Source organism: Neobacillus cucumis (assembly GCF_023715505.1).
Map to the genome: position 1 here is coordinate 1 of NZ_JAMBOH010000005.1, position 57,671 is coordinate 57,671.

At 39.0% G+C, this 57,671-nt stretch carries 58 protein-coding genes, 2 tRNA genes and 2 pseudogenes (1 of these 62 running past the window's edge); 16 read left to right on the top strand and 46 right to left on the bottom strand.

The genetic code is table 11. The features are described from left to right. Positions 1-125: 125 nt before the first annotated feature. The 6 genes and pseudogenes from M3226_RS09025 to M3226_RS09050 form a co-directional block, all read right to left on the bottom strand. Positions 126-275 (bottom strand): annotated as a pseudogene (locus tag M3226_RS09025) (GTP cyclohydrolase FolE2); the annotation flags it as partial. A gap of 54 nt (positions 276-329) precedes the next feature. Beyond that, positions 330-857, bottom strand: a complete 528-nt coding sequence (locus M3226_RS09030; protein ID WP_251564556.1) for a MogA/MoaB family molybdenum cofactor biosynthesis protein — start codon at positions 855-857, stop codon at positions 330-332. Positions 858-951: 94 nt separating this feature from the next. Continuing rightward, positions 952-1,527, bottom strand: coding sequence for a dCTP deaminase (gene dcd / locus M3226_RS09035; protein WP_251564558.1), 576 nt, complete (start codon positions 1,525-1,527; stop codon positions 952-954). Positions 1,528-1,714: 187 nt separating this feature from the next. Next, entirely contained in the window at positions 1,715-1,864 is a 150-nt protein-coding gene (rpmG, locus tag M3226_RS09040) for a 50S ribosomal protein L33 (protein ID WP_251564560.1), read from the bottom strand. 23 nt (positions 1,865-1,887) lie between these two features. Continuing rightward, the gene (locus M3226_RS09045; RefSeq protein ID WP_251564562.1) at positions 1,888-3,069 is read right to left on the bottom strand and encodes a GTP-binding protein; all 1,182 of its coding nucleotides are present in this window, start codon (positions 3,067-3,069) and stop codon (positions 1,888-1,890) included. 89 nt (positions 3,070-3,158) lie between these two features. Beyond that, on the bottom strand, positions 3,159-4,160 hold the full coding sequence (locus M3226_RS09050; RefSeq protein ID WP_251564564.1) for a CobW family GTP-binding protein: 1,002 nt from the start codon (positions 4,158-4,160) through the stop codon (positions 3,159-3,161). A gap of 506 nt (positions 4,161-4,666) precedes the next feature. On the opposite strand from M3226_RS09050, the gene M3226_RS09055 reads away from it, so the two are divergent. From M3226_RS09055 to sufU, 3 genes are all read left to right on the top strand, one after another. Further along, a complete protein-coding gene (locus M3226_RS09055; RefSeq protein WP_251564565.1) occupies positions 4,667-5,059 on the top strand; it encodes a (2Fe-2S) ferredoxin domain-containing protein in 393 nt (130 codons plus the stop codon). A 15-nt stretch (positions 5,060-5,074) separates the two neighbouring features. Next, complete coding sequence (locus M3226_RS09060; RefSeq protein WP_251564567.1) at positions 5,075-6,061, top strand: CobW family GTP-binding protein; 987 nt, start codon at positions 5,075-5,077, stop codon at positions 6,059-6,061. Positions 6,062-6,159: 98 nt separating this feature from the next. Next, the gene (sufU, locus tag M3226_RS09065; protein ID WP_251564569.1) at positions 6,160-6,612 is read left to right on the top strand and encodes a Fe-S cluster assembly sulfur transfer protein SufU; all 453 of its coding nucleotides are present in this window, start codon (positions 6,160-6,162) and stop codon (positions 6,610-6,612) included. A 138-nt stretch (positions 6,613-6,750) separates the two neighbouring features. Here the strand turns inward: sufU and M3226_RS09070 are convergent, their stop codons facing one another. From M3226_RS09070 to M3226_RS09090, 5 genes are all read right to left on the bottom strand, one after another. Beyond that, positions 6,751-7,926: an FAD-dependent oxidoreductase gene (locus M3226_RS09070; protein ID WP_251564571.1), complete on the bottom strand. Its 1,176-nt coding sequence runs from the start codon at positions 7,924-7,926 to the stop codon at positions 6,751-6,753. 21 nt (positions 7,927-7,947) lie between these two features. Continuing rightward, on the bottom strand, positions 7,948-8,301 hold the full coding sequence (locus M3226_RS09075; protein WP_251564574.1) for a hypothetical protein: 354 nt from the start codon (positions 8,299-8,301) through the stop codon (positions 7,948-7,950). 74 nt (positions 8,302-8,375) lie between these two features. Next, the gene (gene rpsN / locus M3226_RS09080) at positions 8,376-8,645 is read right to left on the bottom strand and encodes a 30S ribosomal protein S14 (RefSeq protein WP_251564576.1); all 270 of its coding nucleotides are present in this window, start codon (positions 8,643-8,645) and stop codon (positions 8,376-8,378) included. Positions 8,646-8,915: 270 nt separating this feature from the next. Further along, on the bottom strand, positions 8,916-9,269 hold the full coding sequence (locus tag M3226_RS09085) for a DUF1980 domain-containing protein (RefSeq protein ID WP_251564578.1): 354 nt from the start codon (positions 9,267-9,269) through the stop codon (positions 8,916-8,918). Positions 9,270-9,271: 2 nt separating this feature from the next. Further along, positions 9,272-10,288 (bottom strand): permease, encoded by a 1,017-nt coding sequence (locus M3226_RS09090; RefSeq protein ID WP_251564580.1) that lies wholly within the window; start codon positions 10,286-10,288, stop codon positions 9,272-9,274. A 232-nt stretch (positions 10,289-10,520) separates the two neighbouring features. Between M3226_RS09090 and M3226_RS09095 the strand changes: the two genes are divergently transcribed. The 5 genes from M3226_RS09095 (at position 10,521) to M3226_RS09115 (ending at position 14,380) form a co-directional block, all read left to right on the top strand. Then, positions 10,521-11,330, top strand: a complete 810-nt coding sequence (locus tag M3226_RS09095) for a metal ABC transporter ATP-binding protein (protein ID WP_251564581.1) — start codon at positions 10,521-10,523, stop codon at positions 11,328-11,330. A gap of 7 nt (positions 11,331-11,337) precedes the next feature. Beyond that, positions 11,338-12,186 carry a metal ABC transporter permease gene (locus M3226_RS09100; protein WP_251564583.1) on the top strand — a complete coding sequence of 283 codons (849 nt, stop codon included), beginning with the start codon at positions 11,338-11,340 and terminating at the stop codon, positions 12,184-12,186. Between the two features lie 48 nt (positions 12,187-12,234). Beyond that, positions 12,235-13,167 (top strand): metal ABC transporter solute-binding protein, Zn/Mn family, encoded by a 933-nt coding sequence (locus M3226_RS09105; RefSeq protein WP_251564586.1) that lies wholly within the window; start codon positions 12,235-12,237, stop codon positions 13,165-13,167. Positions 13,168-13,185: 18 nt separating this feature from the next. Further along, positions 13,186-13,596 (top strand): Fur family transcriptional regulator, encoded by a 411-nt coding sequence (locus M3226_RS09110; RefSeq protein WP_251564588.1) that lies wholly within the window; start codon positions 13,186-13,188, stop codon positions 13,594-13,596. Positions 13,597-14,068: 472 nt separating this feature from the next. Next, positions 14,069-14,380, top strand: a complete 312-nt coding sequence (locus M3226_RS09115; protein WP_251564590.1) for a site-specific integrase — start codon at positions 14,069-14,071, stop codon at positions 14,378-14,380. 126 nt (positions 14,381-14,506) lie between these two features. On the opposite strand, the gene M3226_RS09120 is transcribed toward M3226_RS09115, so the two are convergent. Beyond that, positions 14,507-14,603: transfer RNA gene (locus M3226_RS09120), tRNA-Sec, on the bottom strand. Between the two features lie 269 nt (positions 14,604-14,872). Here M3226_RS09120 and M3226_RS09125 point away from each other — a divergent pair. Beyond that, on the top strand, positions 14,873-15,298 hold the full coding sequence (locus M3226_RS09125; RefSeq protein WP_251564592.1) for a DUF2621 domain-containing protein: 426 nt from the start codon (positions 14,873-14,875) through the stop codon (positions 15,296-15,298). 90 nt (positions 15,299-15,388) lie between these two features. On the opposite strand, the gene M3226_RS09130 is transcribed toward M3226_RS09125, so the two are convergent. Beyond that, positions 15,389-15,868 carry a CcdC family protein gene (locus M3226_RS09130; protein WP_251564594.1) on the bottom strand — a complete coding sequence of 160 codons (480 nt, stop codon included), beginning with the start codon at positions 15,866-15,868 and terminating at the stop codon, positions 15,389-15,391. A gap of 179 nt (positions 15,869-16,047) precedes the next feature. Beyond that, a complete protein-coding gene (locus M3226_RS09135; protein ID WP_251564596.1) occupies positions 16,048-16,755 on the bottom strand; it encodes a cytochrome c biogenesis CcdA family protein in 708 nt (235 codons plus the stop codon). Positions 16,756-17,038: 283 nt separating this feature from the next. On the opposite strand from M3226_RS09135, the gene M3226_RS09140 reads away from it, so the two are divergent. Next, entirely contained in the window at positions 17,039-17,215 is a 177-nt protein-coding gene (locus M3226_RS09140; protein ID WP_098527870.1) for an aspartyl-phosphate phosphatase Spo0E family protein, read from the top strand. 108 nt (positions 17,216-17,323) lie between these two features. On the opposite strand, the pseudogene M3226_RS09145 reads toward M3226_RS09140, so the two are convergent. The 9 genes and pseudogenes from M3226_RS09145 to yneA all read right to left on the bottom strand — a co-directional run. Continuing rightward, positions 17,324-17,525 (bottom strand): annotated as a pseudogene (locus M3226_RS09145) (ABC transporter ATP-binding protein); the annotation flags it as partial. Beyond that, positions 17,476-17,673 carry a YneF family protein gene (locus M3226_RS32705; RefSeq protein WP_374110579.1) on the bottom strand — a complete coding sequence of 66 codons (198 nt, stop codon included), beginning with the start codon at positions 17,671-17,673 and terminating at the stop codon, positions 17,476-17,478. The gene M3226_RS32705 and the pseudogene M3226_RS09145, both read right to left, overlap by 50 nt. A 146-nt stretch (positions 17,674-17,819) precedes the next feature. Next, a complete protein-coding gene (locus M3226_RS09150; RefSeq protein ID WP_098532719.1) occupies positions 17,820-18,020 on the bottom strand; it encodes a cold-shock protein in 201 nt (66 codons plus the stop codon). Positions 18,021-18,433: 413 nt separating this feature from the next. Then, positions 18,434-18,646 carry a YneF family protein gene (locus M3226_RS09155; RefSeq protein WP_144562356.1) on the bottom strand — a complete coding sequence of 71 codons (213 nt, stop codon included), beginning with the start codon at positions 18,644-18,646 and terminating at the stop codon, positions 18,434-18,436. Positions 18,647-18,719: 73 nt separating this feature from the next. Continuing rightward, positions 18,720-19,160, bottom strand: a complete 441-nt coding sequence (gene sirA / locus M3226_RS09160; protein ID WP_251564598.1) for a sporulation inhibitor of replication protein SirA — start codon at positions 19,158-19,160, stop codon at positions 18,720-18,722. 391 nt (positions 19,161-19,551) lie between these two features. Beyond that, the gene (gene tkt, locus M3226_RS09165) at positions 19,552-21,558 is read right to left on the bottom strand and encodes a transketolase (RefSeq protein WP_251564601.1); all 2,007 of its coding nucleotides are present in this window, start codon (positions 21,556-21,558) and stop codon (positions 19,552-19,554) included. 219 nt (positions 21,559-21,777) lie between these two features. Beyond that, complete coding sequence (locus tag M3226_RS09170; RefSeq protein WP_251564603.1) at positions 21,778-22,008, bottom strand: DUF896 domain-containing protein; 231 nt, start codon at positions 22,006-22,008, stop codon at positions 21,778-21,780. A gap of 74 nt (positions 22,009-22,082) precedes the next feature. Beyond that, positions 22,083-22,730, bottom strand: coding sequence for a YneB family resolvase-like protein (locus tag M3226_RS09175; RefSeq protein ID WP_251564605.1), 648 nt, complete (start codon positions 22,728-22,730; stop codon positions 22,083-22,085). A 12-nt stretch (positions 22,731-22,742) separates the two neighbouring features. Continuing rightward, positions 22,743-23,063, bottom strand: coding sequence for a cell division suppressor protein YneA (gene yneA, locus M3226_RS09180; protein WP_251564607.1), 321 nt, complete (start codon positions 23,061-23,063; stop codon positions 22,743-22,745). A gap of 161 nt (positions 23,064-23,224) precedes the next feature. Between yneA and lexA the strand changes: the two genes are divergently transcribed. After that, positions 23,225-23,848: a transcriptional repressor LexA gene (gene lexA, locus M3226_RS09185; protein WP_251564610.1), complete on the top strand. Its 624-nt coding sequence runs from the start codon at positions 23,225-23,227 to the stop codon at positions 23,846-23,848. A gap of 243 nt (positions 23,849-24,091) precedes the next feature. Here the strand turns inward: lexA and glnA are convergent, their stop codons facing one another. From glnA to hflX, 4 genes are all read right to left on the bottom strand, one after another. Next, on the bottom strand, positions 24,092-25,426 hold the full coding sequence (gene glnA, locus M3226_RS09190; protein WP_251564612.1) for a type I glutamate--ammonia ligase: 1,335 nt from the start codon (positions 25,424-25,426) through the stop codon (positions 24,092-24,094). Between the two features lie 35 nt (positions 25,427-25,461). Further along, positions 25,462-25,869, bottom strand: a complete 408-nt coding sequence (locus M3226_RS09195; protein WP_308211937.1) for a MerR family transcriptional regulator — start codon at positions 25,867-25,869, stop codon at positions 25,462-25,464. Positions 25,870-26,011: 142 nt separating this feature from the next. Then, complete coding sequence (locus tag M3226_RS09200) at positions 26,012-27,283, bottom strand: methionine gamma-lyase family protein (protein WP_251564614.1); 1,272 nt, start codon at positions 27,281-27,283, stop codon at positions 26,012-26,014. Between the two features lie 14 nt (positions 27,284-27,297). After that, a complete protein-coding gene (hflX, locus tag M3226_RS09205) occupies positions 27,298-28,563 on the bottom strand; it encodes a GTPase HflX (RefSeq protein WP_285857786.1) in 1,266 nt (421 codons plus the stop codon). Between the two features lie 190 nt (positions 28,564-28,753). On the opposite strand from hflX, the gene M3226_RS09210 reads away from it, so the two are divergent. Then, complete coding sequence (locus M3226_RS09210; protein ID WP_251564618.1) at positions 28,754-29,392, top strand: trimeric intracellular cation channel family protein; 639 nt, start codon at positions 28,754-28,756, stop codon at positions 29,390-29,392. Between the two features lie 207 nt (positions 29,393-29,599). Here M3226_RS09210 and spoVK read toward each other — a convergent pair whose 3' ends face one another. The 3 genes from spoVK to miaA form a co-directional block, all read right to left on the bottom strand. Beyond that, on the bottom strand, positions 29,600-30,547 hold the full coding sequence (spoVK, locus tag M3226_RS09215; RefSeq protein WP_251564620.1) for a stage V sporulation protein K: 948 nt from the start codon (positions 30,545-30,547) through the stop codon (positions 29,600-29,602). 193 nt (positions 30,548-30,740) lie between these two features. Next, complete coding sequence (hfq, locus tag M3226_RS09220) at positions 30,741-30,971, bottom strand: RNA chaperone Hfq (RefSeq protein ID WP_007083878.1); 231 nt, start codon at positions 30,969-30,971, stop codon at positions 30,741-30,743. 26 nt (positions 30,972-30,997) lie between these two features. After that, on the bottom strand, positions 30,998-31,954 hold the full coding sequence (miaA, locus tag M3226_RS09225; RefSeq protein ID WP_251564621.1) for a tRNA (adenosine(37)-N6)-dimethylallyltransferase MiaA: 957 nt from the start codon (positions 31,952-31,954) through the stop codon (positions 30,998-31,000). Positions 31,955-32,259: 305 nt separating this feature from the next. Between miaA and mreBH the strand changes: the two genes are divergently transcribed. Further along, positions 32,260-33,267 (top strand): rod-share determining protein MreBH, encoded by a 1,008-nt coding sequence (mreBH, locus tag M3226_RS09230; protein WP_251564623.1) that lies wholly within the window; start codon positions 32,260-32,262, stop codon positions 33,265-33,267. 208 nt (positions 33,268-33,475) lie between these two features. Here the strand turns inward: mreBH and mutL are convergent, their stop codons facing one another. Further along, complete coding sequence (mutL, locus tag M3226_RS09235; RefSeq protein ID WP_251564624.1) at positions 33,476-35,380, bottom strand: DNA mismatch repair endonuclease MutL; 1,905 nt, start codon at positions 35,378-35,380, stop codon at positions 33,476-33,478. A 13-nt stretch (positions 35,381-35,393) separates the two neighbouring features. Then, complete coding sequence (mutS, locus tag M3226_RS09240) at positions 35,394-38,012, bottom strand: DNA mismatch repair protein MutS (protein ID WP_251564626.1); 2,619 nt, start codon at positions 38,010-38,012, stop codon at positions 35,394-35,396. 547 nt (positions 38,013-38,559) lie between these two features. On the opposite strand from mutS, the gene M3226_RS09245 reads away from it, so the two are divergent. Then, positions 38,560-39,300, top strand: coding sequence for a YwaF family protein (locus tag M3226_RS09245; protein WP_251564628.1), 741 nt, complete (start codon positions 38,560-38,562; stop codon positions 39,298-39,300). A 199-nt stretch (positions 39,301-39,499) separates the two neighbouring features. Then, positions 39,500-39,573: transfer RNA gene (locus tag M3226_RS09250), tRNA-Arg, on the top strand. A 99-nt stretch (positions 39,574-39,672) separates the two neighbouring features. Here the strand turns inward: M3226_RS09250 and M3226_RS09255 are convergent. The 3 genes from M3226_RS09255 to M3226_RS09265 form a co-directional block, all read right to left on the bottom strand. Further along, positions 39,673-40,038, bottom strand: a complete 366-nt coding sequence (locus tag M3226_RS09255) for a sigma factor-like helix-turn-helix DNA-binding protein (RefSeq protein ID WP_251565126.1) — start codon at positions 40,036-40,038, stop codon at positions 39,673-39,675. Between the two features lie 465 nt (positions 40,039-40,503). Next, positions 40,504-42,510 carry a catalase gene (locus M3226_RS09260; protein WP_251564629.1) on the bottom strand — a complete coding sequence of 669 codons (2,007 nt, stop codon included), beginning with the start codon at positions 42,508-42,510 and terminating at the stop codon, positions 40,504-40,506. A gap of 295 nt (positions 42,511-42,805) precedes the next feature. Then, the gene (locus tag M3226_RS09265; protein ID WP_251564631.1) at positions 42,806-44,773 is read right to left on the bottom strand and encodes an acetate--CoA ligase; all 1,968 of its coding nucleotides are present in this window, start codon (positions 44,771-44,773) and stop codon (positions 42,806-42,808) included. 230 nt (positions 44,774-45,003) lie between these two features. Between M3226_RS09265 and M3226_RS09270 the strand changes: the two genes are divergently transcribed. Then, positions 45,004-46,434 carry a serine hydrolase gene (locus M3226_RS09270; protein ID WP_251564633.1) on the top strand — a complete coding sequence of 477 codons (1,431 nt, stop codon included), beginning with the start codon at positions 45,004-45,006 and terminating at the stop codon, positions 46,432-46,434. Between the two features lie 74 nt (positions 46,435-46,508). On the opposite strand, the gene M3226_RS09275 is transcribed toward M3226_RS09270, so the two are convergent. The 11 genes from M3226_RS09275 to M3226_RS09325 all read right to left on the bottom strand — a co-directional run. Further along, entirely contained in the window at positions 46,509-47,651 is a 1,143-nt protein-coding gene (locus M3226_RS09275; RefSeq protein ID WP_251565128.1) for a rhamnogalacturonan acetylesterase, read from the bottom strand. A 499-nt stretch (positions 47,652-48,150) separates the two neighbouring features. Further along, the gene (locus M3226_RS09280) at positions 48,151-49,080 is read right to left on the bottom strand and encodes a thermonuclease family protein (RefSeq protein ID WP_251564635.1); all 930 of its coding nucleotides are present in this window, start codon (positions 49,078-49,080) and stop codon (positions 48,151-48,153) included. A gap of 60 nt (positions 49,081-49,140) precedes the next feature. Next, positions 49,141-49,941 carry an ABC transporter ATP-binding protein gene (locus M3226_RS09285; RefSeq protein ID WP_251565130.1) on the bottom strand — a complete coding sequence of 267 codons (801 nt, stop codon included), beginning with the start codon at positions 49,939-49,941 and terminating at the stop codon, positions 49,141-49,143. A gap of 95 nt (positions 49,942-50,036) precedes the next feature. After that, complete coding sequence (locus tag M3226_RS09290; protein WP_251564637.1) at positions 50,037-51,017, bottom strand: electron transfer flavoprotein subunit alpha/FixB family protein; 981 nt, start codon at positions 51,015-51,017, stop codon at positions 50,037-50,039. Between the two features lie 12 nt (positions 51,018-51,029). Continuing rightward, positions 51,030-51,824, bottom strand: a complete 795-nt coding sequence (locus M3226_RS09295; RefSeq protein WP_251564638.1) for an electron transfer flavoprotein subunit beta/FixA family protein — start codon at positions 51,822-51,824, stop codon at positions 51,030-51,032. Between the two features lie 50 nt (positions 51,825-51,874). Continuing rightward, complete coding sequence (locus M3226_RS09300) at positions 51,875-52,732, bottom strand: aspartate/glutamate racemase family protein (protein WP_251564641.1); 858 nt, start codon at positions 52,730-52,732, stop codon at positions 51,875-51,877. 182 nt (positions 52,733-52,914) lie between these two features. Next, complete coding sequence (locus M3226_RS09305; RefSeq protein WP_251564645.1) at positions 52,915-54,294, bottom strand: FAD-dependent oxidoreductase; 1,380 nt, start codon at positions 54,292-54,294, stop codon at positions 52,915-52,917. 37 nt (positions 54,295-54,331) lie between these two features. After that, complete coding sequence (locus M3226_RS09310; RefSeq protein ID WP_251564647.1) at positions 54,332-55,579, bottom strand: MFS transporter; 1,248 nt, start codon at positions 55,577-55,579, stop codon at positions 54,332-54,334. A 178-nt stretch (positions 55,580-55,757) separates the two neighbouring features. Beyond that, positions 55,758-56,195 carry a GlcG/HbpS family heme-binding protein gene (locus tag M3226_RS09315; RefSeq protein ID WP_251564649.1) on the bottom strand — a complete coding sequence of 146 codons (438 nt, stop codon included), beginning with the start codon at positions 56,193-56,195 and terminating at the stop codon, positions 55,758-55,760. Between the two features lie 36 nt (positions 56,196-56,231). Continuing rightward, entirely contained in the window at positions 56,232-56,969 is a 738-nt protein-coding gene (locus M3226_RS09320) for an SDR family NAD(P)-dependent oxidoreductase (protein WP_251564651.1), read from the bottom strand. Between the two features lie 44 nt (positions 56,970-57,013). Next, on the bottom strand, positions 57,014-57,671 hold the 3' end of the coding sequence (locus M3226_RS09325; RefSeq protein ID WP_251564653.1) for an FAD-binding protein. It continues 764 nt past the right edge of the window; the window shows 658 of its 1,422 coding nt (coding positions 765-1,422); its start codon lies beyond the right edge, outside the window; its stop codon occupies positions 57,014-57,016.

The window sequence follows — 57,671 nt, forward strand, 5'->3', positions numbered from 1 at the left end:
TTTGATGACTTGTAATTTAAACTCTTTGGAATGTTTTGTGCGTTTCATGATGTCAACCTCCTTGGTACATTAAGCAGTATAATAAATTTTACTCTTACTGTCCAAGTTCATTTTGGGGCTAATAAGACAGCATCTAGTTCAAACAAGAAATTTTTCTTCATATTTTGTAAATCTGACATCTTTTCTTTTTCGCTTGGCTTCGTTTTTAATCCTGGTTCTATGGAGCCAAACAGCTTTAATCGCTCACTCTTTGGGGGAAGTTTAAAATCTTTCATACATACTCCTTTATAATTCAATAAGCAATATATAACTATTAAATTATTACCATTTTAATAACTCTCCATTTTGGAGTCTTTACGTATTTCTCTGACTACATGGGATATCTCTGGTATAATGAGTTTTTCCATAGCTAGTTTGACTGCCCCACTAGATCCTGGCATGGAAAAAATAGCAGTATTATAAGCTACACCGGCAATGGCTCTGCTTAAAATCGCTGCAGAACCAATATCCTCTAAATAACTAAGCATTCGGAATATCTCCCCAAATCCTGTCAGTTCCTTTTCTAATAAACTTTGAACAACCTCCACTGTAACATCACGACTTGCAATACCTGTTCCACCATTTATTAGGACAACATCAATCTCTTTATCAAGACATCCCTTTTTAATTGCTTCTTCAATTACCTCAAAATCATCTGTAATGATTTCATAATCATGTATTATATGAGAATTTTCTTCTAACAACCTGATAATTAAGTTTCCACTTTTATCTGTATCGTTCGTCCGTGTGTCACTGACTGTGATGACTTTGCAATTTACTTTTTTAGGCGATTCTTGCTTATGCTGCTCAACACCCATTATCTTTCCCTCCTTTTGATTACTTTTATCTACATTATTTCTTTTCATATTAGAGAACTAATCTCACATTAAACCCAAAAATAGAGAGAAGAATTTAATCAAATTCTTTAAACTTGTAGTTGTACCTCGAATTTAATTCTACAGATTCTTCATCTAAATAGACTCTGCTTTCAGTGGTCCTGTTTTGACAACAGTATTTTCCCATATAGGGAGTCGTTTCTTGATCTAAAGTAGCTAGGACCAACTGACAGATACGCATTCCTGCTTTTAATTCGATTGGAACACGGTTAGCATTATAAAGTTCTAAAGTGATATGCCCTTCAAAACCTGGGTCCACCCATCCAGCATTTTGAATAAACAGGCCTAATCTTCCAATGGAGCTTCTTCCTTCTACAAAAGCGGTCATATTATTAGGTAAGCGGATCCACTCAAGGGCAGATCCTAATACGAAGGATTGAGGTGGTATAATAATCGTATCTCTACAAAATTCTTTATAGTAGGCGGGTTTGTCAATGTTAATAAGTGGAACAACCTTTTCATCCACTGTTAAAAAATGATTGGATAACCTTAAATCAACAGAAGCAGGCTGTAGTTGCAACTGTGATAAAGGATCAATTATTAGCTCCTTCTCTTTTAACTTCTTCAAAATGGTCTTATCAGAAAGAATCACACTCTAACCTCCTATCCTATTCTATTTGCTTTTGCCCAAAATGCTTAGGTTAGTAGAATTCTATTATTCTATGAAGAAGTACTATTAGTGTATTGTTCCCTTTAAAGTGATTCTAAAAAGTATGCGCCTTTGTCGAATAAAGGCGCACAAGGGATAAAACGTTATATCCTAATTACGTAAATCTTTTTTATTTTGTTTCGCGATGTAATGAATGTCTTTTTAAACGAGGGCAATACTTCTTTAATTCCAATCGATCTGGATGTGTTCGTTTATTTTTGGTTGTAATGTAATTTCGATCACCTGTTTCTGTACATGCTAACGTAATTTTTACTCTCATATTAAATTCCTCCTAATTTTGTTTTATGCTTCCACAAATTGCGGTAGTGGATCTTTAAATGTAGACCACTCTATCGTTAGTTCTTCTTCGGTTAACAAACAGTTATCAAGAGTTTTTTCAATCTCTTTCTGGTTCATATCGATTCCAATCATAACAAGCTCTGTTAATCGATCACCATAAACTTCATCCCATCTATCCAATAATTCAGGGTCTTCCTGAAAAATCTCTTGTTGTTCCTCTTTAGGATAGGCTGCAATCCACTCTCCAGCCCCTTGAAATGTGATGGACGGGCCAGCTTGTGACAGCAATGCTACTGTATTATTGCGGGATGCCAGCCATATGAAGCCTTTTGCCCGAACAACTTCCACTGGCCACTCTTCTAACCAGTTCATTAATCTTTCCGGATGAAAAGGAAGGCGTCTGCGATAAACGAGAGATGTGATTCCATACTCCTCTGTTTCCGGTATATGTTCATTATTTAATTCTTTTATCCAGCCGGCACCTTGGCTTGCTTTATCAAAATCAAATCGTTCTGTATCTAACACTTGTTCCAGTGGAACTCTGGAATGATCTGTTTCAATAATGCAAGCGTCCGGATTTAGTTTTTGAAGGACTGACTTTAATTCACGTCTATCTTCTTTTTCTATCAAGTCCACTTTATTTAATAAAATAACGTTGGCAAACTCGATTTGGTCAATTAACAAATCGACTACTTCCCTTGTATCGCTTTCATCAGTCCCTTGTTTCCGATCAAGCAGGCTTTCACCGGAGGAAAAATCATGCCAGAAACGATTCGCGTCAACCACAGTCACCATCGTATCCAGTCTGCAAAAAGCCGATAAATCAATTCCTAAATTTTCATCAACGTAGGTAAACGTCTGGGCAACGGGGATTGGCTCACTAATGCCGGTTGATTCAATCACAATGTAATCAATGTCTCCTAGAGAAGCAAGCTTCTCCACTTCTTTGATTAAATCTTCCCTCAGCGTGCAGCAAATACATCCATTCTGCATTTCCACCAGTTTCTCTTCCGTACGCGAAAAGCCTCCCTGCTTTACTAAAGATGCATCAATATTGACTTCACTCATATCATTAACAATCACAGCAACCTTTTTATTTTCCCGATTAGCTAAAATGTGATTTAATAATGTTGTTTTTCCTGCTCCTAAATATCCACTTAATACGGTTACTGGTATTTTCTTCACTTTTATTTCTCCTCTTTAAACCTGAATGATTACGATTTAGATGATATACCTTTACACCTAATCTTATGATTTTTTCTTTCCATACGAAATTAAGATAACGAAAATTGGGAAGCATAGGAGTCTTGAATAGTCATAATGTCTATATCTTTCCCAATTAACACCATACAAGGATCTAATGTAATTTTTAGCGGAAAATCCCCTATGTGAACTTGATTCGAACTGTATTGAAATGGATACAATCCCGGTTTATCTTGCAAGTATATGTATCCTTTTCCACGCATAATCCCTTCTGGCAATGATTTTAACCATTTCTTTAGTTGTCTTTTTGTAACAGAAGGCACATCTTGAAATGTTATGGTTTTAATGCTGGTGTGCTGTACATGATCATGATGGTGTTTATGGTGATTACAAGAAGAATGAAGGGAATCCCCACAACAATTTGTTTGATGTTGATGTGAAAAAACAGTCGTGTTCGATCGTTTTTGTAATAATTGTATAAGATCAACATTTCCATATGAAGTTTTAATTACCGGTGTATTGGTATCTAGCAACTTACTTATTTTCACTTCAATTTTTTGTAATTGTTTTTCTTTCACAAGATCAACTTTATTGAGAACAACCACTGTTGCCCCCTTAATTTGGTTTTTAAGCAAATCACGAATGGTTTTCGAAGTAAATATATCTTGATTATCTAAGTATGCATTTGCATCAATCATACTAATGACGGATTGTATGTCAAAAGAATTCACAAAAGGGGGACTGGCGATTACTTCTACGATCTCTAACGGATTGGCAACGCCTGTTCCTTCAACAAATAATACATCTATCGGTTTTTCCATGTGTGCCTCTACCAGAGTTGTTAAGGTAGCTTTTAAATCTTCTTGAATGGAACAACAGATACATCCATCCAATAACTCAAATACATTTTCGTCTTCAAACAAGTGATTTTCAACATTCACACTTCCTAGCTCATTTAAGAGAATGGCAGCCTTCTTTTTTTGTGATTTACAATATTTTAATAAATGTAGCAGTAATGTTGTTTTTCCGCTTCCCAAAAATCCTGAAATAATATAAGTCGGTATTTTTTTCAAAATAATCCTCCTCGAATATCAATGGGATAATAAAACCTAAAATTTAGTCTTATATTCCAACTTATATGACCAACATCACCCATAAATAATTGATAAACACCCCATTCTCCCAACGAAATTAAAATCGTAACCATTACGATTTATATGATAGCAATTGTTAATTTACCACTTTTTTATTTTTTGAGCAAGTTCTTTGTTAAAAATATTATAATTATTTGTACCTTTGTGTAATAACGTAAGTTCTGTAATTTGGGCTCCGTATGGTATGTACTCCTTAAACCTGAATAAGACAGCACGTCCCCTACTTACTAATTGAACCCATGTTTATCCAATTTATGTTGCATATGGATTAGACATAGGTTAAACTAAATCGTAATGATTTCGTTTTATCTCTAATAAGTTGTAAATAAAAGGAAAGGATGTAATAAGTGTAGTAAAAATCCGAGTAAGGAAAGTTATCACTTTTAAATCGTAATGATTTTGATTAAATGAAAGGAATGAAAAATATGGCTACATGGGATTTAAGTACGACTAAAAATCATGTCCTAATATGTAAAGGGAGCAGCTGCAGCAGGGTGGGTGCAGAGGAACTAACACAAGCAATTCGTAAAGAAATCTCAGACCGAGATGCAGACGACGCAATCCATACAACCCGAACTCGTTCCAATGGAAGATGCCAAGATAAATGTGTTGTCATCTCCTATCCTAATGGGACTTGGTATAAAGATTTAAAACCTGAGGATGCCTCCATCTTCATTGATTCTCTTCTTGCCGGTAAGGATTATAAAGAAAAGATAAGCCATTTATTTAATGGTGAAGGTTTTGAACATGTAAACGGAGTAGTCACCGGGATACAGAAAGACAAAGAAAAGGTAAGCAAAGTTTCGAAAATACTTTAAAAGGAGTAGAAAATAATGACTTTTGTAGGATCAAAGAAAATCCCAGTCACCATTCTGACTGGATATTTAGGTGCAGGAAAAACAACACTTTTAAATCGAATATTAACGGAAAAGCATAACCAAAAGATTGCGGTTATTGTCAATGAATATGGAGAAGTTGGAATCGACAATCAGCTAGTGGTTGGTGCAGATGAAGAGATTTTAGAAATGAACAATGGCTGCATCTGTTGTACAGTACGTGGGGATTTAATTCGCATTTTACGCACACTCGTTTTTTCAATGGAACAAGGAAAAACGAACTTTAATCGAGTTTTGATTGAAACAACGGGTTTAGCGGATCCTGCTCCAGTTGCCCAAACATTCTTTATGGATGAATTACTTTCCGAAAAATTTGAAGTGGACAGCATTATTACCGTTGTCGATAGCAAACATATTACAAAACATTTGGATAGCCATGATGAGGCACAGGAACAAATTGCCTTCGCAGATGTCATCATTTTAAATAAAACAGATTTAGTTTCGGAAGATGAGTTAACTAGGTTGGAACGAAGGATGAGTCAAATGAATCCAACAGCAAAAAGATTGTATGCAGAAAATTGCAATATAAAGCTAGAAAATATTTTAGGTATTCACACATTTGATGTGAACCGAAAGCTTGAAATTGATCCCCATTTCTTAGAGGATCATCATCATCACGACCATGATGATAAGGTGTCATCAGTTGCTTTTCAAGAAGAAAAGCCCCTTGATCTTGACAAGGTAGATAAATGGATGAGTTCCCTTATTCAAGAGAAAGGGGAAGACTTATTACGCTATAAAGGTATACTTTATGTTAAGGGTATACAAGAACGAATTGTTTTTCAGGGACTTCATATGCTGTTTTCAGGACGACCTGACAGGCAATGGAAAGAGAATGAAAAAAGAATCAGTGAACTCGTTTTTATTGGTAAGGATTTAATTAAAGAAGAATTAGAACAGCAATTTAAAAATTGCATTGCATAGCAAATTACCAAATCCTTTATGATAGTAACAATCAACTATCGGAATATTAGGAAGAAAAGTTATGTAAAGATACGATGAAAGGGGGAAACATCTATACCATGCTTGATAACCTGTACCGACAAGTTATCATGGACCATTATAGCCACAAAAGAAATTTTAAGGACCTTTTCGGTAGTACAATCAGAAAAGTGCATTATAAAAACCCTACTTGTGGGGATGTAATGACTTTATTTATTGAACTTGTCCAAAATCAGGTACTAAACGCAGCGTTTATAGGGGAAGGCTGCAGCATTAGTATGGCATCTGCCTCAATGATGACGGAACTCATTAAACATAAATCAGTTAAAGAACTTTCATGTTTACGAACTGCTTTTGAACAGTTAATCCGACATGGAGATATAACTGATGGGATCGACCTTGGTGACTGCCTATCACTACGAGGGGTTCATCAGTTAAAAGCTAGACACAATTGTGCATTAATGACCTGGCAAGCTTTAGATAAGATTTTAAAAAATGAAAAGGAATATTGCACTCCTTTAATGATTTATTAGTACTGGAAACTGATTACTATTGCAAAAAAGAACAAAAAAACTAATTCCAACGGATTAGTTTTTTTGTTCTTTTATATGCTATTTCTATCTTATTATAAGTACTTTCAAATTAATAACCGTTAATAGACTTATATTCTTTTATAAATGCTTTACGATCCGTTCGGCTGCTTGTCTTGCTCCAGAAATATTACGGGCAATCGGGCCCATTTCAAGCTCTGCTAATGCACCGGTAACATATAAATCCTGACCCCATTGTAAGGTTTTCGATACGATAGGATACCCGCATTCCGCACAAGGTAAATCCAAAGTCTCTACGATTGGCAATATCCATTCACTTCCAGGGAGGCATGGTAAATATCCAGTTGCAAGCAGTACAGTCCCTGTTTTTGTAATAAATTTTCCATCCTTATCGAAAAGATGAATGCAAGCATTCTTAATTTGACCTTGAACGATCTCCCCTTCTTCAACAACAAGGGATTCATTTTTGATCCGATTTAATAACTTTATATATAAGTCATGGGGAATGGAACCCCTATGTCTGGCACTTAAAATCTCCTCCCTCCTTTTTACATAACTTTCTTCATTGCGAAATGCATTCTGCAGTTTTGGACCTAACCAGCCTGGATCGCTATCAAAATCATGGATCCTGAATGGATGCCGTTTCAACAACGTGACTTGATTAGGGTACAGTTCACTCAACTTCAGTGCCAAATGAATAGAGGTTATTCCTCCCCCTACAATTGTAATGGGAAGCTTCAACCTTTCGAATTCAGGTAACGTTTCATCAAAAATATGATAAACACTTCCAGGAGATTGTTTATCAAGATCCATTGCCCAATCCGGTATATTGGTCTGTTCACTTATTCCAATTGCCAATACAAGCTTTTTCCCCTTTATTTCACGACCGTTTTTCAACTGTACCTGCCAGCCTTCACTTGTTTTTAATACCACCTGTACCTCTCCTTGAACCCATGTCTCTCTTATCATTAGGTCATTTACAAGATGATCACAGTGATTGTTAAACATTTCCAGCGACGGACGCTTATATTGACCATAAAAGACAGTACTTTGATGATAGGAACCCTTCTTTACAAATGATTGAAGGCTAAATGGATCAACGTCCAAATGATGAACGGATGGGGAACGCAAATATGGCATCGAGATCACCTTCGTATTTCGCTTCCAATTCGCTAATGGTTCGTTATTACGGTCGATGATCGCAAGTTTATCCACCTTTGTTTTTCCCGTTTTCAGCATAAAGACTGCTAACGTTACTCCTTGAATTCCACCGCCTATAATTATCCACTCATACATAAAAACACCGCCTATAACAAACTAAGAAACAAATATAAAAGCCCACTGATTATCCTTTCTTCCTTTCGCATATCTCATCATCTCCGTACAATCAATCCACTTCATACGATTACACCTTTCATCTATCACCTGATCAATTTCTGCCTGTGCCTCATCCATTAATTCCTTTATGTATGAAATATGGAGTGAAAAATTGTCTGCTGCCACTTTAAATGGTGACTTTTCACAAAGTAGCTGAATAAACTGCTCCTCATTTATTGCGATTTCCTCCAATTGATTTTCTTTACTCTCTATAAACTGATAGATTTCTCGCTTCCGATCCGGTAATTTTAAAACAGCACTACGATGTAAAAATCCCCATAAAATTGGATTCATTCTGTACACCTCCATATTTCCAGATAAGTTCAGCCATCAAATTTCTCAATATGACGGCTGAACGAGTATAACATCTACCAACTTGATTTCTTCACTCCCGGAATTTGCCCTTTATGAGCGTACTCCCTAAAAGCAATCCGAGACATTTTAAACTTTCTTAAATACCCTCTTGGTCTTCCTGTTACCTCACATCTATTCTTTAAACGTGTCAGTGATGAATCTCTAGGAAGTTTCATTAGTACCTCAAAGTCCCCTTTTTCTTTTAGCTCCATACGAAGTTCCGCGTACTTTTTCACCATTTCCTGACGTTTCTTTTCCTTTACTATTTTCGATTTTTTTGCCATTACTAGTACCTCCTATTATTATCATCCATCCTTATTTAAAACGTAATAATTACGATTTACACGTTAAAAAAATAGATCAATTTTGAAGTGTTTTTTGATTAAAAAACAGGTTTATCATTCTCCTTTCCTTTGTTTTGATAATCGCATATTATTATAAATCGTAATCATTACTATTTTCAAGTTTTTCTTCAGGAAAACCGATATTACTTTGACTGACCAGACGGAAATTGGTCCAATCATGTTGTTCACATCTTTCTCATTAGAAAAACATTACTCTTTGAAAGGGACTTGAATGGTATTAATAAAATCATTTAAAACCAGAGACAATATAATCACAAAGATGAATAAAGAAGATTTCATGAAGATACTGAACAGTGAAGAAGATGGATCACAAACTTCACAATCGCAATCTGCCCCATTTAAATCGCTGTTCAAAAGACGGAAAAAACCGATGATAAAGAGGCTTATCATTGCAAACAACAAAAAAGGAATCATCTTGGGTTCCAGTATAATCAAGATTTTGTTTGATACATAAAGCTTAAAAATTACTAAACTAAAACCAATTAAAAGGATTCCTTGTAATTCATTGTTAAATTGCCAAATAGGAACTTGCTTTTTCTTCATCTTTAAAAACCTCCATTTATTAGGTGGGCTGCCAGCAAGGATAGAATAAGTACTGTTATCGTAACAACAAGAAAATAAAATATGACAAATTTAATCTTGAATGAAGATAACATCACAAATACATTCTTTAAATCCAAAATGGGACCATAAACTAAAAAAGCTAATATTGCACCTGGATGAAATACATGTCCTAGAGAAGCCGCAACAAATGCATCCGCTTCTGAACAAAGTGAAAGAATAAAGGCAAACGCCATCATCATGATTGTTGAGTTTACCGGGTCTTTTGCCGGTACAATTAGGGTAGATTGATGAACATAAACTTGAGCAATACTTGCAAGAAATGCTCCAATCATAAACACCTTTCCTACAGCAAAAAATTCCTGGCAAGTATGATGCAATACCCCCTTTAGCTTTGAAGATCCTCGGTTTTGATTTAATGACCTGTAAAGAGTCAAATCCTCCATATTATTCTTCAGAATGTTCACTTTGTTAAAACTAATATATATTACTGTTCCCGCAATAACAGCTGTAAATATACACAAAATAAATCGTCCGTATAAAATTTCAGGCTGATGTTGAAAGGCATAATAGGTAGAACCAAATACAACAAAATTCATAATTGGTGCTCCAATCAAAAGTATGGTCCCGGCATGCACTGGCATCCCCTTTTGAATCAATCTTCTGACTACCGGGATAATTGCACATTCACACACAGGAATGATGAAAGATGCAAGTAATGCTGTAATCATTGCAGGGATTGGCCTTTTGGGGATCAATCTCTGTATGATATCTTCGGATACAAATATTTGAATCACCGATGCCATAAATGCACCAATGACGATAAAAGGAAGTGCTTCGAGTAAAATCCCAAGAAAAACAACAAATATAGTCTTCCATTTATCTTGAAAAATACCTCCTATGATTTGAGGGATTTCATCATTTCCAAAGAAAAAAAGATACACAATAAACAAAAATAAACCAAATAGGAATATGTCCTTTAAAGAAGATGAAATTGTCATAATATAGCCCCTTTTAAAACGAAATAATTACGATTTATTATTACGCTTGTCTCCTTTAAGACATTCCTGTTTTTTGTGAACCAACAAAAAGGATATCATCTGAATTGAATTTTTTCAGAAAATGTTGACAATGTAATTCGTAATCATTACTATTATTAAAGTATAAATCGTAATCGTTACGAATAACTTTTATTGTAATCTTTGAATCTAGTGTTTGAAAGGAATGGATTAAGTGAAAAATGCAATTACACTTAATAACGTGAATGTCCACCTTGGGGGAGAATGGATTCTTCGAAATTTGTCATTCAATGTAGCCTTTGGAGAATTTATGGGAATTATCGGTCCAAATGGAGCAGGTAAGACAACCTTACTGCGGGTGTTATTAGGAATGATTCAACCACAGGATGGAACGGTGAAAGTAGGTGGGAAAAATATTAAGTCTGCGGGATCTTCTATGATTGGGTACGTTCCTCAATCGCGTCTGATTGATCCGGAAACTCCTATTCAGGGGAGAGATTTTGTAAGCTTTGGATTGCCACATAAATATAGGCCTTGGCTAACAAAGCAAGACCGGATACTGGTAGAAGAAGTTTTACGTTTGACAGATTCAGAAAAATATGCAGATAAACCACTAGGTAAACTTTCAGGTGGCGAAAGACAACGACTGTTTTTAGCACAAGCACTACTTCGAGACCCCAGGGTGTTATTACTCGATGAACCGACCTCGAACCTTGATCCTGGTGCTCAAGAAAACCTTGCAGCTGTAGTTCAACGAGTCAACCAAGAACGTGGAATCAGTGTAGTATTTGTAAGTCATGATGTGAATTTAATCTCTAAATATGCGCATCAGATCCTGTACTTAACACGTGAAAAATATGTAAAAGGAACAGTTGAAGATGTGATGCAACCTGAAGTATTAACGAAGTTATATGGTGTACCGGTTGAAGTGATGAGGTCGGGTGCAAAGTTTCTGATGTCCTCTCCAAATTTAATGGAACCTGTAACACCTATCTGTGTTCATCCACATCCTGAAGTTTCATAGGAGGTAAATGATGTTTCAATATGATTTTATGCAACATGCTTTTGTAGCGGGAACTTTAGTTGCAATTATGTGTGGTGTAATTGGGGTCTATGTCATTGCAAGAGGTGTATCTTTCATTGCCCACATGTTCTCAGAAATCGGATTTGCTGGAGCTTCGTTCGCTATGTATATGGGTTGGAACCCAATAAACGGATTACTGCTTTTTACCACCACTAGTGCATTGGCGATTGGTCAATTGGGTACTAAAGTGTTTCGAAGGGATCTGTCCATCAATGTGATCATAAGTATTTTTCTTGGATTTGGACTGCTTTTCTTATCCTTATCGACTAAGAATGCGTCAAATGCATTTTCTATCCTCTTTGGCAGTGTGTTAAGTATCAGTACACAGCAAGTATGGGAGGTTTTAGGTTTATCTATTGGGGTTTTGATTTTGCTTTTAATAGGGTTTAAGATGTTAACCTTTGATTCCTTTGATCCTGTAGGTGCTGAGGCTGCAGGTTTGCCCGTTCGTGTTATCTCAATTTCCTTTTTACTTATTCTCTCGATTGCAGTGGTTGGCGCTGTACAAATTGTAGGTGCCCTTCTTGTATTCACCCTGATGACCACGCCCGCTGCAGCAGCTCGTCACTTAAGTCAAAAAGTGTCACGAATGATTCTATTTTCTGTTCTTCTTGCTGTTATCGGGTTATGGTTGGGACTAGTCATTGGATATTATACGAATCTACCAGTTAGTTTCTTTATTACCGCTATACAAGGAATCTTTTATTTCGCTGCACTAGGTTGGAGGAACTATCATGAACGGATACGGATAAAAGAGTCTTTAGATGAAACCAGTACAAAGACAGCAGCATCTTAATCAAGCTATTTATGGAATAAACATTTAAAATAAAGGAGAAATATTAAAATGGAAAACAAAATCATGCGAAAAAAATGGTATTCACTTTTAGCTGTAGGATGTTCTGCTTCCCTTCTACTTCTGTCAGGTTGTGCTGATTCATCAAAAACAACAACTTCAGCACCAGCTGGTTCTGATTCCAAAATTAAAATCGTTGCTGCTGAGAATTTTTACGGGGAAGTAGCAAAAGCTGTAGGAGGAAATCGTGTAGAAGTTACGTCGATTTTAGATAATCCTAACGTTGATCCACATGATTATGAACCTACTGCTGAAACCTCGAAATTAGTCAATGATGCGCAAGTTATCGTGTATAATGGCGCTGGATACGATGCGTGGATGGATAAGGTGATCAAATCTTCATCTTCTGCCAGTTCAAAATCTGCAATTCAAGTAGCTGAGGACATCATGGGCGTAAAGGAAGGAGAGAATGAACATGTTTGGTATGACCCAACAACCATGCCTAAATTAGCTATCAAATTGGCGGATGATTTATCCAAACTAGATCCGACCCAGAAGGAAGCTTTTAATAAAAGAGCCCAAACTTATATAAGATCGCTTGATCCATTGAAAGAGAAAGTTCAAAAACTAAAGCAAGAATCTGCAACTAATATAAGTGTTTCTGAACCAATCTTTGACTACATGGCTCAAGCTTTAAATTTAAAGATTAATGATTCTAAGTTTGCTAGAGCGATAGACGAGGGTACTGATCCTGCACCATCAGATATTGCAGCTTTGCAAAATGATTTAAATGGAAAGAAAGTTAAATTACTTGTCCATAATACTCAAAATTCAACTCCGGTGGTAGATAATATCGTTAAACTTGCAAATTCCAACAGTATTCCAATTGTAAAGGTAACCGAGACTGAGCCAAAAGGGAAAAATTATCTCCCATGGATGGTAGATCAACTGGACGATGTTGCTAAGGCAATAGATAGTAAGTAACTTGGAGATGTTAATTAGATGAATGCGAATAGCGCTTTACAGTTGTTAAAGGTAAAGGGTTATAAATACACTGGTAAAAGAGAATTAATAATCCATCGTATTTATAATGAAAATCGATATTTGTCTGCAAAGGAAGTGTTTGGATTTATGCAAAAAGATTATCCAAACCTAAGCATTGACACCATTTACCGAAATCTATCCTTGTTTGAGGAGCTTAGTATATTAGAATCGACAGAATTTGAAGGAGAAAGGCTTTTTCGTTTTGCTGGTTCAAATGATCACCATCAGCATCATATAATTTGCATCAAATGCCGGAAAACGATACCTTTTGAGGGATGTCCTATGAATAACATATCTAATGTACCAGATGGGTTTGAGATTACTGGACATAAATTTGAAATTTATGGTTATTGTAAGGATTGTGATTAGTAGATAAAACCTTTTGGGTAAAATAGGCGTGGATGCCCCCTCGACGTCACACACGATGCACATTCTTAATCGGCAATGCCATTAAATTAAGTTAGAATTTCATATCAGCCCTCCTTGACTCAAGAATGAGTTATCGAGGGTTTTTTGGATTGAGCTATAGACGATTCACTAATATTTCTTTTACTATTAAAAATAACTTTAATCCCGCGTATTCTCCAGAGTTTTTGCCGATAAAACAAAAAGCCTTTTTTCATTATTCCTTATCTCCCTCTAAAAAAACAAATTTAATAGGAATTATTACGATTTAAAACGCATATTTATTTTCGTAATATTAAAGTTTTTTAGATAAAATAAATCGTAAGTATTACGAATTGTATCTTATAACGATAATGGATTATAGTCAATTTAAATTTTTTTATGAAATTAATTTCTAATCTTGCATATCAAATGATAGATTCAAGGAGGGAGTTTTTTGCTTTTATTAGGACAGGGATACCAAGATTTGGATTTGGTATTTGCTCAAAAAAATGGTAAACCAATTCAACCAACCGAAATGGCTAGAAACTATCGTAAGATGGTAGACATAAGTGGCTTACCTTATATTAGGTTTCATGATTTAAGACATACTCACGCCACTTTATTACTACAACAAGGTGTACATCCAAAAGTGGTTTCTGAAAGATTGGGGCATTCAACGATAGGAATTACAATGGACACATACACTCATTTATTACCGAATATGCAAAAAGAAGCCGCTCACCAATTTGAGCAGCTTATAAAATAAGGTATATTCAATAAAAAATCCTTGTGACCAATCCGTGACCACAATCAATTTTTTTACATTTAAGTATACTAATAATCCCCTTACTAACTTCAAGAAAATTCCTCAAAAACCCTTATGTATCAAGGTTGGCGGGACTGCGTGGGAATCGAACCCACCAGACCTGGCACGCAGGTCTCAAGCAGTTTTGAAGACTGTGGGGGACACCAGTGCCCCATTCAGCCCCATATGAATAAAAGATCATGTGTAAAACTATTATTTCTAGAGTCAAATTACACACAAACTAATTACTATCCTGATATCATATTACAATGGAAATAGTATTAAATCAATCAATCCTTCTTATTTGTCATTTTTTCGACATGGATTTCTATTCCCCATACTGCTTAATAAACCACGGAAAATACGTGATTAAAAGCAAAATTGTGCGAATTCTTGTCATCTGTCCCCGAGAAGTCTATAATAGATAATAATATCGTTTTGTAGGTGAAAAATATGCTTCAAGGTTGGTTTCTATGGTTTATCCTATTTTGGGTAGTCTTTTTAATAGGTGCCTTTTCAATTGGCGGCTTTTTTATGTTCCGAAAGTTCCTTAAAAAAATGCCAAAAGAAGATGGCAAGTCCGTCATGGATTGGGAAGAGTATTTTGTGAATGAATCCCTCCACCTCTGGGGCCCTGAAGAAAAAGCCCTCTTAGAAGATTTAGTCAGCCCTGTACCGGAACTCTTCCGTGATGTAGCAAAGCACAAGATTGCCGGAAAAATTGGTGAACTAGCCATAAAAGAAAATGCCACTCAAATAACGGAAGAACTAGTCATTCGTGGCTATATTCAAGCAACACCGAAACGGGATCATAAATTCTTACGTAAAAAGTTGTTTCAAAATCAAATTGATGTTAAACCATATGAACATTTATTTTAAACCGCCATCAAGGCGGTTTTTTATTATTAATAAATTAATTATCTGTTATACATAAGAAAAACACTGACCTCTATGAGTCAGTGTTGGATTTTAAACCATTTTAATATTATGAAGCTCCCTATAGAGTTTCATATAAGAGCGGTACATCGCCACACGCCATGGAACAATCATGCTGAAGGCCAGCAGGAAGAACATGCCGCTTAGCTGTCCGATATCAATCGTACTACTTAATATTCCTTTTAATATTAAACGTACCACTAACAATCCAACTAATATAAAAATAAACGCCTTTGATCGTTTTAAATAAATATCATTATCTCGAATTTCAAATTTTGACGTTTTAATCAATAGAATCGAGAAAAGCATACCAACAATGATTGCCTCACCTATTTCCATTGGCGTTAATCGAAACTCCGGTACCACATACATTAATGCCCCAGTTGACATAAAAAAAGGCGGCAGGATAATCTTTTTCACATTAGTCGGTTTCTTTGCTGCTTTCATGCGAACAAACAGAGCGAGAGAGCCCATAATAACAGCTCCGATGGAAGAAACAACAACGTAATTCATTGGATTCATACATCCCTTATCTAATTATTTACTCAACCATTATATCTCAAATAATGTATTTTGAGAAAAAATAATCACCGTATTTAACATTAAAATATTTTAATGTTGAAGGCAAATTCATGCAATAGCTGGAAAGCTGGCCTGAACTTGAAAACTACCATATTCGTAGTAAAAAAGATTTAAAAACCAGTAAACCCGCCAAACATTCCTTGAAAGATGGTAATAATTTTCGTCATCCAGTCAAAGAATAGTACAATCCCCATGACAATCATGATATAACCACCGATTTTCATAATCTTTCCGCTGTGTTTTTTGATCCACTTCATCCGGCCGACGAAGAACGATAGGATCAAAAATGGAATCGCAAATCCCAGGGAGTAAGCAAGCATATATAACACGCCAGAACCTGGATTTGAGGCAGCAAGAAGAATCACGGATGAAAGAATTGGACCCGTACAAGGTGTCCATCCGGCGGCAAAGGCCATACCGATTAAAACTGAACCAATATACCCTGATGGACGATTTTTAAATTCAACACGCCGGTCTCTCATCATAAATTCCGGTTTAAATACACCGACAATCATTAATCCAAATAAGACAATAAAGATACCGCCTAACTGGCGAATCAGGTCTTTATAGGATAAGAAAAACTGGCCAATAAACGAGGTTCCAAAACCAATTGCGATAAAAATAATTGAAAAACCTAATAAGAAAAAAAGTGTATGCAGTAAGCTCCGCTTTTGCAGCATGGCATTTTCATCTCTTAATTCTCCAACAGACATTCCGGTTATGTATGAAAGAAAGGCAGGGTATAGCGGCAAACAACAAGGAGAAATAAAGCTCAGAAAGCCTGCCCCTAAAGCTAAAAATAGATTTACATCTGACATGTATTTAACACTCCCACTATAGTCGATACTCCTTCATTCTAACAAAGATCATCAATAAATGATAATGGTTAACGTGAATATTTTGTGTCTCGATATTAACAAGTCAATAAATAGTAACTTTTACAAAATGGGATGAATAAATAAATTGGATTTTTTCTTACAAATTTCTTTGAAGTAATTTACAATATAGGTTATACTAGTAAAACAATGCCCTTTTAATAGGCATAGACTCTTCTTTTTTATTTAAAAAATATTAGGAGTTACTCCGGAAAGGACTTCGGCCGTGCTGAAACAAGATCTCATAACTATGATAGAAACAAAGCGAGCTGAATTAATTCAAGTCGCAACAACAAACGGCTTGACATCCTCCGTTGCAATTCGCTATAGTCAGGAACTTGATAAATTATTAAACGAATATAATAAAATATATATTAAAAAAGTTCCAACAACCGCTTTATAATAAGATAGCCTGGCAATTGATGCCAGGCTTTTTCTATTAATCCACAACATCCTCCACATGTTCAAGTACTCCATTTTGCAGCAGGAACCTTTTATGGTATAGTCCGTGAAAATAGCTTAGGACATTAATCAGTGCAAAAATATAAATAAGATCCAATTGCAATTGCTGCTCTTAATAGTAAACCATCAATCTTTATATTTTTCATCCCTGCATTAAAGTGCTTTTGAATAATATCTCCAAACTCTTAACGTAGGCGCTTTTCATTGCGAAAAACTTGAATGATTGACATGCCGGCATGTGATACACCCAGCCAAATACCAGCATGAGCACACTAAAATTGCTGCCATCATTTTGTTGATCTTTTTTTGCGAAGGTTTCTTACCCATTTGTAGAAAGTTGGTTTTAACAAAGATTACAAAATCTTTATAAGAATAAATTAGGTTATTGCCAAAATATATGCTACAATGGTCCTACCATTTGATTTACTTTTTACATGTGCCCTACTCATTCGTGAGTAGGGCTCCTTGTTTATTTAGAGTTATTTAAAAAGATAGGGAAAATAAAAAACAGACTCTATAAAGAGCCTGTTTTAATTTGTTTATTATTAAGCTTTACGAACGTTAGCTGCTTGAGCTCCACGTTGGCCTTGCTCAACGTCAAAAGTTACTGCTTGACCTTCGTCTAAAGATTTGAAACCTTCGCCTTGGATAGCTGAGAAATGAACGAATACATCTTCTCCACCTTCACGCTCGATAAATCCGAAACCTTTTTCTGCATTAAACCATTTTACTTTACCGTTTTCCATTTTGTTTCCTCCTGCTGTGTGCTTTGCACACAATGTATTACTATCCTTGCACTCAGTGATCATCAAGACGAAAAGTTAATCTTATACTATCCTTTACACCGAACAAAAATAATTCTTTTTTATAATAACACTATTTATAAAAATTTGCAAGGGAATTCCAAATTGGATTTTTTAAATTTTTTTTCACTCATTAACCTTGATATGGATGGATTTATCAACATTTTAATAAAAAAACCACCTTTCCGGTTATTTTCATCGGAACAAGTGGTTTTTGCGTTTAAATTATGAAGGATTACGTAATTATTAATAAAGGATGTAAGCCTACTTTAGTTGGACTCCCCTTCTTAATAATTACTAACAACCAAGTGATTAAACCTTATGAAACAAGGTTATCACATGAATGCTTGTCCGTTTTATTTAGACTGCTGTTTATTCATAGCAGCCATCATTTGGTTGATCTTCTTTTGTGAAGGTTTCATACCCATTTGCATCATCATCATTTTTAACATTTGCTCATTTATTGGCGGATTTTTCTTTAAGTAGCTCATCATATATTTACGAGCAATGAAAAATCCTAGTGCTACACCAGCGGCTAATGCTAGTATACCAACTAGTACATATAACATTAAACTTCCTCCTTCATGTTGTCTACCATACAGTGTACTAAATAAAACGAAATAAAACAATATCTCATTTCAATTAGACATATTTTCTTTCTTTAATTGGCTTTAGCCATCCGACCCGTTCATGTTCAAGATCAATTGCTAAGAAGGAGGATTCACATTTTCTGAGCACTTCAAAAAAGGCCGTTTCTGCTTCATAGCTACCTTCTGCTTCTACTGTTATTAACTCTTGAAAAACTTCTAACCTTGCCGTGCTTAGTTTTCCGCTTAAAGTAATCGTATATGCACCATGATCTGCTCTAAATCCCTTCATTTTCCCTAACTGTTTTTGAAGCAGATTATGAATTTTTAAAACCTCTACACGTTTCGTAATATATGAAATTTGTTTTTGAGTAATAAATTTAAGTTCGCCGTCTGCCGTATGATGTTCATGAAAAAGCTGAAAAAATATACGCTCTCTTCCGAAGTAATGGGCGGCAAATTCATCTTCTACTAAATATAGCTGATATTTTCTCACCACTGTTCTCCCCTTCGTTGAAATCCTTTTTTCTATTATAAAAAAGCATGGACAAAACGTTTGTCTTACGGCGGCAAAAACTTTCACTACTTTTGTCGATAATATGTTTACTAATCAATTTCGCTATAATTTATGAACTTTCCTTTAATTAATTTCAATTGTTCATAAATTGTAACAACATAGGAGCCCATTCTAACTATCATGATGGGTATTGTTTACTTCTGTTTGTGTATGGCTCAAAAAACTAACTAATGGCCCATAATCGTGATTGTTTGGCTTGTTTTCCGCATTTATGGCTTATTTTGAAAGCATATTGGAATATTTACTATATTTTAACAAAAAAACATAAAAAAAGAGAACGGATAAGCCGTTCTCTCTAAATTAATAACAATTATTGTTGAATTAGGGCCTTAACACGAGCGACTACATTATCCACACTAAAGCCGTATTCTTCCATAACTTTTTCACCAGGTGCCGATGCTCCGAATTGGTCGATTGCCAATACATCTCCTTCGTCACCAGTATATTTATGCCAACCGAATGAAGCTCCCATTTCAATTCCAAGGCGTTTTTTCACGTTTCTCGGTAAAACAGAATTTTTATACTCTTGTGATTGTTGGTCAAAACGATCCCATGAAGGCATGCTGACAACAGAAACATGAACGCCTTCCCCTGCAAGGACTTTTTGTGCTTCCACTGCAAGACTTACTTCTGAGCCCGTTGCAAGAATTAAAGCATCTGGAGTTTCTTTTTCAGAAGGAGAAACAACATAAGCACCCTTTGAAACGCCCTCATATGCATTCACATCTGTTCCTTTTAATGTAGGTAAATCTTGACGAGTCAAGATAAGTGCAGTTGGTTTATTGGTTGATTCAACTGCAAGCTTCCAAGCTGCTGCTGTTTCATTGCCGTCTGCTGGACGAATAATGGATAGACCAGGCATTGCGCGTAATGCTGCAAGCTGTTCGACAGGCTCGTGTGTTGGGCCATCTTCCCCAACAGCGATACTATCATGTGTAAATACATAAGTAACAGGTAATCCCATGATTGCGGCTAAACGGATTGCTGGACGAAGGTAATCAGAGAACACGAAGAATGTTCCTCCAAATATTTTTACTCCGCCGTGAAGGGCGATACCATTCATTGCAGCACCCATTGCAAATTCACGAACGCCGAACCAGAAATTACGGCCTTCATAGGCGCCTGGCATATAGTCAGTTGTACCTTTAATCATTGTTTTATTGGAACCTGCAAGGTCTGCTGAACCGCCAATGAAGATTGGTAAGTTTTTAGCGATGCCATTTAGGACTTCACCAGATGAGGCACGGCTTGCTAAACTCTTGCCTTCTTGGTAAACAGGGATATCCTTGTCCCAGCCTTCAGGAAGTTCATTATTTAATGCTTGTTCAAGCTGAGCAGCTAATTCAGGATACTCATTCTTATATTGTGCGAACATTTCGTTCCATTCTTTTTCCTTTTTCTCTCCGTTTTCAACAATGAGTTTTTGGAAGTTGTCATAGACTTCTTGTGGAACGTGGAAATCTTCTTCGAATGTCCATTTATATGCTTCTTTTGTAAGTTTTAACTCGTTTGCACCTAGCGGAGCGCCGTGAACACCAGAAGTACCGGCACGGTTTGGTGAACCATATCCAATGATCGTTCTAACTTCAATCATAGTTGGACGGTCTAAGTCATTTCTTGCTTCTTCAAGTGCTTTTGCGATTTCCTCAAGGTTATTGCCGTCCTCCACACGAAGGTATTGCCAGCCGTAAGCTTCGAAACGCCCTTTTACACTTTCAGAGAAAGATTTGTCTAGGTCTCCATCAAGTGAAATATCATTGGAATCATAAAGAACAACTAAACGTCCTAATTTTAAATGTCCTGCAAGTGATGCAGCTTCTGCAGAAACACCTTCCATGAGGTCACCATCACCACAAACACTATATGTAAAATGGTTCACAATCTCGTATTTATCTTTGTTATACACACTAGCAACATGACGTTCTGCCATTGCCATCCCAACAGCCATTGCAATGCCTTGTCCAAGCGGACCAGTTGTCGCTTCTACACCTTCTGTGTGGCGATACTCAGGGTGTCCAGGTGTCTTACTACCCCACTGACGGAATTGTTTAATGTCCTCCATGCTTAAATTATAGCCGGATAAGTGGAGCATGCTATATAACAATGCAGAACCATGGCCTGCAGATAAGACGAAACGATCACGGTTGAACCAATGAGGATTATTAGGGTTTTGGTTCATGAATCTTGTCCATAATGTATAAGTCATTGGGGCAGCACCCATTGGCATACCTGGATGCCCAGAATTTGCTTTCTCAATAGCATCAATAGAAAGCGTACGAATCGATGTTACGGATAAATCATCAATAGTATTAAACATGAATTACATCCTTTCTTGATCACGGATAATAAATACATCCTTTATATTATCTTGCATTGTCTATTAATTCAACTAATAAACAAAAATTAGATTGAAAATTTCACTTTATTTTTATTTTGACTCAAACAAGAATAATAATGTATGTAATAGTAAATGAAAATACCCCGCCTTTATTAGGCGAGGTGAGAAAATACAGAAGGTCCTAACCTTAATATATAGTTAATGAAGAGGGCGATTCTTTCTAGCTTTTATTTTTTCAGGTGTGACATCATTACCCTCTGGATCAATAAACTTTGTATTCGTTAATGTATCGAGCATATTTGCTCGGAAAGTAGCCAAGTATTCACTTCTTAATTTGGATTGCTCTTTTGCTTCTAACTCTGTTAATCCTGACGATTTTGCCTTTCTAGCCAGTTCATTAATGCGAGCCATTTTTTCTTTTGAAAGCATACCCATCCATCCTTTCTCATCAAATGAAGACACTTGATTTTACTAAAAAAAAGCCTTCATGACAAGATAAAGAGCTACTGATTCTGTGATTCTATATATTCCTGATATCTTCTATGGACAGTTGCTTTTGAAATGTTATACCCAAAGCCTCTTAGTGTGGCGGCAATTTCAGCAAACGTCAGCTCATTTTCCCGTAATCGGATAATCTGTTCAATTGGTACTTCAATTTTTTCCCTGCCAGAGGATTGTCCAAGGTTCTTTAAGTTTTTTTCTGGTTTATAGCCTTGCTCAACGGCACGCTTCATGCCTCTTTTTATTTTTACATTATGTAGTTTCCGCTGATATTCTTCTACCATGCTGACTATTTTTAAAACCATGGAATCCGATTCTGAAAGTTGTAATTCACCATTATGAGAAATACTATAAAGTTGAATTCCTTCTTTTATTATACAATGCAGAAGGGCAATTTTAGCGTTACCTCTTCCAAGCCGTGTTTCATCCTGAATTAATAGGGCCTGAACTTCCGGTTCTTTTATCCGCTCAAGTACCTCTAGTATTCCATCTCTTTCAAAATCATAACCACTAGCTTGTTCTTTTATAATGGAGTCGATTTCAAATCCATACTGGTTCGCAAGCTGGATTAATTCATCTTCCTGGCGTATTAAGGACGTTTCTTGCGTTTGTTTGTTGGTACTGACACGGCAGTAAATAATTGCTTTCATTAGTTATCCTTTCTATTGCTTCGGCGCACTCGCAAGTTCTGTTGTGTTGTCGGAATCCTCTTTGCTTACAGGGATTACAATTTCTTCACCAGGATAGATTTGATCATTGATATTTTCATTATGCTTTTTTACCCAGCTCACGAACTCTTTGTTTGATAGCGAATGCTTACCTTCAAATTGATCAGAAATCTTCCAAAGTGTATCCCCTTCAGAAATGGTTACTTTTAAATATTGATCATCAGAATGATGTTTAAATGATAATACGAAAGCTAATGTGCAGCTTAAAATAATAAGAGTAATAGCATACGAGTATTGTTTCCATAACTTTTTCATGTTTCGCACCTCTTATAAGAATATATGTTCCCTTTCGATTTATTTTCATTATAATTCGAACGTTTGTTTGTTGTCAACCATTTTCTCGAACTTATGTTTGTATAGTATGGTGCGACATGCTATAATAAAGACAACATTAACCAGGCGAGGTGCATTTTATCATGGTAAAGATATCAAAGCGGCAGCAGGATATCCTCGAATTTATAAAACATGAAGTTAGAAGTAAGGGATATCCTCCTTCCGTCAGGGAAATTGGTGAAGCGGTTGGACTTGCATCAAGTTCTACTGTTCACGGTCACCTAGCACGATTAGAGAGTAAAGGTCTAATTAGGAGAGACCCTACCAAACCAAGAGCTATTGAAATACTAGATGCGGATGAAGCTGCACAGATTCCTAGAAATAAAGTTGTAAACGTTCCAGTGGTTGGGAAAGTAACGGCTGGATTGCCAATCACAGCAATTGAGAACGTTGAAGAGTATTTCCCACTTCCTGAAAGCTTGGCTCCTTCAGACGAGCAGGTATTTATGCTAGAAATCATGGGTGAAAGTATGATAGAGGCGGGAATACTTGACGGAGACTACGTGATTGTGAAGCAGCAGCAGACTGCGAATAATGGGGATATTGTTGTTGCCATGACGGAGGATGATGAAGCAACTTGTAAGAGATTCTTTAAGGAGAAAGACTACATCCGCCTGCAGCCGGAAAACTCTGCCATGGATCCTATCATTTTACGAAATGTATCGATTTTAGGGAAAGTTATTGGAGTTTATCGCCATATTCATTAATCGAGAGAGCTGATCCAGCTCTCTTTTTTGTGGCCAATTTTACCCGCATCCGTACTTGTGTGATGAAAGACACTTCCTTCTTACTCAATAGCCTTTTGTCCCTCATCCTCCCGATGAAGGATACTTTCCTTCTTGCCTAACCGCATTTTGTCCTCATCACCCAGGAACTTGCTCAACCATGAATTGTTCTTCTTAAACACCAAAAAGCCTTGACGCATAGAGCGCCAAGGCTTCTTCAATCTCTTAATAAGTGCTCATGTACTGATCGCGTTCCCATTGGTGAACGACAGTTCTAAACATATCCCACTCGATTTCTTTCGCTTCAACAAAGTGTTCGAAGATGTGCTCGCCTAAACCAGCAACAATTACTTCATCTTGGCTTAATTGATCTAATGCTTGTGCAAGAGTTGCCGGAAGATCAATGATACCTTCTTCGATTCTTTCTTCTTTGCTCATAACATAGATGTTACGATCTACTGGAGCTGGAGGAGTTAATTTATTTTTAATACCGTCTAAACCAGCTTTTAATAGAACAGCCATTGCAAGATATGGATTTGCTGCTGGGTCCACACTTCGCACTTCTACACGTGTGCTTAACCCGCGAGAAGCAGGAATACGAATTAGTGGTGAACGGTTTCTAGCAGACCAAGCTACATAACAAGGTGCTTCATAGCCAGGTACTAAACGCTTATAAGAGTTTACAGTTGGGTTCGTTACCGCTGTAAAGGCAGGAGCATGCTTTAGGATACCAGCAATGAATTGACGAGCTGTATCACTCATTTCTAGATTACCAGTTGGCTCGAAGAATGCATTTTCGCCATTTTTGAATAATGAAAGGTTCATGTGCATACCAGATCCATTTACACCGAATAATGGTTTTGGCATGAACGTTGCGTGTAATCCGTGTTTACGAGCAATTGTTTTTACAACAAGCTTGAAAGTTTGGATTTGGTCGCATGCTGTTAATGCATCGGCATATTTAAAATCGATTTCGTGTTGTCCTGGAGCAACTTCGTGGTGAGAAGCTTCGATTTCAAAGCCCATTTCTTCTAGCTCAAGAACGATATCACGACGGCAGTTTTCACCTAAGTCTGTTGGTGCTAAGTCAAAATAACCGCCTTGGTCGTTAAGTTCTAAAGATGGTTCACCTTTTTGGTCTAATTTAAATAAGAAGAATTCTGGCTCAGGTCCAAGGTTGAAGTTAGTGAATCCTAGTTCTTCCATTTCCTTTAACACTCTTCTTAAGTTATTACGTGGGTCACCTTCAAAAGGTTTTCCTTCTGGAGTATAGATATCACAGATCAAACGAGCTACTTTTCCTTTTTCAGCAGTCCAAGGGAAAATTACCCATGTGTTAAGGTCTGGGTATAGTAGCATATCAGATTCTTCGATACGCACAAATCCTTCAATGGAAGAACCATCGAACATCATTTTGTTATCTAATGCTTTTTCCAACTGGCTAATAGGAATCTCAACATTTTTAATTGTTCCAAGAATGTCAGTGAATTGAAGACGAATAAATTTTACGTTTTCCTCTTTCGCCATCCGTTGGATGTCTTCTCTTGAATACTTTGCCATTTTAATTCCCCCTATTATAAAAAGAATGATTACCTTTAATGGAAAAATCGAGACATATCGCCTTGGCGTAATGTAAATCGATTGTTTCTGCCTGAATGCATTAATTCATTGCGGAGAAGCTTTCTTAGTTGTTCATCTGTTAGATCCTGTTTTGTTTTTTCAGTTTGTTTCTCTATTATATTAGCTGATTCCTGTTGCTCCTTGACCATGAACAATTGCTTGATTCCAGCCATGTTCACACCTTGGTCAATTAAGTCTTTGATTTCTAATAGTCTATCAATATTATTTAGGCTGAATAGACGTCTGTTTCCCTCGGTTCTTGCTGGAGAAATCAATTGGTGTTCTTCATAATAGCGGATTTGCCTTGCGGTTAACTCGGTTAACTGCATGACGGTCCCGATAGGAAACAATGGCATGGAACGACGAATTTCTTTTCCACTCACCAAATTTCTCCTCCCCTTAATAGTAAATCATATTGCTATTATATTTCGTGTAAGAAAAGATGTCAATGTTGTGTTAGATTTACTTACACGATTTTTAAAGGGATTTTTATTCAATTAGTTTTTTACTATTATTTACTTTGTCCTACTCAAGACGAATTAATCCTTTTTCAATTAAATGGTCAATTGCTAAACAAATGGCCATTTTAACGTGAGCATATGTTAAACCACCCTGGACATATACCACATATGGTGGTCGAAGCGGACCGTCTGCGGTTAATTCGATACTAGCACCTTGAATAAACGTTCCTGCTGCCATGATGACTTCATCTTCATATCCAGGCATATAACTTGGATGCGGTGTAACATAGGAATTAATAGGCGAAGCAAATTGAATTGCCTGACAAAAAGAAACCATTTTATCTCTATCATCGAATTGAACAGACTGAATGAGATCCGTCCTTTTGGCATTCCATTTCGGTGAAGAATTCATACCCAAATGTTCTAGCATAGCAGCAGTAAACACAGCTCCCTTTAATGCCTGACCAACAACATGCGGAGCGAGAAAGAAACCTTGATACATTTCTTGAAGACTATAGAGGGAAGCACCTGCCTCTGCCCCAATCCCCGGGGAAGTCATACGGTAAGAGCAAGCCTCGACCCATTGTTTTACTCCAACGATGTAACCGCCTGTTTTCGCAAGTCCACCGCCAGGATTTTTAATTAAGGAGCCCGCCATTAAATCTGCTCCAACATGGCAAGGTTCTTGTTCTTCCACGAATTCACCGTAGCAATTATCTACAAATACAACAAGATCTGGTTTTATTTCTTTTACAAAAGAAATCATTTGACCGATTTCCCCTACAGTGAATGATGGTCTAGTTGCATACCCTTTGGATCGCTGGATCCCAATCATTTTTGTATTTGGTGTTATTTTTGAGGCAACCTCATCCCAATTGATTGCCCCTTCATCAGTTAAGGCCACGCTATCGTAAGAAATTCCAAATTCCTTTAGCGAGCCTACCCCATTGCCGCGAATCCCGACAATTTCTTCTAGCGTATCATAAGGTTTCCCCGTTATATAAAGCAGTTCATCCCCTGGTCTGAGTACACCGAATAAGGCTATTGAGATGGCATGTGTACCGGAAATGATCTGTGGACGAACAAGCCCCGCTTCTCCGCCAAAGACATCTGCATACACTAATTCCAATGTATCTCTGCCAATATCATCATAGCCATAACCGGTCGATGGGATAAAGTGTGAATCACTGACACGGTGTTTTTGAAAGCTTTTCAATACGCGAAATTGATTGCTCTCAATTCTTTCGTCAATTTCTTTATGGACTTCAGCAATTTGCTGCTCTACTTTTCGCACCACGGAGTAAAGCTTGTCCCCATTTTGCAGCTGTTGAAACATGATGTAACTCCTATCTATACTGTGAATTTCTGTAATTGTCCGGTGATTTGATGATCAGCGAGTGAATAGCCTTTACACCGATATAATTGATCTTCCTCATCAAAAACAAGTTCTCTTAAGATGGTCTCATTTTTCAATTGTGAAAGCAGCTTCCCCTCAGTCGAAGGAATTCGAACTTCGTAAGACTCCATCATGTCCATTACGATTTTTTCCATTTTCCCCTTCAAGGCATGGCGATCATTTTCATCAAAAGCACTAATGAAGATCGTGGTTGTATCTGCTGTTGGAACAAAATCCGGATGTTGAATATCCCTTTTATTATACACGGTTATTTGCGGGATATCTTTTACTTCTAGATCATCAAGCAACTTTTTCACCGTTTTTTCATGCTGGTAATAGTCCGGATTTGACATATCGACCACATGAAGAAGCAAGTCTGCTTCCTTTACCTCCTCAAGCGTAGAGCGAAATGCAGCTATCAGAGTTGTTGGCAGGTCTTGAATAAATCCAACCGTATCCGTAATTAAGGCTAAGAAACCACTTGGTAAAATCAATTTGCGCGTCATAGGATCAAGTGTGGCAAACAATTGATTCTCTTCATAAGACTCCGCCTCTGATAAACGATTAAAAAGGGTCGACTTTCCTGCATTTGTATAACCGACAATGGCGACTTGAAAGGTTTTATTTTTCTTTCTTCGTTCACGATATCTGTCACGGTGCTGAACAATAACGGAAAGCTGACTCTTAATATCATCAATTCTGCGCCGGATATGTCTTCGATCTGATTCTAGTTTTGTTTCCCCTGGTCCTCTTGTTCCAATCCCTGCACCAAGTCTTGAAAGTGCTGTACCTTGTCCAGCCAAACGGGGAAGTATGTATTGCAGCTGTGCCAGTTCAACCTGCAGCTTTCCTTCTTTTGAGCGCGCCCTTTGCGCAAATATATCTAAAATGAGTTGAGTTCGATCAATAATTCGAACATCGATTTCTGAGCCCAGATTTCTTTTTTGACTTGGAGAAAGTTCGTCATTAAAGATGACAATGTCTGCTTCAAGCTCCTCAACGAGGCTTTTTAGCTCTTCCACTTTGCCTTTACCTATATAGGTGGCCGGATGTACACGGTCCCGTTTTTGGACCAAGGAAGCAAGGACTTCCCCTTGGGCGGTTTCGGTTAAAGCTCCTAACTCTTCCATCGAATAGTCAAAACGCTGATCCTCGTCACCATTTGTTTGACAACCAACGAGAATGACCTTTTCCTTCGTTTCCTTTTGTTCCACAGGCATCCTTCCTTCCGTAACTGTACTTCACTCTCATCATAACAAAAAAACTTTGTAATCACTAATATTCCCATACTGTTTTGGAATTAAAAAGTAGTTGTAATTTTCTTGCACCATGATAAAATTTTATTGTTTGTTATTGAACAGGATTATTACTACTATCATTGTGTTTAAGTTACACAAAGGGGAAATCAACATGACATGGGAAGTATTAAGTATGATTGGTACCATTGCCTTTGCAGTCAGCGGTGCGATTGTGGCGATGGAAGAGGAATATGATATTTTAGGGGTTTATATTTTAGGAATCGTTACAGCGTTTGGCGGCGGAGCAATCCGAAACCTGCTCATTGGCGTACCCGTCTCGGCCTTATGGGAACAGGGTTTATTTTTTCAAATTGCCTTGTTGTCAATTACAGCGGTGTTTTTATTTCCTACTAACTTATTGCGACATTGGCAAAAATGGGGGAACTTTTTTGATGCGATCGGCCTGTCCGCCTTTGCGATTCAGGGTGCCATCTATGCCGAGAATATGAAGCATCCCCTCAGTGCTGTCATTGTTGCAGCCGTATTAACAGGGATTGGCGGGGGGATTATCCGCGACCTGCTTGCCGGTAGAAAACCGATTGTGTTAAGATCGGAAATTTATGCTGTTTGGGCAATTCTGGCGGGTTTTATGATTGGTCTTGAGATTGCCACTGAATCTTGGCAATTATATACCCTATTTGTTTTAGTTACTGGCTTACGTGTACTGTCTTATACTTTTGATTGGAAGCTGCCTTCTCGAAGTCTTAGAGTTTCCCAAAAGATCCAAAATCATAAACAAATCGGCGGGTGATGATCCCGCCGATTTTTACGTCGTTTAGGAATTAATAAAATTTTCGCTTGTGGATAACTGTTAATAAAAGGACTGTCGACGTCCAGCTCCAGCGCCTAGCCCCTCGATGGTCTACAGCCACTCAGGGAAAGAAGGCATAGAACGCCTTCTTTCCCTGAGTGGCTTATGCTTGTCGGGGCTGTTCAAGGCGCTTGCGCTTTTGTTCTTTTAATCCTCTTCAAATATTAAATCATTGCTCCTGAGTGTCATTAATTCATGCTTGTCATAACTATTCAGCATTAACAACCTCATTGCCTGTGCCCTGACTGATTTTTCAATGACGTTACGTACGTATCTGCCGTTTGAAAAAGTATTAGGATTTAAAACAGCCTTTACCCAAATTAAATGGTCTTTTAATTTCTTTTCAGCTTCATGGCTTAACGTATACTCTCTTTCTTTTAACATCCTTCCTGCAATATCCATCAACTGATCGATATTATAATCCGGAAAATCAACAACCAAGGGAAACCGAGAATGCAGACCGGGATTTAGGGTTAAAAAATGATCCATTTCCCTTGAATATCCAGCAAGAATTAAAATAAACTCATGCTGCTTATCCTCCATATGTTTGACAAGCGTATCGATGGCTTCCTTGCCAAAATCCTTTTCGCCGCCACGACCTAAGGAATAGGCTTCATCGATAAATAGAATTCCTCCTTGAGCCTTCTTTACTAAATCTCTCGTTTTTTGGGCGGTATGACCAATATACTCGCCAACGAGGTCCGCCCGTTCCGCCTCAATTAAATGGCCTTTTGAGAGTACATTCATCTTTTGAAACAGCTTGCCAATTAACCTAGCAACAGTGGTTTTCCCTGTTCCAGGGTTCCCTTTAAACATCATATGGAGGGCTTGTTTTCTTGCCTTCAGCCCCATTTCCTCACGCTTCTTGTTAACATAAATCCAAGCATAAATTTCTTTAATCATACGCTTCATTTCTTCCATACCAACCAATGCCCCGAGCTCTTCTTCAATTTCTTTTAGTGCAGTGTGCTCTGGGGGAATGACCTTTGGAACAACTTGAAAATCGGGTACTTCTTTTCTTATTGTCGGCCTTTCATGCGAGTTGAGTACCACCCTTATTTGGCCGTTACTTTTCGTTCGATATGGTTGGTCCAAAGCTATCACCTCTCAATCTGCAGACAGTATACATAAGGTAGCAAGATTAAAGCTACTCAGAAGTGTTTTAGGTTAGGCATAATCCTTCCCTCTATGTGTATTCACAATCCGTGGAATTCATTAAAGAAGATTTCTTTTATTTATAGAAAATAAAAAAAAGAGCCCAGATAACGGGCTCCATTTTGATCCTATTTTATTGGTTATCCAATTCAAGCTGAACATTACGCTGCGGTGCAAAAGTGGAAATCGCATGCTTAAATACCAATTGTTGTTTACCTTCTGATTCAAATAATACGGTGAAATTATCAAAGCCCTTAATTTGGCCTCTTAATTGAAAACCATTTAGAAGGAACACCGTTACATGGGTGTTGTCTTTACGGCACTGGTTCAAAAATTGGTCTTGAATATTAATTGTTGTTTTCATTAGTATATCCTCCTCTTTTATCTCTACTAATATGTATTCGATTTTACTTGAAGCTTTCCTTCAACATATTGTGAAATTTCCGCTATTTTTTTTGCTAAATCGTTCACATATGTCATATCAAACCATTTTACATCCATTTTGTTCCGAAACCAAGTTAATTGCCTTTTTGCATACCTTCTAGAGTTTTGTTTTAGCTGCTCAACGGCATCATCCCAGGTCACTTTTTCATTTAAATAGTCATAAATCTCTTTATAACCGATAGCTTGAATTGACTGACAATCACGTAAGCCTTGGTTGTATAACGATTTTACCTCATCTAACAGCCCTTGCTTAACCATTATATCCACTCTTAAATTAATACGCTCGTACAGCTTTTCCCGGTCCATCGTTAATCCGACAAGGGCTGTTTCATACATCAGATCAGGCTGTTGTTTCCTCTGATAATCCTGCATCGTTTTACCTGTCAAATGGTATATCTCAAGTGCACGGATCACCCTTCTTACATTATTCGGATGGATTTGCGCTGCACTATCTGGGTCAACCGTTTGAAGTTCTTTGTACAAAGCGTCATTTCCTATTTGCTTTACTTTTTCCTCTAGCTCAAGCCGAAAAGCTTCGTCACCAGGTACATCGGAAAATTGATAGTCATAAATGACGGACTGAATATACAACCCTGTCCCGCCAACAATGATAGGAAGCTTTCCCCTTTTGGCAATTTCATTTATTTTTGCACGAACCAAGATTTGAAATTCTGCAACTGAAAAATTTTCCTCCGGCTCTTTAATATCAATTAAATGGTGTGGGATACCTTGCATTTCTTCTTTCGTGATTTTTGCAGTCCCAATATCCATTCCTCGATAAATCTGCATGGAATCCCCGCTGATAATTTCACCGTTATATCGTTTGGCCATTTCGATGCTAAGATTTGTTTTTCCCACTGCGGTAGGACCAATGATAACTAATACTTTTTGTTTGGAATCCACTATTTTCTCACTGCCTTATGCTTTTTTTCAGTGATGGACGCTGTTTGTTCTGCTTCCACCCCTTCATGGTAACACAATTTTGAAAAGCAGTAGAACATCAAACAAGTATATACAAAAAATTTGTTTCTTATGCGTTTTAGTTAAATGAAATTTTTATAACACATTACTTCAAAATATGACAAAAAAATTTATAAAGTTACAAAACGATAACGGTTCATTTACAAAAAGCTTTTTACCCCCACATTCATGTTAGGCTTAAACGTAGCTTTTAATGTATTTAAAAATTTAGGAATAGGTGAATAAAAATGCTTTCTAATTTTGATATTGGGATTGATTTAGGAACCGCTAATATATTGGTATATAGCAAAAGTAAAGGAATTGTACTTAACGAGCCATCGGTTGTGGTGATTGATACAGATACAAAAAATGTTGTTGCGGTTGGGACCGAAGCGAAAGAGATGATAGGTAAGACACCGGAAAAAATTATCGCCATCCGTCCATTAAAAGATGGGGTTATCGCCGATTTTGATGTCACTACTGAAATGCTTAAACACGTGATGAAGAAGGCTTCTAAAAAATTAGGTTTCGCGATTCGTAAGCCGAATGTGGTGGTTTGCATCCCATCTGGTTCAACTAGTGTAGAGCGAAGAGCGATCCAGGATGCCGTCCGAAATGCTGGTGCAAAAAAAATATCACTAATTGAAGAACCTGTTGCTGCGGCAATTGGGGCAGGTATGCCTGTTGATGAGCCAGTTGCCAATGTGGTGGTTGATATCGGCGGCGGTAATACGGAAGTGGCGATTATTTCCTTTGGCGGGGTAGTCGCCTGCCATTCTATTAAAATAGGCGGCGATCGGTTGGATGACGATATTATTCAACATGTCCGCAAGGTGTACAATGTATTAATTGGGGAGAGAACGGCTGAGAATATTAAAATGGAAATTGGTTATGCTCTGATTGATCATGAAGAAAAGTTTATGGATGTGCGCGGCCGGGATCTCGTAACTGGGTTACCAAAAACTGTTAAACTTTCATCTTATGAAATTCGGAATGCTATTAGAGAATCATTGTTACATATTATGGAGGCTATTCGTGCAACACTCGAGGATTGCCCAGCCGAATTGAGCGGTGATATTGTGGATAGAGGCGTGATTCTGACAGGCGGCGGCTCGTTGTTAAATGGAATGGAAGCATGGCTGAGTGAGGAAATTTTTGTTCCGGTCCAGCTGGCAACAAGTCCATTAGAATCTGTCGCTGTAGGGACTGGACAGGCATTGCAGTTTATTAATAAGATTCATGTTGGTGTGAAATAGGGTATTTTAAAAGGCTGCAGGATTTTTTTCCTGCAGCCTTTTGTTAATTTAATAGTTGTTTTTTTGTGACCGGTTACTTTCTTTTTTTTCTAGCAGCACCATTCTTTTTTATTATGACCGTCTGCTCTCTTTTTCAGATTCTACGGGCACAATTCTTTTTAATTGACCGTTCCACCTCTTTTACAGATCTCACGGTCACAATAGAATACTACATCACCCGTTTAAACATCTTCTCCATCTCATAAATTGAATAGTGAACAATAATCGGTCTGCCATGCGGACAGGTAAACGGGTCTGATGCTTTTCGCAAATCATCAAGAAGTGCTTGGATTTCATCGTTACGCAAATGACGGTTGGCTTTAATCGAGGCCTTACAGCTCATCATAATCGCCGCCTCTTCTCGAAGCTTCTTAATATCTACTTTTTTCATCAATAATACTTGTTCTATCATGTCCTCGATGATCTGCTTCTCTTCTCCTTTAGGAAACCACTGCGGATGCGAGCGAACAATAAAACTATTCAATCCAAACTCCTCAAGGAACACGCCTACTTTTTCTAGTTCACTAAGATTCTCTGTAATTTTCACATATTCGTCTGTTGAATACTCCAGCGTAATCGGCACAAGCATTTCCTGCAGCTCCGACTGGACCTGTCCTACTTTTTCCCGGAAGTATTCATATTTCAATCGTTCTTGTGCAGCATGCTGATCAATAATATATAAGCCATTTTCATTTTGAGCAAAAATATAAGTTCCATGCATTTGACCAATTGGGTAAAGACGGGGAATCCTGCTTATGACTTCATCACTCTGCACAGGTTGTGAGTGAGAAATACTTGGCACGTGTTCAACGATTGGTTCCGTGTCATCGATATACTCTTCATCAAACGTTCCCTTATCCTGTTCATCCATCGTTTCAGGATAATTTACCTCATGTTTAACAGGGATGTGGTCAAAACGAGGACCCGGAATGGCTGGCGTTTCCTGAATTGTTTGTGTTAAAACAGGTCGTTCCCATGGTATTTCCATAGGTTTACTAATGACTGGTGTCCCCTCGTCAAGAGCTAACGCAGTCTGCTCCGATTTCACATCTTCTTTTTTTACAGGGTTATACGCTGATGGTATCAAGATCTTAGATTTAAATGTATCTTTGATCATATTAGTCACTAGCTCATACAGCTCGGCTTCCTTACTAATGCGAACCTCCATTTTTGATGGATGCACATTGACATCCACCAAGAGCGGGTCCATCTCAATATTAAGAAGAACAATTGGAAAGCGTCCAATTGGCAGCAAAGTATGGTAACCTTCCTGAATGGCTTTAGCCAAAGCATAGTTCTTAATAAAACGGCCGTTAATCATCGTTGAGATATAGTTTCGTGAAGCCCTTGTTACTTCCGGCATCGACGCAAAACCGCTAAGCGTATAATCTAGGGATTTACCAGATACTGGTACCAGTTGTTTGGCAATAGCCAAGCCATAAATCGCGGCCAACACTTGGCGGACGTCACCATTTCCGGTTGTTTGCAGCAACTTCCGCTCATTGTGGATTAACCGAAAAGCAACCTCCGGATGTGAAAGTGCCAGCCGGTTCACTACATCGGTAATGTTCCCGAGCTCTGTATGAATGGTTTTCATATATTTTAAACGGGCAGGTGTGTTGAAAAATAAATCAGTAATTGTGATATCGGTGCCGCGTCTAGCCGATGCTTTTTCAAACACTTCGACTTTTCCGCCTTCAATCAATACTCTGTTTCCAGCACCTTCTCCAGTAGAGGTCTTCATTTCAAGTCTGGAAACCGAGGCGATACTAGGCAAGGCCTCACCACGGAATCCCAGCGTGCGAATCCGGAATAAGTCATTTTCATTTTTAATTTTACTGGTGGCATGACGTTGGAAGGCGATTAATACGTCTTCCTCTTCAATACCATAACCATTATCGGTAATGCGGATTTTTGCCAGTCCGGCTTCCTCAATTTCAATTTCAATCACGGTACTGCCGGCATCAATTGCATTTTCAACGAGTTCTTTCACGACAGAGGCCGGGCGCTCAACTACCTCACCGGCTGCAATCTTATTGGATAATATTTCATCTAATTGGATAATCTTTCCCATCAATAAAGCCCCCTTACTTTAACTTTTTCTGGAGCTCATACAGCAGGTTAATCGCTTGAAGTGGTGTAACATCTAATAAATCTATTTCTTTTATTTTCTCTAAGACTCGTTTTTCTTTCGTAGTAGGCTCTGCTTTTTTCGGTGCTGCCGGCTCATCGAAAAAGGATAACTGTGCTGGATGCTCCACCGGTTTTTCTACCTTTTCCTCTAGTACTTGCGGTTCCACAACTACTTTTACTCGCGCCGGCTCGGCATCTGTCTGTTCCAATTCTGCTAAAATCTCACTCGCCCGTCTAATTAATTCAGCCGGAAGTTCAGCTAGCTGTGCTACATGTATTCCGTAACTTTTATCAGCTGGACCTTCCTTAATTTTATGAAGGAAGACCACCTTGCCGTTATGTTCAATCGCACTAACGTGGATATTTTTTAACTTAGAAAGCTCTTCATCTAACACGGTCAACTCATGATAGTGAGTGGAGAATAAAGTTTTCGCTCCAATCCGCTCATGAATGTACTCAATAATTGCCTGCGCAAGGGCCATCCCGTCATAAGTCGAGGTTCCCCGTCCGATTTCATCAAATAAAATTAAACTATTTTGAGTGGCGTTCGCAATCGCGTTTTTGGCCTCAAGCATTTCAACCATAAAAGTACTTTGACCAGAAATCAAATCGTCTGCTGCACCAATTCGTGTAAACACTTGGTCAAATACCGGTAAAACCGCTTCTGAGGCCGGAACATAGCAGCCAATTTGTCCTAGAATAGCAATCAAAGCGATTTGGCGCATGTACGTACTTTTACCAGACATGTTTGGTCCTGTAATGAGAAGAACTTCCCTTTCGCTATCCATAAAGCAGTCGTTTGGCACATATTCCTGTGTGTTCAATACTTTTTCAACGACCGGATGACGTCCGTCCTTAATGACTACCCGGCGTTCGTTTGAAAATTGCGGCTTTACATAACGGCGTTCTTCACTAACTTGGGCGAAACATTGTAAGACGTCAAGTTCACTGACCGCTTTGGCCAACGCCTGCAACCGAGGGATTTGTTCTTTCACTATTTCACGGATTCCAGTGAATAAATCATACTCCAGTTCCCCGCATTTTTCTTCCGCTTGTAAAATTAATGCTTCTTTTTCTTTCAATTCAGGTGTAATAAAGCGTTCTGCATTCGTTAAGGTCTGTTTCCGTTCATATTGACCCTCGGTTAATAGGTGAAGGTTTGCACGGGTTACCTCGATATAATAACCAAACACGCGATTATAGCCCACCTTTAAGGATTTAATTCCCGTTTTCTCCCGTTCTTCCCGCTCAAGCTGGGCAATCCAGCTTTTTCCGTTCCGGCTGGCATCTCGATATTGGTCAAGCTGATCATTGTAACCATCGCGAATGATATTTCCTTCTTTTAGGGAAAGCGGAGGATTGTCGACAATTGCCTGTTCAAGCAGATCGGTCACTTCTTCACAAGGGTCAAGCTTTTCAGCAATTTCATTCATTTGCTCATTTTGCATACCAAAAAGGATTTGTTTTAAAAAGGGTACTTGCATTAAGGAGCGCTTTAACTGAACCAAATCACGGGCATTGACATTTCCAAAAGCAACTCGTCCTGCTAATCTCTCTAAATCGTAGACTTCTTTTAAGTTCTCACGGAGCTCTTGGCGCTCAAAATAATGCTGGATTAGAACATCAACGAGATTATGACGCTGCTCAATTTCAGTTTGCTGAATCAATGGTCTGTCAATCCAGTGTTTTAGCATCCGTCCTCCCATGGCAGTCTTTGTTTCATCAAGCAGCCATAATAGGGAGCCTCTCTTCCCTTTGGAGCGGATTGTCTCGGTCAATTCTAAATTTCGTTTTGAATAGTAATCAATTTTCATATATTGCTGAATTTGATAAGTTGTTACCGGTTGAAGATGGTCTAAGCTTCTTTTCTGTGACCGGAATAAGTAGTGAAACAGTCTTGCGGCGGTTTGTTTCAGTTTTTCCTGATTAAGGTCTTCTAGCAGGTGGGCAAAGTTCATTTCTATTGAACTATTATCCTCTATCGAAATTGCCAGTACATCGCGTTCACGCATCTTCTTTTGCAGTTCCCCATCAAAATTACTGGCAACAACGACTTCTTTGGCACTTAAGACAGCCAACTCGTTGAGAACTTCATCAAAATTATTGGATAGGAGCGTGACCCGGCTCTCCCCAGTTGAAATATCGTTATAGGCAAATCCAAAGGTTCGGTCGTCAAAAGCTGTGATGGAAGCGAGATAGTTGTTCTCTTTGTCTGTTAACCCTTTTCCATCCATTACGGTACCAGGGGTGATTAATTGAACAACTTCCCGTTTTACCATGCCCTTTGTTTGTCTTGGGTCTTCCATTTGCTCGCAAATGGCCACTTTATAGCCTTTTGAAATCAATTGCTCAATATAGTTTGGTGCGGAATGGTACGGAACTCCACACATCGGGATTCGGTCTTCCGAACCGCCCTCACGGCTCGTAAGGGTAATCTCTAATTCTTGTGATGCTTTGACAGCATCGTCAAAAAACATTTCATAAAAGTCGCCTAGGCGAAAAAATAAAAAGGCATCTTGATAATCTGCCTTAATTGTTAAATATTGTTGTATCATCGGCGTATAACCAGCCATAATGACCTCCAGGTTTTAATCTATTTATTTAAGGTGTTGTGGATTTTTCATGAGGACAATTTTGGTTGCTTGTTTGCTCTTTTTGTCCTAATGGCGCTTTCATGTGGACTATTTGGCCCTTTTCTCGCCTTTTTTGTCCTCATGACGGCCTCATGCGGACATGTTTGGAGCTTTGCTCGTCTTTTCTGTCTTCATGACGGCTTTATGCGGACACGATTGGCACTTTTTTCGCCTTTTTTGTCCTCATGACCGCTTCATGCGGACATGTTTGGCTCTCTGTTCGTCTTTTCTGTCCTCATGACGGTTTCATGCGGACATCTTTGGCTCTCTGCTCACCTTTTCTGTCCTCAAGCTTATATATCTAATAACTAACTCCTGCATTTCATATTCGATTTTCTTCGACAAACTATTATATCATATACAGCCTGTGTCGGGCACCCGTTGAATATTTGCCAAATTAAAGAGTAAATTTCTTTTCCGGTCTTCTAACTTTCGACTATTTCTGAATTCAAATCATGGTAAAGTACAAAATATAGGGGGTGCTCTTTTGGGGTGGTTTGGCCGCAGTTTCAAATATTATGCTTTTGAAATGTTTTCCGCTAGTCACTTTATGATTATTGCCCTGTTATTCATAGGAGCTGTAAACATTTTTATTTTCAGAGACAAGCTAAAATCAGATAAGACAAGAAAGTGGGAGATTGGCGCAGCAATTTCATTAATTTTAATAGAAGCTACCTATCACTTCTGGATGATCATCAATGGCAGCTGGGATGTCAGTCATGCAATCCCACTAGAATTGTGCAGCATCAGCCTGATTTTAAATATCGTCTTACTACTAACTAGAAAAAAGCTCATTTACGAGATTTTATTATTTACCGCTTTATTAGGAGCTTCTCAGGCGATTTTCACACCATTTTTAAATTATGATTTCCCGCATTTTCGTTTTTTTCATTTCTTTTATACTCACTTAATGAGCATTTGGGTGCCGCTCTATTTTACCTGGGCAAAGGGCTACCGACCAACCATCTGGTCTGTTTTAAAGTTATTTATTTTTTTGAATGTGTTGATGCCAATCATTATGATTATTAATAAACTAGTTAGAGGAAATTATATGTTCTTAAGCCATAAACCAGACAGCGCCAGCCTGTTAGATGTTCTCGGTCCCTACCCTTGGTATATATTATCTTTGGAAGGATTATTGATCACATTGAGCTTGATGGTTTGGCTACTGTTTCGAGAAAAGACTGGAAGGAAAACAGAAGTGGAGAGGAACTTACCCATTGCATGAAATCAAGTTTTTATTGACCTTTTCTTAATAACTTATTATAATTAATAACGTTCCTATTGTCCCAATGAGCTCAGCACGTTCGAATTTGCTTCAGTGAGTTTACTTCAGCGTACTGATCGAGCTGCTTCTAGAGTAATCATACTGAGATCAGGACGGGTTCACTAATTGTGTGTAGGAACAAAGTATTTTTTATTAACTTGTCCCAATAGCTCAGCAGGATAGAGCAACAGTTTCCTAAACTGTAGGTCGGAGGTTCGAATCCTCTTTGGGACGTAAAAACATGAAAACGCTGATAAGACGTTATTTAACCACTCTTATGTTGGTTAGTATATTGCGTTTAATCAGCGTTTTATTTTGTTTAAACAGTTTATATTAGTTACATTTTTTAATTTGGGACAAAAGTTTTTTGGCTAATTTATTCTCCGCTTCTTTACTTATCTGCCTAACACGCTCTGGGGAAATGTTTAAAATTGCAGCAATTGTTTTTAATTGAGAAGCTTCTTTATTCACACCATAAATTTCATCTAAAACTGTTAGTTCCCTTTCTGTTAAGACATGTCTGATAGCTTTGTAAACACCCAAAAATCGTTTATAATCATCTGAATTTTTTTGGTTCAAAATTTTATAATATGGCTTTTGTTTAAATATTTGGGGTTTAAAATTCGGGCTCCAAACTGAATCAATCATATCTATAAAAAAAATTACGTCATTCCTCGTTAATTCCGTTTTAACATTCATCAAAGCACTTTCCTCTCAACTCTTCCAATTTAGTGGATTCTTAAAAATAAAGCCTATCTAAAAGTTTTCAAAATAAGCATATATGATTTTGAGGTGTTTAATGAGAGTGATTATTGAACTTTTCAAGAACATAAATAGACATTTCAGCAGGTTCTTCATGCCAGGGTTTCATTAATATACTTTACTTTTCCGTGTAACATCTGCTTCCTATCCAGTAAATACACCTAGTAACAGATTTCCCTTTATCTTGAATTACATCTAACACTCTATAATCTAACACAGCATTATCTAAGTTTCCTAAACTCTAGGTCAAAGGTTCGAATACTCTTTTTTGGACGTAAAAAAAACTAGTTAATCACTCCCCTTTGGCTGGTTAACTACTTTTTTAATGAGAATTATGGCAAAGAAAATAAGCCCCACTTCTTCTGAAGTAGGACTTATTTTTCAAATTGTTTAGTAAAATCTTCATAACGAACGTTCCCAGAAACGCCCTTTTGCCATTCCCTCTATGAATGGATTAATATCAACTTTAGTTAAATCGTAAACACCAGGTGAATCTAATTTCACACGGCATCGCACAAGAGCTTGGAGTTCTTTAACCGCCACTCCCACAGGTTTGAAGTGTTTAAAGGTGGTTTCCATAAATTCCAATATAGACGGCTCGACTTCTGTACTCGTACTAACCAAAATTGCTGCATCAAAAAGACTGGAATCTGCCGTATCGAACGTATCTGTTACTTTTAGAGCAGGACTAATCGAATATATCTTTTTTGCCACAATGCTATAATTGATATTATATTGGGCCAGCGTTCTAATCCAATCTGTTAATTTTTCATCATCGGGATCGCCATCTAACAAAATGGCTGCACATTTAGTAGCTGATTGGTTAACTGTGTTTGCCATACTAAGGGCAGGAGACTTTTTATCCGATTTTACTTCAAGATTTTCCTCAGGAAGTTCTGCTCCAATATTGCCTGCGACTTCTTCCGCTACTTGCCGGTCAATATGATTTAAAAGCGCCACCGCGTTATTTTTAACCATATCCGATCTACATTTCCCAAGCTCAAAGCTCAGTGCATCCTTCAAGTGCTGTTGTTCAAATGGAGCTAAACTGTTGTAGAATAACTTCGCTTGAGAGTAGAAATCTAGAAAACTTTCACTTCGGCCTCTAATTTTACGGCCCCCGATTTTTTCCTGATAAGATTCATAGCCCCCTAGTTCAACCGGCGCCAGTTCAGGCTGATTGGCATTTAAACCGTTTCGATGATAGCTTGTTTGCCCTTGATGGATTATCATCTGATGCATTCCATCCCGTTGATTGTTATGAAACGGACAGACAGGTTGATTAATAGGTATCTGATGGAAGTTTGGACCTCCTAAGCGAGAAAGCTGTGTATCCGTATAGGAAAATAAACGGCCTTGTAAAAGAGGATCGTTTGAAAAATCAATGCCTGGTACGACATGACCAGGATGAAAAGCGACTTGTTCTGTTTCGGCAAAAAAGTTGTGAACATTCCGGTTCAAGGTCATTTTACCAACAATCTTTACAGGAACTTCTTCTTCTGGCCATAATTTTGTCGGATCTAAAATGTCAAAGTCAAATTCGAATTCGTCTTTTTCAGGAATGATCTGCAGGCCTAGCTCCCATTCTGGAAAATCTCCTTTCTCAATCGCTTCATACAAGTCTTGGCGATGGAAGTCAGGGTTTTTACCTGCAATTCTCTGTGCTTCATCCCAGACGAGTGATTGTACACCAAGAAGAGGCTTCCAGTGGAATTTGACAAAATGTGCTTCACCATCCGCATTAATCAGTCTGAATGTGTGCACACCAAAGCCCTCCATCATCCGTAGGCTGCGTGGGATGGCACGGTCACTCATGGCCCACATAACCATATGGGCGGATTCATGGTTTTGGCCAATGAAATCCCAAAACGTATCGTGAGCGCTTGCCCCTTGTGGAATTTCCGTATGTGGTTCCGGTTTTAGAGCATGTACAAAGTCAGGGAACTTAATTGCATCCTGAATAAAGAAAACTGGCATATTATTACCGACTAAATCAAAGTTCCCTTCATCTGTATAAAATTTGGTCGCAAATCCGCGGACGTCACGAACCGTATCGCTCGATCCTCTCGAGCCCTGTACAGTTGAGAAACGCACAAAAACTGGTGTTGTTTTGGAAATGTCAGTGAGAAAGTCAGCTCTTGTATATTCAACCAAAGATTCATAGAGTTGAAAGATCCCGTGGGCCCCTACGCCACGGGCATGAACAACCCTTTCTGGTATCCGTTCATGGTCAAAATGGGTCATTTTTTCTCGAAAGTGAAAGTCCTCTATCAATGTTGGTCCTCTTAAGCCAGCCTTCAATGAGAATTCGTCTTCAGACACTTTCAGTCCTTGGTTGGTAGTCAAAGGTGCCGTTTTTTCATTATCAATTGAAAAATTCTCTAATTGTACTGCCTTCTTATTTACCATTGTGATCCTCCTTACGAAAGTATGTATCAAAAAGAAAGAGCAGGTAAATGAATTACCCACTCCTTCGGTACCCTATTTTTATTTTCCTTAAACTTGTTCAAATGATTCTCAGATTTCTAATTCTTCATTCTGAGCCTTCGATTTCATATCTATAGGTTACTAGACAATGATACCAATACTTTTGCTTGTTGTTCATCAATAGCTTTACCGCTTTGAGCAGACAATTCACCTGCCAGAAAACCTTTGCCATAGCAAGGGTTTTTCTGGCAGTGTGTATAATTTTCTAAACCTCCTTTTACCTCACAGTGGACCTTCCATTGAGAATCGTTTGAATCTGCGCTACTGTTGCTGGATCTTCAAGACCTGTAATATCACCTGAAACCTTTCCTGATAGGAAAATTTCCTTTAATAAGCGGCGCATGATTTTTCCACTTACTGTTTTTGGTAGTGTTTCGGTAAAAATAATGGTTTTGGGCAGGGCAATTTTTCCGATAAGCTGTACAATGCGTTCATTTATTTTTTCTTTTAAAGTATCGGTCCCAATAGTAAGGTCATTTACCCGGGCAAATACGAGCGGTACCTCTCCTTTGATATCATCCGGGACACCAATTACAGCCGCTTCTGCAACTCCTGTACATTCAAGGACCGCACTTTCAATTTCCATTGTACTCAAGCGATGTCCGGCAACATTAAAGGCATCATCAGAACGGCCAACGACCCAAACATAGCCATCATCATCAATCAAGGCCAAGTCACTAGCAAAATAGCTGCCTTCAATCTGGCTAAAATAAGAGGAAATATAGCGCTCCGGTTCCTTCCAAAGCGTGCGGCAGAGCATTGGGAATGGACTTCTAATAATTAAATTTCCTAACCTGCCAGGTTGAACTGGGTTTCCCTCTTCATCCACTACAGCTATATCGGCACTTAAAAATTGCATTCCGGCAGATCCCGGCTTCATTGGGGTTAACCATGCTGCACCAGCGATAGGGCAACCCGCTGTTTCTGTTTGTCCCCATGTATTGTTGACACATACTTTTTTCTTTCCTAATACTTCATACGTCCATTGCCATGATTCTGGGTCAAAAGGTTCACCAACTAGGGAAATAACATCAAGGCACGATAAATCAAATTGCTCTATTAACTCTTCACCCAGACTCTTTAACATCCGCAATGCGGTTGGAGCGGTAAACAATTTATTGATACGGTATTTCTCAATCACCTGATAAAATCTGTCTTTCGTTGGATAGTCAATCGATCCTTCATACACAACCGTGGTGACTCCATTTGCTAGTGCACCAGCAATGCCCCAAATATGCATCGTCAACCATCCAATATCTGCCGTACACCAGAAAACATCATCATCATGATGGTCCATATGATATTTGCTATAGATGTAATTTTGGATCACAAAGGCCATACCTGAATGAACAACACCCTTGGGCTTTCCGGTTGTACCGCTAGTATAAAACACAATTCCATATTCATTGGCCTCAAGCCTCTCAGGTTCACAAAGGACACTTGCCTTTTTCGTTAGTTCCTCCCACCAGTAATCACGTCCTTCTGTCATATTAATTTCTGTATTTAGGCGATTGACGACAATTACGGCTTCAATAGATGGAATATCTGGAATTACCCTATCCACTTTTTCCTTCAAGGAAACTTTGTTTCCCCTTCTTGTCGTAGCGTCGGTCGTTACGATAATCTTTGGCTCAAAGCTAACAAGACGATCTTTCAGGGACTTTTCGGAATACCCTGAAAAAACAGTATTGTAAATAGCCCCAATCCGAAAGCAAGAGAGCACAGCAATAATTGCTTCAGCCAAATTAGGAAGGAAAATCGCCACACAATCCCCTTTTTTCACACCGAAGGAACGAAGAACATTCGCAAATCGGTTCACTTCAGCCAGCAGCATATTATATGTAAAAAACTTCGTGTCCCCGTTTTCTCCCTCCCAAATAAGTGCAGTGCGATTTCCTGCACCGTTTTGCACATGACGGTCAAGTAAGTTTACACACGGGTTGCTAATTCCGCCTTCGAAAAAACGAAAATCTGGAAGACTTCCACTTATTGTTTTTTGCCAAGGCTCATACCAAAATAGTTCCTTCGCCACATCGTTCCAAAAGTTTGCGGGATCTTGTTGGGATTTTTGAAGAAGTTCTTGAAAAGCCTTACTGCTTCCAATTGAAGTGTTAGATTGTCTTTCTAGGCTTGGGTAAACAAGCTTACTTTCTGCAACAACCTTTAAGATTCCACTTACATCCATATGAATCCCCCTACATTCATTTTATTTTCCTTCAAACCAGAACCATTAAAGCGCTTTCATAATTATATTTTCTACTAGTTGGTACATGTTGCCAATTACCTTGACTATGAGAGTAACACAATTATTCAGAATTTTCAATAATGTAATTTACTATAGTGTTTTTAATTAGAAAAGCAGTATTATAAAGGAAGGATCATAGATTACCAATTTGAAAGGAAGGAGAAATGAATTTGTTTAAGAAAATGGCTGTAATGGCTTTGGCGGGGGTATTAATGATGTCGTATAGCAGGCCTTCTTACGCATCTGCAAACACCATTTTGGGACCTGAAGTAACTAATTATATTGCTTCAAGAAGTAACACGGTTTCCGTTGGAGTTTACGATGCAAACACAGGAAAAACCTATACATACAACCCTTCTAAAACCTACTATACCGAAAGTGTTGTTAAAATGTCGATGCTTGCGGATGTACTTTATCGAAAAATACCGATTACCTCCTATGAGAATTCATTGCTAACTAGAATGATAGAAAATAGTAATAACAGTGCTGCAAGTACGATCTGGCGGCAGCTTGGCAGTGAACAAGGTGTCCAGCCCTTTTTTCGAAAAGTCGGAATGACTAATACAATTGCCGGTACCGGAGGCTGGTGGGGACGTACCACAACAACTGTCTCGGATCAGCTCACCATGATGAAATACTTTGCTTATCCAAATTCCTTATTAACGAATGCCCAGCGAGCTTACGGTCTTAACCTTATGCGGAACGTACAGGCGGATCAACGCTGGGGTACAGGTTATGGAGTGCCATCAGGTGTTAGTATCGCATTAAAAAACGGCTGGGTGACTTCCAATCCGCCAAGTAAATTATTTGTCAATAGTGTAGGATACATAAATGGACAAGGGAAAAGTTATGTGATTGCAGTTTTGACAACCAATAATAAGTCTCTCTCCTATGGAATTGAGACGATTAATAAAATATCAAGTTTAGTTTGGAATGAAATACCTAAACATTACCCATCTATCGGAGTGATGGATACACCGGCGAACGGTTCTACTATTAAAGGACTAAGTTTGGTGAAAGGCTGGTTCCTGGATGAAAAAGGTGTTTCAAAGGTTGATATATTACTAGACGGAGCAGTGGTTGGTCAGGCCACCTATGGAGATCCGAGAGCAGATGTCCAAAAAGCCTATCCTCAATACAACAATGGGAAAGCTGGCTTTCATTATACCCTGGACACCAAGAAATTTCGAGATGGAAAACATACGATAACGATTAGAGAAACTGGAAAAAACGGCCGTGTCACGACATTGCCTAGTAAAACCATAACGATTGCCAATGTCAGAGGGTACTTGGACAATCCGGTATCTGGTACAACTCTTAGCGGGACCAAAAATGTGTCTGGCTGGTTTTTGGATGAGAGCGAAGTAGCAAAAATTGATGTAATGGTAGACGGTAAAGAGGCTGGACAGGCTGTCTATGGAGATACGAGATTGGATGTCCAAAAAGCTTATCCTCAATATAATAATGGAAAAGCTGGCTTTCATTACCCACTCAACACTACCAAATTTAGTAATGGAAAACATACGATAACGATTAGGGAAACGGGAAAAAATGGCCGTGTCACGACATTGTCAGCAAGATTAGTTACTTTTAAGCACTAATAAAAGTTTTTCAGAAATCCCAGAAGAAAAACGCTAATTTAACAAGATATAATGTTAAATTAGCGTTTTCTATTTTAATGACTCTTTTTCTCTTCTCCTGTAAATCCATCCAAACCTTGTCTTTTTAATTCCTCAGCTACGATTCGGGCAAGTTCTGTTGCTCCTGCTCGATTTGGGTGTAATGTATCACCATTCATATAAAGTGCAAGAGTGGCAGCAGGTCCAATAGAGGTGAAATAAGCAGAACTTAACACATTTAAACCTACTAATGGTACATTTTCCTCCTGAGCTAAAGCGATAATGGAATTTCGATACCAACGGTTTACAGAACTGTGTACGCCCTCTGTATTAAAGTCTGTCGCCCTGCCTTGCGGTGTCGATAAGATAGGAGTCGCTCCTTTCGCCTTTACTTGTTGTACCATGTCTCGCATATACTCTTTAAATTGTGCTTCGGTCGTCGTATTTTTTGGATTTGTATCGTTAATACCAAGTTGAAGGATAAAATAATCTCCAGGCTTAATGTATTTTAAAATTGCTTCCATCTGACCATCATATAAGAAGCCTCTGGCAATCTGGCCGCCGGAAGCCATGTTTCTCACCTGGAAAATTTCAGGATCAACAAATTTCGGCAGTAATTGTCCCCAGCCTGCTTGGATGCTGCTATCTAGTGGATAGTAATTGCAAACAGTTGAGTCCCCGCCGATATAGATGGTGCGATTTGTTTCTGGATGGTGTGAAAGCTTATCAATCTCCAAGGCGCTTAGCGTAAACCTAGTGCCCACCTTTCCCTCTGTTATCAGTAGGTTTAGTTGGCCATCAGTTACTGGGATTTGAAACGAATCAGTCGCATTATTTCCTGTCATATTAATCACTTGGTAGACACCTTCGGCCGCAACGCTTGCTCTAGCTGTGTCCCCTAAGGTGATCTTAACCTCATAAAGTCCATTTGGCAGATCTACGTTAAAAGTATTTTCACTCTTTGTGCCAAACTTTAAAAACTCGACAGCATCACTGCCCACACCTGTTCCAGACGCTGGCACATTGATCATATTTTCCGGTGTATTGAAGCCATAACGCTTTTTCTCATCATATTTCTCATCAGCACTTACACCAATATAGCCCTTTTCTACCTGGCCATTGCCAAAGTCAAACTTATAATTACTCGGTGCAGCCTCTGCAGGTGAAGTAGCAAAACTCCCTATAATGGCCAACATCATAGTAAAAATAGTTAGAACTTTAAGAATCACTTTCCTTTTCACAATAACTCCTCCTCTAAAAATGAATACAATTCCTTACCCCGATAAATTTAAACTTGCACTTTTTCCCCTTGTTCTTTTCTTACAATCTACCTGACATAGTTATGTAGGCCACCATTCATCTCTAAGAAAAGCTCCAAGATAAAGTTATCAAAAGCGATTACATTTGAACTTACCATCTATCACCTCCTACTCGATTGATTATAGTTCGGGTTTATTTTTCCATCATTAGCACTTTTTTGAATTATCCAAAAATAAGAAAATGGTTCTATTCATCATAGGTACTAATTACTATTTGAATTTAAGCCGCCAGGAAAATCCTACTGTATGCCGAAGAATAGGGCAAAAAAGTCTTTCCCAGAAAATAAAGAGGCCGACTCAAAAAGTCGACATGGTAACGACCGTTTGAATCAGCCTCTAGAATTAATAGTAAGACCGCATTTGGAAGGCAGTCTTTGTTTTATTGTTCACATGCCCAGTTATCCTTGTCACGGTCATGCCTTGATTCATAAGCAGGATGAGTGGATGGCACTCCATTCGGATAGACCTTTCTCATTTCCGTACAATTCTTAAAGGACTCCGAACCGGCATTGGTTGATGACCCACTGCCTGAAGTAGAGCCATTCGATGTATCCCCGCCTGTTGAAGCTCCAGAACCATTGTTACCTGAGCTTGAATCCAAATCACCTTTCGTTGTCCCTTGAGCGCCTAGTGCCCAAAGACCTTTATTTGCCTCCCTTGCCTCTCTTGCAAACTTGACAAAATAATCACTGTACTTAACATCCGGAGGATACGTTGACGGCTCTGCGTATCCGTTCAAAACTAAATCAGCATTAAACATCTTTGTTCTTATCTCATTTTCATCCATATCATTTGAAGGGACACTTAACCAAACAATCCTTAGCAAGCGGCCGTAACGATCCGTTTCGGAAATATCCTTCTGCATCCATACCTGTTTTCCAGTCAACTTTGAATGTGTATAGTTACTTGCCTCTTTCCCATATTGCTCATGTCGGGTGGTCGATTCCGGTGTATTGACGCCGACTAAACGGACCTTTCGTCCATCGGAGGTTACAAAGGTATCTCCATCAACCACTCTTTCAACACTAATTAACTCTAAACCGAGACTCTTCGCTAATTCTTCCGGTGATTGTTTTGCCGCTTCTTGTTTTTCTTGTGCCGCTTTCTCAGCATTTTCCTTTTCTTCTGCTATTCTGGCTTCTTCAGCCTTTGCTTTTTCTTCCGCTTCAGCTTTTACTTTTGCTTTTTCAGCTGCTTCCTCTTGCTTCTCCTTATTGATCTCCTTTGTTTTAGAATCAGGAGTATCTTTTGTGCACGATGATGATATAAGTAGAACGGCTATTATAAGAATGGCTTTAATGATTCTCATGTTTCATTCTCTCCTTAAAAAAACTCCATTCTTATTATACCTATAATTACTATTAATTTGTTAATAACTAACTATCTCTTTTGCGGACCGTTTTGACAATAGTGGTCGTCCATTTTCCCAGTGGACCTTAACAGGGAGATTAAAATATTCTGTCAGCTTGATACTAGCAATCATATCTTGCGTTTCTCCAGAGGCAAATACTTGTCCCTTTTTCAAAAGCAACGTTTTAGTGAAAACAGGCAGGATTTCTTCCACATGGTGAGTGACATAAATAATTGTTGGGGCATCCTGATTTTCGGTAATCTTTTCAACCGACTCCAGCAATTGTTCCCGTGCTATAAAATCTAATCCGTTTGTCGGTTCATCAAGAATCAGCAAGGACGGATTGGCCATCAGTGCCCGTGCAATGAGGACGCGTTGTTTTTCCCCTTGTGATAGGGTAGTATAATTGCGATTGGCATATTCGATACAGCCTAACCCCTCAAGAAGTGAAATTGCTTTTTTTCTTATTTCGTCTGTGGGAGTTTCGTAAAGACCAATTGAAGCAAAGGCACCACTTAAGACAACTTCAAATGCATTATCATCCGGGTGAAACTTTTCTTGAAGCGATGATGAAACAAAACCAATCTGCTTCCGAAGTTTTTCTCCTAGATAGGTTTTTCCAAACTCCATATCTAGTACGGTAATTTTTCCTTTTGTCGGAAAATAATAGGCATTGAGTAAATTTAAAATAGCTGTTTTTCCTGATCCATTTAAACCAAATAACACCCAATGTTCTCCTTTTTCAATTTCCCAGTTAACATCTTGGAGGATTATTTTCCCATCCCTCAATAATGAGACATTCTCTAGTTGAACAACCAAATTAATCACACCTTTCATAGGTATAATAATATCAAAATTTTCAGAATCAAAGAAGCAGGAACCTCCAATGTCCATCAGGATCCTGCTAATAGTTTCTATACTAATACTTTTTTTAGTTTCTCGGTCAGTGCAGGAACGACCTGCTTATAGTCAGCAATTACACCAAGATCAGCCCGTTTAAAAATAGGCGCTTCTGCATCTGAATTTATCGCCACAACCGTTTTGGCATTGGTAATTCCGGCCAAGTGCTGGCTGGCACCTGAAATACCAACCGCTATATATAGGTCGGGAGCAACAACCGCACCTGTCTGACCAACCTGAAGATTGGTAGGCACCCAGCCTGCATCACATGCAGCTCGGGATGCACCCACTGCTCCCCCAAGCACATCTGCCAGGGCCTCGAGTTCAGCAAAACCTTCAGGGCCTTCTAGCCCTCGACCGCCGGAAACAATAATAGTTGCATCCTCAAGGCGGATATTGGACAAGGCAGATTGAATTTTGACGACAAGCTTTGTTAAAACTAAATCTTCCTTAGGTTTGTAGTCAACAGAAATAATTTCTCCAGTTCGTGATTCATCAGGTAAAGGCAAGATTTGACTCTTTGGGCGGATACCAGCGACCACTTGAGGTCGTGTGGCTGTATACTCTCCGAATGCCTTATCTCCATAAATTGGACGAACCCAGGTGATTTTTTGACCTTCTTTTTTAAAATCAACTACTTCCGTAATTGCCGATGCTCCCATTCGCGCAGCTATGCGGCCGACGAGGTCCTTCCCGATTCGATCAAAGGGAAAGACAAAAATATCTGCACCGGATTGTTTAAATACTGAATAAAGACAATCAACATAGACATCCACCTGATATTCGGCAAGCAAAGGATTTGATACCGTGTAAACTTTATTAGCACCGAAAGCGAATGCCTCCTTTGAACCAGTCACGACAGCAGGCCCTGTTAATACAGCTGCAACTTCCCCGCCTGTGCTGTCCGCTAAATGGCAGGCAAACGCTAACGCTTCCCGAGAACCGAAACTTAAGGCATCTCGCTGCTGATTTCCAAAAACAAGAATTTTTGACATTTTTAAGGCCTCCTATAGAATCTTGAGTGCCAAGAGCTTGTCAGCTAATTCACCCGCGAGTTCCGCCCCATCCGTACCAGGCAGAAATTCACAAGTGCTTTCTCTGTTTAACACATATGCCCGTTCAAGTTTAACCCACGGTTGACAGCGCTCTGCATCCAGTTCTAAATCATCCGACTCATATACTTTGATTGGCTTCGTTCTGGCCAGCCTGATATCTTTTACCTTCGGCAGCCTCGGAACATTTGTCTCAGAACTAATAACCGTGAAAACAGCTGGAGCAGGAATACTTACCACGGTGCACCCATCCTCCCCCTCACAAGATGCCTTGATATTTCCAGCATCTATTTCTATTTCGGAGACTAAGGTTAGACAGGTCATTTCCAGCTCTTCAGCTAGTACTGGTCCCACCAGTCCCTCCTCTATATCACTTGCTTGACAGCCAGTTAAAACTAACTGCACGCTGCCAAGTTCCTTAATCGTTTGGGCAAGGATATGTCCAACTGCCTGACCATCTAAATCCTTCCATTCATCATCCCAAACTCTTACGGCATGATCAGCGGTGAAGGCGAGCGCCCGGCGCAGCACATCTTCTGATTCTTCGTCACCTAAGCAGAGTGCAGTAACGATAGCGCCCGGTGTTTTGTCGCGAATCTGAATAGCCAGTTCTAGTGCATTTTCAGCAAAAGAGTCCAAGACCATATCTGCGTCACCATTTTCCGGACGTTTTGTTTTCGGATCGATCTTAAAATGTCGTGGTGTAATTTCTGGGTCATAAGCCTGTTTAAGACATACGACAATATGCATTCCCTCATCACCTCGTTCTCTTAAAATCTATTTTTTTATTAAAGTGCATTTTACTTAACGGAGTTAGTTTCGCTTCCTCTAACAGCTAATCCCCGCTCCTGTTTTGGGTCAGGGGACCCTTCGAGGTTGTAAAGTTCACGGAGTCTTTCCACCGCTTCTGCAGGTGGTTTGGCATTGAAATATCCACGCCTCGTCATATAGACACCTGAGTTTTTGCGTAAGTCCACTAAGGACTCACACATCTTGATACCAGCAGCAAAGGAATCTACCACCGGGACATCGCCAATTCTTGAAACGCCATGGGTGGCGAGGAACACATTCATCGGTCCCTCTCCCGGAACAATGACATCAGCCCCTTCAGCAATCGCCATTTCTGCCGCATTTTTAAAAGAAGCAATGACAGGCTCCGGATCACTAAAACCAGCTAGGACATGATCAAACCCTACATCTGTTTGAACAATTGGACCCAGCTTATTGCCTAAACCATAGCGGGCGGCATTTTGCCGAAGTTCATCGGCAAGCGGTCCTAGGAAATTAACAACGCCAATTTGATCTCCAAGCATGGACGCCATATGAAAGGAGGCCTGGCCATAGCCAACTACCGGAATATCGACAAGAGTACGTGCCTCTAAGAGACCCACATCGGGAATAGTCGCTATAAACATGGCATCATAACCAGCCTTTTCAGCTAGTAAGGCCGCCCTCACAAACTGTTCACGGTGTAGGTTTTGCAGGTAAGAATAGGTAATAAAATGACCAGGATAATGGGTTGGATAGGTTTCTTCCGACATTCCATGTAAAACCACCTCCACACCGGATCGAGCAATCTTGCGAACATGATTGACAATCGCATTGCGATACTCGGGAACCCGATCAATCGTGGTTAAGCTTTGATGCCAGATCTTCACATTCATTACCTCCTTTTTTTCGTCTATTAATTTAATAGGAAAGTTTTAGCTCTTTTCATCTTTGAATTTGTTTTACCTAATCGTTTTTTTATAAATATCAGCGATTTTCACAAGTTTATCGGCGGTTTTTGCATATATATCGGCGGAACTTCATTTTTACTAGCAATGTCAAATTATAGGCTTTAATAAGTTTTAGCTGCCCCCGATAATGCCTCAGCCGCAGCCACCCGGCCAAACACGGCTGCCTTCCCAAGGGAACTTCCAGTCATGTAACCAGCACCGTGGAACCCGCCGGTTACCTCCCCAGCAGCATACAATCCCGGGATTGGCTCACCAAACGGATTAAGGACCTGTGCAGCGGAGTTGACTGCGACTCCTGCATAAGTTGCCAGCATGGCCACTGTTGATTCAAATGCATAAAATGGTGCCTTTTCAATTGGAGTTGGCCTTCCAAAGCTATGCGTTAACGTCTTCCTGCCAAAATCTAGCTCCTCACCGGTTTGAATTCCCTGATTGTATCTAGAAATGGTTTCTTCCAGTACCTCCAAAGGTACATCAATACAATCTGCCAGTTCTTCTAATGTATCCGCACTATAAAGGAGACGGCGTCGGCGGAGCAGCTCTAAATCATAAAGCGGGTCATCTGCCACACTTTTATCCATCACAGTTTGATCCCACACCTGATAAGTAACTTTATTAGGCTGCTCGAACGCTGCTTTTCCGAGCAGCTTATAGGAAATAGACTCATTAACGAAACGTCTTCCCAATTGGTTAACCATGATGGCACCTTTATAAAAGGCCAGACCCTGCGTTTTAACTGCTCCGGATGCGCTTGGATGGAATCCGTATGTTCCGTTCAAATAAGGCAAATCACTGACCCATGCCCCGTGTTCCCAGGCCATTTTAATACCGTCTCCATGATTCCCTTTACCGCCAATTCTAAGGGCTCCATTTAATTGAGGGGCAAACTGTCCAAGCAATGCCTCATCCTTAGAAAAGCCACCAGAAGCTACAACTACCCCTTTGGTCGCTTCAACTGTCTGTTCGGCCCCTTCCAGCTCATAAAGGACGCGATCGATTCGTCCTCCCGTGTTTTTTAGCAGGCGCTTTGCAGGTGTACAAAATCGAATGGTTACATTCGGAAGCTGCTTTACTTTTTTATATAGTGCTTGAATGGCTTGATGCGGATCAATAATATGTCCACGGGGAACACTGTGGCCGCTTACCGCTTCTAAGGAGCGAAATTCTATCCCCTGCCCCACAAGCCATTCATATGTTTCCAGTTGATTCTGAGCATAAAACGTTATTAGCGATGTGTCATTTACGCCGCCGCCAACTTCACTCAGGTCTTTTACAAGGGATTCACTGGAATCCACAATGCCTGCCACCTCTTGCATATCAGTTCCTGCAAATGCCATATATCCCGAACTTAAGACGGTGCTCCCGCCAAGCTCATCTTGTTTTTCAAGCAGGAGGACACTGGCCCCCTTCTCTCCTGCCTCTACTGCAGCACACATGCCGGCCAGTCCTCCGCCTAAAATAACCAAGTCATAGGACTCCATTGTTTCACATCCTTTTACATTTGCTTTCTACTTCTTTCTAGCTACTTATGTTCTTACCTTCTTGGGTAATATCAATTGGCTCGAATGATGCCGTATCCAAATTTTTATCTTTCGTTTCCGGAAAAACCCAAGCCCACAAACATAATGCGAAGAAAAACCCTGCTCCCATTAAAATAATCGGTTGGTACCCATAAACGGGAAAGACTGCAGCAGTAATCAAAGGCGGAGCAAATGCAAGTCCTCTTCCAATTTGAAGAGCCCAAGAAATTCCTGTACTTCTTACCTCAGTTGGAAATATCTCACTAAATAACGAGCCGAAGATGGTAGCCCCATTAGATCCCATGTACAGGAAGAAAATAGGAACTAGTATCCAAAAAGAGTACAAGAGGGAATCCCAGGTAAAGTAAAGAAGCAAGCCGCCAGCACCCGCGATAAACGCTAAGTACGACAGAGTGATCCTTCTCCCCCACTTATCTGCTGTATATCCAGCAATAAGTGAACCCACTAACCCGGCAAAAGCTGTAAAGAATAACCACCAGGCTGTTTTCCCCATTTCGAACCCTTCATATTTTACTAGGTAAGTAGGTAAAAAGTTGGTTATTCCATAGTACGCAAAATATTGAAAGACTGCGGCAATCAAAGCGATGATAAATGGCTTCCAAAACCGCTTCATCCCAAACTTTTTCTTAAAACTGACTGCACTGGTGTTTTTTATCGTCTTTTCCCATACTTTCGATTCTTCGACATCCCGTCTAAGAAATAATGCTATTAAAATAGGAAGTGCGGATATGGCAAAGGTCCATCTCCAGCCAATAACTGGTAATATAAACCCTCCTATGAGTGCACCCATAAAAATTCCTATATAGGCTCCACCATAGAGAAGGCTGCTCCAAAATCCCCTTTGCTTCGTTGGTACCACTTCACTAACTAAGGCCTGACCCGCTCCATATTCACCGCCAAGCCCAAAACCTGCAACTGCTGTCCAAATCACTAACCATGCATAATCAAAGGTAAATGCTCTCATTAATGTAGCAATACAAAAGATGACTAGAGTCCATATCAGGATTTTTTTTCGGCCGATCTTATCTCCCAAAATCCCAAAAATAATTCCACCCAGCGCAAGGAAACCCAATTGGACTGAAAACAAAGAAGCAACTTGTTCCGTAGTTAAAGACAGGGATGCAGCCATTGGAATGACTAAAAAACTAAGGACAAAAACCTCATAGTAATCAAAGATCCAGCCAATATAAGCACCAAAAAAGACTTTATACTTAGCGGAGTCCATTTTTTCCGGTTGATTTGGATAATTTGTTGTGCTCAGTATAAGATCCTCCCCACTTTAAGCATTTTTTGTTGCAATTAACTCTAGGTAATACTTATAGAAGTCCGGCCAATGAACTCTATCAACAAAAGTCCTAGCACGGGTTAAGAATACAAATTTCATATAAGATTGTTACCATTATTTATTCAAAATTTTTGATCACTTCTAATGCGGCTTCACATACCTGCATATCATGTGTATAGTGTCCACCACTAACTCCGATACCACCGATCAGCTCGCCATTAATTTTAATAGGAAAACCTCCCCCGAAAATAACCAATCTTTCGGTGTGCACAATTCCATGAAGCAATGGTGGGTCATTCTTAATTTGGTCGTACCATTCATGTGTCGGTCTGTTATAAGCAGCTGCGGAAAAGGCTTTATTCTGCGAAATCTCCAAACTTAGCACTGGTGCACCGTCCATTGCCGCAAATGCTTTTATATTACCTGGTTTATCAACAATCGCAATGCTAAACGGGATTCCGAGTTCCTCTCCCTTAGCTAAGGCTGCTTCTAACAATTTATTTGCCAATGCTAGACTAATATTTTTTGTTTCTACTACTGTTTTTAAATTTGTCATGTTTCTTTCCCCTTCCAACTATTAAAATTAATATTTTTATATGTTAACTGGCCTACCGCTGCCAAATGCTTCAACGGCAGTGGCTGTTACAGCAACAGATTTAGGTAAACATAAATCTACAATGACATGGGCGATATCTATCGGTCGCAGCCAATTGTCTTTATTCACATCAGGCGCTAAATCCTGCATCATCTTTGTGTCGACAGGACCTGGACAGACAGCATTTACTCTAATTTTGTAAGGTTTTAATTCTTCACCCAATGCTTTCGTGAAACCGATGACCGCATATTTTGAAGTAATATATGCACTTCGATCAGGACCACCTTTCGTTCCCCATATAGATGAAAGATTAATAATTACACCATTCTTTTTTTCAATCATTTTCGGCACCACTGCTCGTGAACATAAGAAGCTTCCTTTTACATTGACATCTTGTAAAAAGTCCCATTCTTCGACGCTTGTTTCAAGAAATGGTTTTAAACTCATTACACCGGCATTATTTACTAATATGTCAACGGAGCCGAGTTTTTCTTCTGTTTCTTGGACTGCTTGAAAGACATTGAATTCGGAACGAACATCTCCGACGATGGAGATGGCTTCCCTTTTTAATTCATCAATAATATAAGCAGCCGTATCCTTGCATTCCGCTTCGTTATCTGAAAAAATAGCTATTTTGGCACCTTGTTTGGCTAAAAGAATACAGGTTTCTCTGCCAATTCCCCTGCCGCCGCCAGTCACAAAAGCTACCTTGTCTTTTAATTCCAAGCAAATCATCCTTCCCTTTAAGACAAATTATAATTGGCTTTTTTTTAGCTTGATTAAACTTCGAGTTTCTTTGATTGACTCACATAGGTAACCGCATGTTCGCCTGCACGGCGTCCAAATACGAGTCCCCTTAATACCGATGTTCCGCCTGGATACTTTCCGTAATAGAGTCCAGCTATTTCACCTGTTGCATATAAACCAGGAATGGCATCCTGATCTTGCGATAAGACGCGGCCATTTGTATCGGTAGCTAAACCGCCATTGGTGAAAACATTCGAGCAGACAATAGGATAAGCAATATAGGGTGCCTGGTTGATTGGGATTGCCCAATTAGACTTTGGCGGAGTTATTCCGACCGTTTGTTTACCATCCTTTTTATCCCAGTGAAATTCACCAGGTTGAATGGCCGCATTATAGTCTTCCACGGTAGCCGTTAATTGTTCAACCGGCACGCCTATCTTCTCGGCTAATTCTTCAAGCGTGTCAGCAACAATAGCGGGTTTATCCGTTTCTACTGCGCGCTCATAATTTGGAATATCATACATTTTTTGATCGCCGATCATATAGGCAATATGACCAGGAAGATCATGGAAGATCTTTCGGGCTACTTCTTCATATTGCTCGTCGACGGTGGTTTTTCCCTCATCGACAAAACGGTTTCCATTTTGATCGACCAAAATGAAGTAAGGATAGGTCATGACAGCCGCTTCT

Coding starts and splice junctions, on each gene's coding strand:
- M3226_RS09030 (WP_251564556.1), bottom strand. CDS start 857: ATGGGTGTTGAGCAGCATAAGCAAGAATCGCCTAAAAAAGTAAATTGC.
- rpmG (WP_251564560.1), bottom strand. CDS start 1,864: ATGAGAGTAAAAATTACGTTAGCATGTACAGAAACAGGTGATCGAAAT.
- M3226_RS09055 (WP_251564565.1), top strand. CDS start 4,667: ATGGCTACATGGGATTTAAGTACGACTAAAAATCATGTCCTAATATGT.
- M3226_RS09060 (WP_251564567.1), top strand. CDS start 5,075: ATGACTTTTGTAGGATCAAAGAAAATCCCAGTCACCATTCTGACTGGA.
- sufU (WP_251564569.1), top strand. CDS start 6,160: ATGCTTGATAACCTGTACCGACAAGTTATCATGGACCATTATAGCCAC.
- M3226_RS09070 (WP_251564571.1), bottom strand. CDS start 7,926: ATGTATGAGTGGATAATTATAGGCGGTGGAATTCAAGGAGTAACGTTA.
- M3226_RS09075 (WP_251564574.1), bottom strand. CDS start 8,301: ATGAATCCAATTTTATGGGGATTTTTACATCGTAGTGCTGTTTTAAAA.
- rpsN (WP_251564576.1), bottom strand. CDS start 8,645: ATGGCAAAAAAATCGAAAATAGTAAAGGAAAAGAAACGTCAGGAAATG.
- M3226_RS09085 (WP_251564578.1), bottom strand. CDS start 9,269: ATGAAGAAAAAGCAAGTTCCTATTTGGCAATTTAACAATGAATTACAA.
- M3226_RS09090 (WP_251564580.1), bottom strand. CDS start 10,288: ATGACAATTTCATCTTCTTTAAAGGACATATTCCTATTTGGTTTATTT.
- M3226_RS09100 (WP_251564583.1), top strand. CDS start 11,338: ATGATGTTTCAATATGATTTTATGCAACATGCTTTTGTAGCGGGAACT.
- M3226_RS09105 (WP_251564586.1), top strand. CDS start 12,235: ATGGAAAACAAAATCATGCGAAAAAAATGGTATTCACTTTTAGCTGTA.
- M3226_RS09110 (WP_251564588.1), top strand. CDS start 13,186: ATGAATGCGAATAGCGCTTTACAGTTGTTAAAGGTAAAGGGTTATAAA.
- M3226_RS09125 (WP_251564592.1), top strand. CDS start 14,873: ATGCTTCAAGGTTGGTTTCTATGGTTTATCCTATTTTGGGTAGTCTTT.
- M3226_RS09130 (WP_251564594.1), bottom strand. CDS start 15,868: ATGAATTACGTTGTTGTTTCTTCCATCGGAGCTGTTATTATGGGCTCT.
- M3226_RS09135 (WP_251564596.1), bottom strand. CDS start 16,755: ATGTCAGATGTAAATCTATTTTTAGCTTTAGGGGCAGGCTTTCTGAGC.
- M3226_RS09150 (WP_098532719.1), bottom strand. CDS start 18,020: ATGGAAAACGGTAAAGTAAAATGGTTTAATGCAGAAAAAGGTTTCGGA.
- M3226_RS09155 (WP_144562356.1), bottom strand. CDS start 18,646: ATGTTATATGTACTAGTTGGTATACTAGCATTAGCCGCTGGTGTAGCA.
- tkt (WP_251564601.1), bottom strand. CDS start 21,558: ATGTTTAATACTATTGATGATTTATCCGTAACATCGATTCGTACGCTT.
- M3226_RS09170 (WP_251564603.1), bottom strand. CDS start 22,008: ATGCTTTCAAAAGAAAAAATGGCTCGCATTAATGAACTGGCTAGAAAG.
- M3226_RS09175 (WP_251564605.1), bottom strand. CDS start 22,730: ATGAAAGCAATTATTTACTGCCGTGTCAGTACCAACAAACAAACGCAA.
- yneA (WP_251564607.1), bottom strand. CDS start 23,063: ATGAAAAAGTTATGGAAACAATACTCGTATGCTATTACTCTTATTATT.
- lexA (WP_251564610.1), top strand. CDS start 23,225: ATGGTAAAGATATCAAAGCGGCAGCAGGATATCCTCGAATTTATAAAA.
- glnA (WP_251564612.1), bottom strand. CDS start 25,426: ATGGCAAAGTATTCAAGAGAAGACATCCAACGGATGGCGAAAGAGGAA.
- M3226_RS09200 (WP_251564614.1), bottom strand. CDS start 27,283: ATGTTTCAACAGCTGCAAAATGGGGACAAGCTTTACTCCGTGGTGCGA.
- hflX (WP_285857786.1), bottom strand. CDS start 28,563: ATGCCTGTGGAACAAAAGGAAACGAAGGAAAAGGTCATTCTCGTTGGT.
- M3226_RS09210 (WP_251564618.1), top strand. CDS start 28,754: ATGACATGGGAAGTATTAAGTATGATTGGTACCATTGCCTTTGCAGTC.
- hfq (WP_007083878.1), bottom strand. CDS start 30,971: ATGAAAACAACAATTAATATTCAAGACCAATTTTTGAACCAGTGCCGT.
- mreBH (WP_251564623.1), top strand. CDS start 32,260: ATGCTTTCTAATTTTGATATTGGGATTGATTTAGGAACCGCTAATATA.
- mutL (WP_251564624.1), bottom strand. CDS start 35,380: ATGGGAAAGATTATCCAATTAGATGAAATATTATCCAATAAGATTGCA.
- mutS (WP_251564626.1), bottom strand. CDS start 38,012: ATGGCTGGTTATACGCCGATGATACAACAATATTTAACAATTAAGGCA.
- M3226_RS09255 (WP_251565126.1), bottom strand. CDS start 40,038: ATGAATGTTAAAACGGAATTAACGAGGAATGACGTAATTTTTTTTATA.
- M3226_RS09260 (WP_251564629.1), bottom strand. CDS start 42,510: ATGGTAAATAAGAAGGCAGTACAATTAGAGAATTTTTCAATTGATAAT.
- M3226_RS09265 (WP_251564631.1), bottom strand. CDS start 44,773: ATGGATGTAAGTGGAATCTTAAAGGTTGTTGCAGAAAGTAAGCTTGTT.
- M3226_RS09275 (WP_251565128.1), bottom strand. CDS start 47,651: ATGATGTTGGCCATTATAGGGAGTTTTGCTACTTCACCTGCAGAGGCT.
- M3226_RS09280 (WP_251564635.1), bottom strand. CDS start 49,080: ATGAGAATCATTAAAGCCATTCTTATAATAGCCGTTCTACTTATATCA.
- M3226_RS09290 (WP_251564637.1), bottom strand. CDS start 51,017: ATGTCAAAAATTCTTGTTTTTGGAAATCAGCAGCGAGATGCCTTAAGT.
- M3226_RS09295 (WP_251564638.1), bottom strand. CDS start 51,824: ATGCATATTGTCGTATGTCTTAAACAGGCTTATGACCCAGAAATTACA.
- M3226_RS09305 (WP_251564645.1), bottom strand. CDS start 54,294: ATGGAGTCCTATGACTTGGTTATTTTAGGCGGAGGACTGGCCGGCATG.
- M3226_RS09310 (WP_251564647.1), bottom strand. CDS start 55,579: ATGGACTCCGCTAAGTATAAAGTCTTTTTTGGTGCTTATATTGGCTGG.
- M3226_RS09315 (WP_251564649.1), bottom strand. CDS start 56,195: ATGACAAATTTAAAAACAGTAGTAGAAACAAAAAATATTAGTCTAGCA.
- M3226_RS09320 (WP_251564651.1), bottom strand. CDS start 56,969: ATGATTTGCTTGGAATTAAAAGACAAGGTAGCTTTTGTGACTGGCGGC.